We start from the raw sequence: 44,182 nt of genomic DNA, 5'->3' as shown, positions 1-44,182 counted from the left end.
CCCCACGGCCGCGATGGCGTGTCTGAACACGCAGGACTCCGGTTCCGGAAAGGGCACGCACCAGGCCTGACCCCGGCGCGGGGCCGGGTGGGGGGCGGAGCCCCACGGGGGATGCGGGGTGCGGCCCCACTCCGGGTCCGGGGCCCAGCCCCGGCTGGGGTGTGGGGGCGGAGCCCCCGGGTGGGGGCGGGGGCTCCGCCCCCGTTTCGGGAAGGGGCGGGGTGGGGGCATCGCTCCGCGCAGCGGTCGGGGCCGAGGCCGCGGCCCCGATCGCGGGCGGCGGCACCGCCCCGTCCGGGAGCAACGCTGCGGGCAGCGGCACCGCTCCGCCCGAGGGCGCCGCTGCGGGCGGCGGCACCGCTTCGGGGGTGGCCGCGGCTGCGCCCGGCGGGGTGATGTCCAGCCGGCGGCCGTCGGGGAGCACCGCGACATGGCGGGCCGAGGCCGCCGGGACCGTGTCCGTCTCGAAGACGCCGTACGGCTGCCCCGGCCCCGGCGGAGCCGTCACGTGGAAGCCGGGGTAGCTCGCGAGCGCCAGCTCCACCGCGGCGGAGGTCAGGGCGCGCCCCACCCGCCCGGCGTCCGGATCCCGCACCACCAGCCGGAGCATGGCGCTCGCCGTCTCCTCGGTCGCCGCGTCCGGACGGTCCGTACGGGCCAGGGTCCACTCCGCCGAGGCGACGTCCGACAGCCGATCGGCCAGCTGCTCCCTTACCAGCGCCGCCTTGGCCTCGATGTCCAGGCCGGTCAGGACGAACACCACCTCGTTGCGGAAGCCGCCCAGCCTGGTGATCCCGACCTTCAGCGAGCCGGGCGGCGGGTCGCCGCGGACGCCGGCGATCCGGACCCGGTCGGGGCCGTCCTCGGACAGCCTGACCGTGTCCAGCCGGGCCGTGACGTCCGGGCCGAGGTAGCGGGCGCCCTGGGTCTCGTAGAGGAGCTGCGCGGTGACCGTGCCCGTGGTGACGGCCCCGCCCGTCCCCGGATGCTTGGTGATCACCGAGGAGCCGTCCTCGGCGATCTCGGCCAGGGGGAATCCCGGCCGGCGCACGTCGTGCCGGGTGAAGAAGGCGTAGTTGCCGCCGGTGGCCTGTGCACCGCACTCCAGGACGTGGCCCGCGACCACCGCGCCCGCCAGCCGGTCGTGGTCGTCCGGCGCCCAGTCGAACCACCATGCCGCCGGGCCGCTCACCAGCGCCGCGTCCGTCACCCGGCCGGTGACCACCACGTCGGCGCCGGCCCGCAGGCAGGCCGCGATGCCCGCCCCGCCCAGGTAGGCGTTGGCGGTGAGGACTCCGTGCCCTGCGGCCCCGTGCCCTGCGGACCCATCCCGTCCGGACCCGCCGCCGTACGGCATCAGGTCGTCGCCCTCCACGTGGGCGACCGCCAGCGGGATCCCCAGCTTGTCCGCCAGCGCGCGGACCGCGTCGGCGAGGCCCGCCGGGTTGAGGCCGCCGGCGTTGGTGACGATCCGTACGCCGCGTTCGTGCGCCGTACCGAGGCAGTCCTCCAGCTGGCGGAGGAAGGTCCGGGCGTAGCCGGCGTCCGGGTTCTTCAGCCGGTCCCGGCCGAGGATCAGCATGGTCAGCTCGGCGAGGTAGTCCCCGGTGAGCACGTCCAGCGGCCCGTCCGTCAGCATCTCGCGCATGGCCGAGAGCCGGTCGCCGTAGAAGCCGGAGGCGTTCCCGATCCGGAGCGGTCGGCGCCCCGGCCCGGACCCCTGCCCGGACCCCGGGCGGGTCATGAGCGGGCTCCCGGCTCCCGGCCCGTGCCCGCCGGGCCGGCGAACGCCTGGGCGATGTCCAGCCAGTGGCCGGCGTCCGGTCCCTCCGCCGTCACGGCGACGTCGGAACGGTGCGCGCGCTGGGTGACCAGCAGGCAGAAGTCGAGCGCCGGCCCGGTGACCCGCTGTGCCGCGTCCGGCGGCCCGTACGCCCACACGGAGATCCCGTCCGGGGCCGTCAGCTCGACCCGGAACTCCTCCGCCGGCACCGGCAGGCCGCGTACGGCGAAGGCGTAGTCGCGGGCCCGTACGCCGATCCTGGCCACGTGGCGCAGCCGATCCGTCGGCGTACGACGCACGCCCAGCGCGTCGGCGACGTCCTGGCCGTGCGCCCAGGTCTCCATCAGCCGGGCACTGGCCATCGACGCGGCCTTCATCGGCGGCCCGAACCACGGGAACCGGGCGTCCGGCGAGGCCGCTTCGAGGGCCGCATCGAGCGCGGCCCGCCCGGCCCGCCAGCCGGCCAGCAGTTCCGCGGGCGGCTGCGCGGCGCCCTCGGCCGCGCCGTCGTCGACGAAGCTGCCGGGCGCGGCCAGCGCCTCCCTCGTCAGCGCGGCGAAGCCCTCGCCGTCGGTCAGGGACAGCAGCGCCGCCCGGTCGGTCCAGGCGAGGTGGGCGATCTGGTGGGCGATGGTCCAGCCGGGCGCCGGGGTCTTGGCGGCCCAGCCGGCCTCTCCCAACTCACCCACCAGGAGATCCAGTTCACGCCCCTCCTCTCGGAGGTCGGACCGGACGGCAACGAACGGGTCGAGCACGGTGCGCTCCCCTCGGGGACGACAGCGGCGTGAGGGGAACACTGGCAGCGCACCGGAAAACAATCAAGCATGCTTGCATGATTTGGCGGAAGAACGCCGCTCCGCGTACCCCGGCCCGTGCACGTGCCGTCGTGGACGGGCCCGGCGAGGCCGGTCTCGTCATCCCCGCCCTTGCGGCCCTGGTGATCGACACGACCGACACGGCCGACACGGCCGACACGGTCGACGGGGGCACCCGGCCCGGACACATGGGCGACTGGTGCGCGGACGCCGAACGGGCCGGTGGAGCGGTCGTCCTGTCACTCGACGAGTTGCCCGAGGTGCTCGACTGGGCCCACTTGCCGGGCTTCGGCACCGCCCGCGGCGGGTTCATGCCCGGCCTCGGCTGATCGAGCCCGCCCGCGCCGGGGCGCCGGGTCGGACCGGCGATCGGGCAGGCGTACGGGCGGACAGCCAGGCAGGCGGCAGGCGGCAGGCGGCAGGCGGCAGGCGGCAGGCGGCAGGCGGCAGGCGGCAGCGGGTTACGGGAGGGCGGTCTGAGCGGCCGGCGCCTTGCGGGACTGGGCGCGCACCGCGCCCATGCTCGCCCCGATGACCAGGGCGATCGCGAGGGCGTCGGTCGCGGACATGCCCTGGTGCAGCAGCAGGAAGCCGGCCGTGGCCGCGATGGCCGGCTCCAGGCTCATCAGGATCGCGAACGTGGGGGCCGGCAGCCGTCGCAGCGCGAGCAGTTCCAGCGTGTACGGCAGCACCGACGACAGCACGCCCACCACGACGCCCAGCGCCAGCGTGCTCGGCACCAGCAGGGCCGAACCGGCGTCCGCGATGCCGATCGGCAGGGACAGCACCGCCGCGACGGCCATCGCCAGGGCCAGGCCGTCGGCCTGCGGGAAGCGCCGTCCGGTGCGCGCACTGAAGACGATGTACGCCGCCCACATCGCGCCCGCGCCGAGCGCGAAGGCGGCGCCGGCCGGGTCGAGCGAGCCGAAGCCCGAACCGGCGCTGCCGCCGTGACCGGAGAGCAGGGCCACGCCGCCGAGCGCGAGGCCCGCCCACAGCAGGTTGACCAGGCGGCGGGAGGCGAAGACCGAGAGCGCGAGCGGGCCGAGCACCTCCAGGGTGACGGCCGGGCCGAGCGGGATGCGGTCCACGGCCTGGTAGAACAGCCCGTTCATGCCGGCCATGGCGACGCCGAAGGCGAGGACCGTGCCCCAGTCGGCGCGGGAGTGACCGCGGAGCTTCGGCCGGCACAGGAGCAGCAGCACGACGGCGGCGGCCGCCAGCCGGATCGCGACGACGCCGGCAGCGCCGGCTTTCGGCATGATCATGACCGCGAGGGCCGCGCCGAACTGCACGGACACGCCCGCCGCGAGCACCAGCCCCACCGGCCCGAGCGGCGACCCGCCGAACCGGCCCAGGCGGCCGGAGGGCGCCTGGGCGGTGCCGGTTCCGGTGCCGGTTCCGGTTCCGGTTCCGGTGGTGGGGGCGGGTGCGGCGGAGGGCGTGGCGGCGGGGGTGGTGCTGGTCATTCATCCAGACTAAGGCCGCGGTAAGGAGCACGCAGGCGTGTTTTGCCTTACATGCCTGCATCGCTTCGCCTCGAATGCCCATCTCCGTTGCCTTGTGTCCCGTGTCCTGGTGTCTCGTGTCCTGGTGTCCCGTGTCCTGGTGTCTCGTGTCCTGCGTTCCCGTGTCCTGTGTCCCCTGTCCCGCCTGCCTACGGTGTGTCGTCGAGGGCGTCCGCCAGGACTTCGGCCAGGTGGCGGGCGCGGCGGTGGCCGAGCTGTGCGGCCTGGGTGCGGCAGGAGAAGCCGTCGGCGAGGATCACGGCGTCCTCGGGTGCGGCGCGGAGTGCGGGCAGCAGCTGTTCCTCCGCACAGGCGACGGAGACCTCGTGGTGGCCGGGCTCGAAACCGAAGTTCCCGGCGAGGCCGCAGCAGCCGCCGGCGAGTTCGCCGGTGAGACCGGCGCGCTCGCGGAGGCGGCGGTCGGCGGCGTCACCGAGTACGGCGTGCTGGTGGCAGTGGGTCTGGCCGGCCACGGGGCGGTCGAGGCGGGGCGGCTGCCAGTCGGGGGCGAGCTCTTCCAGGGCCTCGGCGAAGGTGCGTACGGCTGCGGCGAGGCGGGCGGCGCGGGGGTCGTCGGGGAGCAGGGACGGGAGGTCGTCGCGGAGGGCTGCGGCGCAGCTGGGCTCCAGGACGACGATCGGGCCTTGGGGGTCGCCGAGGATGTCGAGGGTCCTGCGCATGGTCCTGCGGGCGGCGTCGAGGCGGCCGGTGGACACGTAGGTCAGGCCGCAGCAGGCGCGGCCGTGGCGGCGGCGCTCTTCACCCCGACTCTCGCCCTCGCCCTCGCCCTCGCCCCGGCCTTGGCCCTCGCCCTGACCCGGGCCTTGGCCCCGGCTCCGGCCCCGGCCCAGGCCTCCGGCCAGGACGACTTCGAGGCCGGCCGCCTCCAGCACCCGCACCGCGGCTCGCCCGGCCTCGGGCGCGAGGTACTCGGTGAACGTGTCCGGCCACAGGGTGACGCGTGTGCCCTGCGGGCGGCTTTCCCCTCCCCGCCCCTTCCCGAAACCGGGGACTCCGTCCCCGGCCCCCTCCCGGGGCTCCGCCCCCGGCCCCCCGGGGCCGCGCCCCAGAGCCCCGGTTTCGGGTGGGGGCGGGGTCAGGGCAGGGCCCGCGGAGCGGGAACGCCACCAGGTCGTGAAGGGGGTGGCGGCCAGGGGTGGGAGGGGGCGGGACGGGGTGAGGCCCGCCAGGCGGCCGATGGCGGGGATGCGCGCGAGGGCGTTCAGGGGGCGGGCCAGGTGCAGGGCGGCGGCCGAGCGGAGCAGGGTCGGGAGGCTGCCGAGGGTGTAGTGGGCGAGGGGGCGGATCCGGCCCGCCCAGTGGCGGTGCAGGAACTCCGCCTTGTACGCGGCCATGTCCACCCCGACCGGGCAGTCGCTGCGGCACCCCTTGCAGCTCAGGCACAGGTCCAGGGCCTCCCGGACCTCCTCCGAGCGCCAGCCCTCCTTGATGATGCCCGTGCCCCCGCCGGGAGCGCCCCCCGCGCCCAGCAGCATTTCGTGGAGCAGGCGTGCGCGCCCTCGGGTGGAGTGGCGTTCCTCGCCCGTCGCGCGGTACGACGGGCACATCACGTCCGCCGTCGCGCCCGACCCCGCGCCCGCCGCCGGCGTACGGCACTTGGCGACGCCCACGCAGCGGGCCACCCCGTCCGCCAGCGGCAGTTCCGGCAGGCCCGCGAAGCGGAGGTTCTCGTCGAGGCGGGCCGGGCGGGCGAGGATGCCCGGGTTCATGCCGCCCGCCGGGTCCCACACGTCCTTGTACGCGGTGAAGAGGGACACGACCTCCGGCCCGTACATCCGCGGCAGGAGCTCCGCCCGCGCCTGCCCGTCCCCGTGCTCGCCCGACAGCGAGCCGCCGTGCGCGACGACCAGGTCCGCCAGGTCCGAGGAGAACGCCCGGTAACGGTCCACGCCGGCCGCGCTCACCAGGTCGAAGTCCAGCCGGACGTGTACGCAGCCTTCGCCGAAGTGCCCGTACGGCGCCCCGCGCAGCCCGTAGCGGGCGGTCAGCGCGCGGAACTCCCGCAGGTACGCCCCCAGCCGGGCCGGCGGGACCGCGCAGTCCTCCCAGCCCGGCCAGGCCGGCGTGCCGTCGGGGAGGCGGGTGGCGGTGCCCGCCGCGTCCTCGCGGATCCGCCACAGCGCCCGCTGCGCCGCCCGGTCCGCGACGACCACGGAGTCCAGCGTGTCCGCCGCCCGGGCCAGGGCCCGCGCCGCCCCCTCGTCCGGCATCTCCACGAACAGCCAGGCCCCGCCCTTCGGCAGTCCCGCCGTTCCCGCGCCGCCCAGCAGGTCCGCCGCCATGCCCTCCACGGTGAGCGGCCCGTACGGCAGCAGGCCGGCCGCCGCGTCCGCCGCCGCGCTCTCGTCGGCGTACCCGAGCACCGCCAGGGCGGGTGCCGGCGGCGCCTCCACCAGGCGGACCACGGCCTCCGTCACCACCCCGAGCGTGCCCTCGCTGCCGCAGAACGCGCGGGCCAGCCCGACCCCGCGCTCGGGGAGCAGCGCGTCCAGGGCGTAGCCGGAGACCCGGCGGCCGAAGTCGGCGGGCATACGGGTGCGGAGCAGGGCGAGGTTCGAGGTGATCAGCTGCTCCAGCGCGGGCGGGGCGCCCGCCCAGCCGGTGCCGATCCGCCGTACCGACCCAGCTGCCCGTTCCCCGTCCCCGTCCGGGTCCCCCGGCTTGCCCGGCCCGCCCCGCTCCGCCGGCCCGTACGTCAGGACCGACAGTTCGGCCACGTTGTCCGCCGTGGTCCCCCAGGCCACCGAGTGCGGCCCGCACGCGTTGTTGCCGATCATCCCGCCCAGCGTGCAGCGCGACTTGGTGGACGGATCCGGCCCGAAGGTCAGCCCGTGCTTCGCGGCGGCCGCCCGCAGCGTGTCCAGGACGAGGCCGGGCTGGACCACCGCCGTCCTCGCCACGGGGTCCAGGGAGAGCAGGCCGGCCATGTGCCGGGTGAAGTCGAGCACCACGCCCACCCCGGTGGCCTGGCCGCCGATCGAGGTACCGCCGCCGCGCGGCACCACCGGGACGCCGGCCCCGGCGCACAGCCGCAGCACGGCCGCCACGTCCTCCGCGTCGTACGGGGCCACCACGCCCAGCGGGACCCGGCGGTAGTTGGACGCGTCCATGGTCACCAGCGCCCTGGCCGCCCGGCCGAAGTCCACCTCGCCCCGTACCGCCGCGCGCAGGGCCGTCTCCAGATCGGTCATTCCGGGATCCTGCCCACCGGCCGCCTCACCAGTCGCACCGGTCGCGTCAGTCGTACCGGTCGCGTCAGTCGTGCCGGTCGCGTCAGTCGTACCGGTGACACCGGTGACCCCGTCGTGCCCACGACCTGATGGTTCCCGTCTCAACCGCTGGACGTTGCGCGGCCCGGCCTGCGCGGACCCGATACGCTCCGCTCGTGGCCGAGATCCAGATTCCCGCTGACATCAAGCCCGCCGACGGACGCTTCGGCGCGGGCCCCTCCAAGGTGCGGACGGAAGCGCTGGACGCGCTGGCCGCCACCGGAACCTCCCTGCTCGGTACCTCCCACCGGCAAGCCCCGGTCAAGAACCTCGTGGGCTCCGTGCGCCAGGGCATCCGGGACCTCTTCTCCCTTCCCGAGGGCTACGAGGTGATCCTGGGCAACGGCGGCTCCACCGCCTTCTGGGACATCGCGACGCACGGACTGATCGAGAACAAGTCCCAGCACCTCAACTTCGGCGAGTTCTCCTCCAAGTTCGCCAAGGCCGCCAAGCTCGCGCCGTGGCTGGCCGACCCCACCGTGATCTCCTCGGACCCGGGCACCCACCCGGAGCCGGTCGCCGAGGCGGGCGTGGACGTCTACGGCTTCACCCACAACGAGACCTCCACCGGTGTCGCGGCCCCGCTGAAGCGGGTCGCGGGTGCCGACGAGGGCGCGCTGGTCCTGGTGGACGCCACCTCGGGCGCCGGCGGCCTGCCGGTCGACATCACCGAGACCGACGTCTACTACTTCGCCCCGCAGAAGTCCTTCGCGTCGGACGGCGGCCTGTGGCTGGCCGCGTTCTCCCCGGCCGCGCTGGAGCGCGCCGCGCGCATCCACGCGTCCGGCCGGCACATCCCGGAGTTCTTCTCGCTGCCGACGGCGATCGACAACTCGCTGAAGAACCAGACGTACAACACCCCGGCCCTCTCCACCCTCTTCCTGCTGAACCAGCAGCTGGAGTGGATCAACGGCCAGGGCGGCCTGGACTGGGCGACCTCCCGTACGGCGGCCTCCGCGGCCAACCTGTACGGCTGGGCGGAGGCGTCGAAGTACGCCGAGCCGTTCGTCACCGACGCCGCCAAGCGGTCCTCGGTCATCGGCACCATCGACTTCTCGGACGACATCGACGCGGCGGCGATCGCCAAGGTGTTGCGGGCGAACGGGATCGTGGACACGGAGCCGTACCGGAAGCTCGGCCGCAACCAGCTGCGCATCGCGATGTTCCCGGCGATCGACCCGGCGGACGTGCAGGCGCTGACGGCGTGCATCGACCACGTCATCGAGAAGCTGTGACGCTGCGCCGTGCCTGAGTGAGCCCTTCGTGGGCTCCGCCCTTGCGCATCCGAAGCCCCCGTTCCGTACCGGGACGGGGGCTTCGCCGTGTCCGGGATCCGGGCGCCGGGCTGGGCGGGACTTTGGTCCTGAATGTTCGGGCGCGGGCAACCTCGGCGGCACTATGCCCCTCTTGTCCGATGTGCCGGGAAACGCCCGGCGCGCCCGTTCAGGAGGAACTCCATGCGCAAGGCACTCACCGCCCCCGCTGCCGCGCTCGTCGCGGCGCTCACCCTCGGCGCCTCCGCGGTGGCCGCCACCTCGGCGTTCGCCGCCGGGATACCCGCCGCCGCCTCCCAGGAGCGCACCGACCGGGCCGGGCTCCGGCTGTCGGCGGGCGCCGTCGCACCGGGCGACGAGGTCCGGCTGACGCTCACCGCGCCCGGGGGCGCCACCGGCCTGGCCGTGTTCTCCCAGGCCGTGGACGGCACCGCGTTCCGTCCCGCCGGCCCCGGCGCGTGGACCGCACTCGTCAAGGTGAAGGACGTCCGGGACGGCGCCTACAGCGTCACGGTCACCGGCACCGCAGCCCACGGCAGGGCCGTCAGCGCCTCCGCCCAGCTGGACGTCAAGGCCCGGGCCGGCCAGACCGTGAAGCCGGCCGCGGCCGAAGGGATCCGGCTCTCCGCCGGCTCCGGGCGGCCCGGCGACCGGGTGACCGTCACCGTCACCGTCCCCGCCGGGGCCGACCGGAAGGGCGCCTACGTCAGCTCCGCCGCCTTCGCCGGCGGCCGCGTGGACCTGAGGAAGACCGGCACCCACAGCTGGACCGGCACCGCCGTCGTCGCCCGGGACGTCCGGCCCGGCTCCTACGGAGTGCACGCCGTCGCGGGCGGCCGGGAGTTCGCCGCCGCCCACTTCGACGCCGTCCGCTTCGACACCGGCCGGCCCTGACGCCTCGTCCGGCCCTGATGCCTCGTCCGGCCCTGACGCCTCGGGCGGCCCGGCGCCCGCCGGGCCGGCACCGCCGGGCCGCCCCCTCGGGACGCACCCCGCCGAGTACCGCCGAGCGACCCCGCCGAGTGACCCGCCGGGTCCCGCACCGGGACTCCAACGCGGTGGTCTTCGCGCACCTCACCGGCAAGGCGCAGCGGGCACTCCCCCGCGAACCGGCACCCGCCGCGCACGATACCTTCAGGGTCCCGGTACGACAGGAGGCAGCGGCGTGAGCGTGCGAGTGACGGCGGCCCAGAGTGGCACGGACCCCTTCGGCACGGCCCGGCTGCGGCGCGGGGTGCTCGACTCGTGGGGTGCCGGCCCGGCCCGGTTCCGCGAGGACGCCAACGCCGAGGAGGACCTGGCGCTCGGCGGCTACCGGGACCGGCTCGTCGTCGAGCTGGCGCAGAACGCCGCCGACGCCGCCGCCCGCGCCGGGGTCCCCGGCCGGCTCCGCCTCACCCTGTACGCCGGCGACAGCGGGGACCCGCACGGCGCGCTCGCCGTGGCCAACACCGGCGCCCCGCTGGACGCCGCCGGCGTGGAGTCGCTGAGCACCCTGCGGGCCTCCGCCAAGCGGGAGAACGCGACGGAGAGCGTCGGCCGGTTCGGCGTGGGCTTCGCCGCGGTGCTCGCCGTCACCGACGAGCCGGCGGTGATCGGCCGGCACGGCGGTGTCCGCTGGTCGCTCGCCGAGGCCCGGGAGCTGGCCGCGGAGTCCGCCCGCCACAGCCCCGGCCTCGGCGACGAGCTGCGCCGCCGCGACGGCCATGTCCCGCTGCTCCGGCTGCCGTTGCCCGCCGAGGGCACCGCCCCCGCGGGCTACGACACGGTGGTGGTGCTGCCGTTGCGCGACACCGCCGCGGCCGACCTGACCGAGCGGCTGCTCGCCGGCATCGACGACGCCCTGCTGCTCACCCTGCCCGGCCTGGACGAGGTGGTCGTGGAGACCCCGTCCGGGGTCCGGACCCTGCGCCGGCACGCCGAAGGCCCGTACACCGAGATCAGCGACGGCACGGCGGAGGGCACCGAGGTCCGCCGCTGGCGGACCGTCCGGCACACCGGCTCCCTGGACAAGGACCTGCTCGCCGACCGGCCCGTCGAGGAACGCCTGCGCCCGGTGTGGACGGTGTCCTGGGCGGTGCCGGTGGACGCGCAGGGCGCGCCCGTACGGCCGGACACCGCGCCGGTGGTGCACGCCCCGACCCCCACCGACGAGCCCCTCGGCATCCCCGCGCTGCTGATCGCCTCGCTCCCCCTCGACACCACCCGCCGGCACCCGGCACCCGGCCCGCTGACCGACTTCCTGGTGGAGCGGGCGGCCGAGGCGTACGCCGAACTCCTCGGCGGCTGGGAGCCGGTGAGCACCGGCCTGATCGACCTGGTGCCGGGCCGGCTCGGCAAGGGCGAACTGGACGGCGCGCTGCGCGCGGCCGTCCTGGAGCGGCTGCCGCGGACCGCGTTCCTGGCTCCGGCGGCCCCGGCGGAGGACCTCACCGCGCTGCGCCCGTTCGAGGCCGAGGTGGTCGAGGGCGCGGGCGCCGACACCGTACGGGTGCTCGCCGAGGTGCTGCCGACCCTGCTGCCCGCCGGGCTGGAGCGCCGACCCGAGCTGCGCACCCTGGGCGTGGGCCGGCTGCCGCTCGGGGACGCCATCGAGCGCATCGCGGGCGTGGAGCGGGCCCCGGAGTGGTGGTACCGCCTCTACGACAGCCTGGCCGGGGTGGACCCGGACCGGCTGAGCGGACTCCCGGTGCCGCTGGCCGTCGAGGAGGTCGAGGACGAGGGCGAGGGCAAGGGCGTGCTCCCGGCGGGCCCGCGCACCGCGATCGGCCCCCGGCACATCCTGCTGCCCGGCCCGGACACCCCGCCCGGTCTGACCCGGCTCGGTCTGAAGATCGCGCACCCGGGCGCGGCGCACCCGCTGCTGGAGAAGCTCGGCGCGATCCCGGCCAACCCGCGGGCGGTGCTGACCACCCCGCAGGTGCGGGCCGCGGTCGCGGCCTCGCTGGACGCCGGCGAGATCTGGGACGAGGACGCGCTGGACCCCGACGAACTCGCCGAGATCGTGCTCGGCCTGGTCCGGGACGCCGACCTGGCGCCCGGGGACGAGCCGTGGCTCGGCGCGCTGGCCCTGCCCGACGAGGACGGGGAGCCCGCGCCCGCCGGTGAACTCGTGCTGCCCGGCTCGCCGTTCGCCTCCGTCATCCGCGAGGGCGAACTCCCCTACGTGGACCGGGAACTGGCGGATCGCTGGGGCGAGCAGCCGCTGACCGCGGTCGGCGTGCTGGCCGGCTTCCAGCTGGTCCGGGCCACCGACGTGGTGCTGGACCCGGACGAACTGGAGCCCCACGACGGCGACTTCGCCGAGCCGGACGACGTGGGCCTGCTGGACGCCGTCGACGTGTGGTGCGAGGACCTGCTGGACCAGCTGCCGGAGGCCCCGGTGCCGCCGGTGGCGACCGAGCTGGTGGCCGTACGGGACCTGGACCTGGTGGACGACGACCGCTGGCCGCAGGCGCTGGCCATGCTCGCCCAGCCGCCGCTGCGGGACGCGCTGACCCAGCCCGTACGGGTGCTGATGCCGGACGGCACCACGCAGACGGTCCGCCCGTACACGGCGTGGTGGCTGCGCGACCACCCGGTGCTCGACGGCCGCCGTCCGGCGGGTCTGCGGGCGGCGGGCGGCGACCCGCTCCTGGAGGGGCTCTACACCTCGGCGGACGCCACCGGGTTCGAGGACGAGCAGGTGCTGCGGGCCCTGGGCGTACGGACCTCGGTGGCGGCCCTGCTCGACGAGCCGGGCGGCGCGGCCGAGCTGCTGGGCCGGCTCGCCGACCCGGAGCGCGAGGTGACGGGCCGGCAGCTGCACGCCCTGTACGGCGCGCTGGCCGATCTGGACCCGGAGCAGGTCACGCTGCCGGACGAGCTGCGTGCGGTGGTCGACGGCGAGGTCGTGGTGGCCGACGCGGCGGAGGCGGTGGTCGCGGACGCCCCGGACCTGCTGCCGCTCACGGCGGACCTGCCACTGCTTCCGGTGGCCCCGTCGCGCGCGGCCGACCTGGCGGAACTCCTTCAGGTCCGGCGGCTGTCGGAGACGGTCCCGGCGGAGGTCAGCACCCCGGGCGAGGAGCACGAGGTGCCGGAGTCGGTGCACGTGCTGCTGGGCCCGGCGACGCCGGCGACGTACCTGGAGCACGAGGAGCTGGTGGCGGGCGGCGTGGAGCTGGACTGGCGGCTGACCCGGGACGGGGTCCTGCACGCGGCCACCCTGGAGGGCGTCGCTGCGGGCCTGGCCTGGGCGGCCGGGCAGTGGCCGCGGCGGTTCGAGGTGGCGGCGCTCCTGGAGGACCCGTCCCGCACGGCGGAACTCGCCCGCGACCGCTGGTTCGACTGACCCCTGGCCCCTGTATCCCCTGACCGCTGATCCCTGAGTGTTGCTCCCGGATCGCTGCTTCCCGGCCCCCGATGGCCCAGCGGAAACCCGCCGTCCGCGCGCCTGCCCCGCCCGCCCCGCAACCGCGACAGGGCGGGCGGGGCGGGCGGGGCAGGCCGTCAGAGCACGTCCACGTAGTCGGCGGCCGAGGTCACGGCGGTGGCCGAGCCGCTGCCCGCGTACGTCATCCGCCAGCTGCCGTCCACCGTGGCGGTGCGGGTGAAGACGGCCGTGCCCTTGGCGTCGGTGGTGGCGGTGGCGAGTGCGGTCCACGCCGTCGTCCCGGCCTTGCGGAACTGCAGCTCCACCTTCTGTCCGGTGAGGACGGTGGAGCCGCCGTACTCCCAGGCCGACCCGGTGAGCCGGCCGGTGACCTTCAGCGCCGCTCCCGCGCTCACCGGTTCGGGGGTGGCGTCCACGCTCAGCGCGGCCGACCGCTTGATGGCCACGCTGCCCGGCACCGGCCCGCTGAACAGGCTCTTCTTGTCGCCCGCGTGCGCCCAGGCGGCCACCGACCAGGTGCCGGCCAGCTTGTTCAGCCCGAGGTGCCCGGCGCCGCTGAGGTTGACGTCGGCCGTGCAGTCGTACGTACTGCCCGTCGGGCGCTTGACGCAGTCGGCGTCGCCGAAGGCCAGGATGCCGTCGGGCTTGTCGTACGGGCCGTGGTACAGGTGGATCCCGGCGGCGCCGATGCCCGAGGGGTCGGTGGCCGTGAAGGCGGCCGAGAAGGTGCCGAGCCCGGTCAGGGCGGGGACCACGTCCTTGCCGCCGTTGACGACCACCCCGCCGACCGAAGTGGCACCGACCTTGAGCGCGCCCTGCGCGCCCGGGCCGCCGAAGGCGCGGGTGACGATCTGCCGGACCGTGCCGCCCTTGTCGTCCTTGCCGTCGATCCGCAGCGAGACGAAGGCGGCGCCGGCCGGGACGGGCACCGTCGCGGTCCGGCTCGCGCCGCTGCCGGTGAGCGCGGCCGCGGTCCAGGTGGCACCGTCGTCGGTGGAGTACGCCAGGCCCGTCACGGTGGCCTTCGCACCCTCGGCGCGGGGCGCCAGCCCGGCCTGCACCGTCGCCGGGCCGGCCGGGACCCGGTTGCGGGCGTCGAGTCCGGAGACGGTGAAGGACGGGTCGAGGACCGGGAGTGCACCGCCGGAACCGGCGGGGAGCGCGGATCCCGGGAAGGTCCAGCTGGTGGAGACCCGCGGGGAGACGCGGCTGTGCGCGCCGCTGCGGGTGACGGTGTGGTTGATCCAGTACGTGGAGTGGGTGCCCGCCGGGACCGTGAAGGTGTCCCACGGCGACATCACGGCCGAGGCCCCGAGCAGCACCGAATCCCCGGTGACCCGGTAGGTGGTGCCGCCGTTCTCGTGGCCCGCGTGGCCCTGGGCGTCGGAGAGCGACTCGCTCTCGTTCAGGGTGAACTTGCCCGCTCCGTAGGTGGATCCGGGGTACTCGGTGGGGCGGTTGGTGAAGGGGCCGCGGCCGAAGGACTCGTTTCCGCCGTCGCCCGCGGGGAGTTCCAGGCCCGGCATGGAGAGGGCGTGCGAGCCCCACTCCAGGTACCGCTCGAAGGGCGCGCCCGGGGTCAGGTAGTGGGTGTAGGCGCCCGCCACCGGGACGTTGGTCGGGATGTACGTCCCGGTGAACGCGCCGTCGTCCACCGAAGGGGCGGCCCATACGGAGGCGCTGACGCCCGCGCCCTGGGCGTAGGCGGTGGTGTGCTTCCGAGCGAGTCCGGCGGCCGGGACGGAGACGACGGGCGAGGCGGGGGCACCGCCGGTGAACCGGTGGAACAGGTCGTAGCGGTAGGGACTGGGCCGGTTGGGCGTGCTGCCCTTCTTCTCCAGCACGTCGTGCAGGTTGAAGGTGAGGCCGGGCAGCGGGAGGGGCGCCACGTACAGCTTCTTGCCCGAGCCGCCCTGGAAGGCGACCTCTTCGCCGTTGGGCAGGGTGAACCAGGCGTCGGCCAGGGCCCGGCCGGCCGTGGAGTCGTCGACGGTGACGGCGGCGGGCTTGGCGGCGGCGGAGTCCAGGGTGACCGTGGTGGGCGCGGCCACCACGCTGAAGGTCTTGGGGAGGAAGCGCGCCTCGGTGGTGTAGTCGCTGTGGTTGCCGATGGTGAGGTAGTCGCCGGGCGGCAGGTCGGCGGTTCCGTAGGCGGCGCCGTCGGGAACGGTGACCGGGTACGAGGTCCAGGTCGTCCGGTTCCACACCCGGATCTCGGGGGACATGTGGTCGACGGCGGTGAGCTGGATCTTCACCTTGTACGTGGCCGCTGCCGCGGCGGGGGCCTGGGCCGGGGCCGGGCCGGACGACGGGGATGCCGCCGCGGCCGGGGCAGCGGGGGCGGCCATCAGCCCGGCCGCCAGCAGCAGCCCGCCCACCGCCCCCAGGGCTCTCCGCCCTCGTCCGGCTCCCCCGCTGCCCGGTGTTCCTCCGCTGTCCGTTGCTCTTCCGCCGGCCGGTGTTCTTCCGGTTCTCCGTGCGCGCTGCGGCATCCGCCCGCCCCCCGTTCGTGGTCCTGGCGGGCACAGCGTAGAGCGGGGGCGGCACGGGGGACAGCGGTCGGTCAGGCCGGGAACCTCCGGTCCACCCAGTGGAAGGCGACCTCGATCAGGACGGAGGCCGCGGCGGAGACGGCCACCGCCGTCCACGGCATCGTGGTGCCGACCAGCTTGAGCTGGAAGAAGTCCTGGAGCCAGGGGACGACCAGCACGATCAGGAAGGCCAGCCCCATCGCGCCGACCAGGGCCACCCGCCACCAGGTGTAGGGGCGGGCGATGATCGCCAGGACCCACATGGAGGTCAGGAACAGCGTGAGCGTGGCCGCACTGGTCTCGGCCTCCAGGGCGCCCTCGCCGCTGTAGTACGAGCGGGCCAGCAGGTAGGTGACGAAGGTGGCGACGGCCGCGATCACCCCGCCGGGGACGGCGTACCGCATCACCCTTCGTACGAAGTGCGGCTTGGCGCGCTCCTTGTTGGGGGCCAGGGCCAGGAAGAAGGCGGGGATGCCGATGGTGAGGGTGGACAGCAGGGTCAGGTGGCGGGGCAGGAAGGGGTACTCCACCTGCCAGCAGACCACCAGGATGGCCAGCAGGACGGAGTAGACCGTCTTGGTGAGGAAGAGGGTCGCGACCCGGGTGATGTTGCCGATGACCCGGCGGCCCTCGGCGACGACCGACGGCAGGGTCGCGAAGGAGTTGTTCAGCAGGACGATCTGGGCGACGGCGCGGGTGGCCTCCGAGCCGGAGCCCATCGAGACGCCGATGTCGGCGTCCTTCAGCGCGAGGACGTCGTTGACCCCGTCGCCGGTCATGGCGACGGTGTGGCCGCGGGACTGGAGCGCTCCGACCATGTCCCGTTTCTGCTGCGGGGTGACGCGTCCGAAGACCGCGTTCTTGACGAGCTGCTCGGCCATCTCGTCCTGCCCCGTGGGCAGCCGGCGGGCGTCCACGGTGTTCTCCGCCCCGGGCAGGCCCAGCTTTCCGGCGACGGCACTGACCGACACCGCGTTGTCGCCGGAGATGACCTTGGCGTGGACGTCCTGCTCGTCGAAGTAGCGCAGGGTGTCGGCGGCGTCGGGGCGCAGCCGCTGTTCCAGGACGACCAGGGCGGTGGGCCGGACGCCGGTGGCGACCTCGGGGGCGTCGAGTTCGCGGGCGGAGCGGGCGAGGAGCAGTACGCGCAGGCCCTGCTCGTTGAGGTGGTTGATCTCCTCCAGAGTGCGGTCGCCGGCCGGGAGGAGGACGTCGGGGGCGCCGAGCAGCCAGGTGGAGGTCTCGCCGTCGCCCTCGCTGAAGCTGGCGCCGCTGTACTTGCGGGCGGAGGAGAAGGGCAGCGACTCGGTGCAGCGCCATTCCTCGCTGTCGGGGTAGGCGTCGATGATGGCCTGGAGGCTGGCGTTGGGGCGGGGGTCGGACTCGCCGAGGGCGCCGAGCACCTTCTTGACGTAGGCGGGTTCCGCGCCGCCCAGGGTGCGGAGCTCGGTGACGTCCATGCCGCCCTCGGTGAGGGTGCCGGTCTTGTCGAGGCAGACGACGTCGACCCGGGCCAGGCCCTCGATCGCGGGGAGCTCCTGCACCAGGCACTGCTTGCGGCCCAGCCGGATGACCCCGATGGCGAAGGCGACGGAGGTGAGCAGGACCAGGCCCTCGGGGATCATGGGGACGATGCCGCCGACGGTGCGGGCGATGGAGTCCTTGAGGTTGTTGTCCTTGACGATCAGCTGGCTGATGATCAGGCCGATGGAGGTCGGGATCATCATCCAGGTGACGTACTTGAGGATGGTGGAGATGCCGGAGCGCAGTTCGGAGTGGACGAGGGTGAAGCGGGACGCCTCCTCGGCCAGCTGGGCGGCGTAGGCCTCGCGGCCGACCTTGGTGGCGGTGAAGGCGCCGCCGCCGGCCACCACGAAGGAGCCGGACATGACCTGGTCGCCGGGCTTCTTCAGGACGGGGTCGGCCTCGCCGGTGAGCAGGGACTCGTCGATCTCCAGGCCGTCGGCCTCGCCGACCACGCCGTCGACGACGACCTTGTCGCCGGGGCCGAGTTCGATGACGTCGTCCAGGACGATCGCGGAGGTGGAGATCTCGGTGGTGGCGCCGTCGCGGCGGACGCTGGGCTTGGCCTCGCCGATGACGGCCAGGCCGTCGAGGGTCTTCTTGGCGCGGAGTTCCTGGACGATGCCGATGCCGGTGTTCGCGACGATCACGAAGCCGAAGAGGCTGTCCTGGATGGGCGCGACGAACAGCATGATCACCCAGAGGACGCCGATGATGGCGTTGAAGCGGGTGAAGACGTTTCCGCGGACGATGTCGGCGGTGGAGCGGCTGCTGCGGACGGGTACGTCGTTGACCGCGCCGCGGGCGATGCGTTCGGCGACCTCGGCGGTGGTCAGGCCGCCGGGTTTGAAGCGCGGCGCGGGCAGCCGCACCGGGTGGACGGGATCGAGTTCCGCCCCGGCGTCGATGGCGGGACCCCGGTCCGGGCCTTCGTGGTCGATTCCTGCCCGCTGCGTCATGCATCCGACGTTAAGCGCGCGGGCGACCGTCCACCCGCTGAAATGTCCGAAGATCCGACTTCAGGATGAGCAGGATCATTCGGCGGTCGGTGCGGCGGCGCGTTCGGCGGCGTGCCGCTTGAGCGCGGCGTCGCGCTTGCGGACGTACCAGATGCCGATCAGGCCGAGTGCGCCGCCGGCGGCGCAGGTCCACACCCACCACAGCAGGTCCCGGTCGGCGAACCAGCCGTAGAAGGGGAGCTGCACGAGGAACAGGGCGAACCACAGGATCGTCCCGCCGGTGATGGTGGCCACCACGGGGCCTTCGAGGGGCTCGGGGGCCTCGTGCTTCGGTGTCCACTTCGCCATACGGCCAGTCTAGGTGGGCGTTTCCGGGTTCTACGCGCGGAGATGGACGTCACTTCGTTCATGTGTTCATACTGAAACGGTTTGCCTCTGAAGGCTTTCGCTCGTGCGAAGCCACAAAACGAACCACTTTTGAGGACCGGATGAGCCCCACGGCCCCCACCGCCCCGCCGTCGACCTCCCCCGCACCCACCCAGCAGGGGAACTCGCCGCTGGACCGCCACTTCAAGATCTCCGCGCGCGGCTCGACCGTGGCCCGCGAGGTCCGCGGCGGCTTCGCCACCTTCTTCGCGATGGCGTACATCATCGTGCTGAACCCGATCATCCTCGGCAGCGCCAAGGACATGTACGGGCACCAGCTCGACGGCGGCCAGCTGGTCACCGCCACCGTGCTGACCGCGGCCTTCACCACCCTCCTGATGGGCGTCATCGGCAACGTCCCGATCGCGCTCGCCGCGGGCCTGGGCGTGAACACCGTCGTGGCCCTCCAGCTCGCCCCGCGGATGAGCTGGCCGGACGCCATGGGCATGGTCGTCCTGGCCGGCCTCGTGGTGATGCTGCTGGTCGCCACCGGCCTGCGCGAGCGCGTGATGAACGCCGTCCCGCTGGGGCTGCGCAAGGGCATCGCGATCGGCATCGGCCTGTTCATCATGCTGATCGGCCTGGTCGACTCGGGCTTCGTCACCCGCATCCCGGACGCCGCCCACACCACGGTGCCGCTCCAGCTCGGCGGCAACGGCCACCTGCACGGCTGGCCGGTCCTGGTCTTCGTGCTCGGCGTGCTGCTGACCCTGGCGCTGCTGATCCGCAAGACCCCGGGCGCGATCCTGATCTCCATCGTGGCGATGACCGTGATCGCCGTCGCCGTGCAGGCGGTGGCCGGGCTGCCGGGTCAGGCCTGGGGCCTGACCGTGCCCGAGTGGCCGGGCAATCCGGTGGCCGCGCCCGACTTCGGCCTGGTCGGCCAGGTGAGCCTGTTCGGCGGCTTCGAGAAGGTCGGACTGCTCACCGGTGCGCTGTTCGTGTTCACCGTCCTGCTGTCCTGCTTCTTCGACGCGATGGGCACGATCCTCGGCGTCGGCGACGAGGCCAAGCTGGTCGACCGGGACGGCAACTTCCCCGGCATCAACAAGGTGCTGCTGATCGACGGCCTGGCCGTGGCCTCCGGCGGCGCCAGCTCCTCCTCCGCCACCACCTGCTTCGTGGAGTCCACCGCGGGTGTGGGCGAGGGCGCCCGCACCGGTCTGGCCAACGTGGTCACGGGCGGCCTCTTCGCCGTCGCGCTGTTCCTCACCCCGCTGGCCACGATGGTCCCGTCCCAGGCCGCCACCCCGGCGCTGGTCGCCGTCGGCTTCCTGATCCTGGCGGGCTCGGTGAAGGACATCGACTGGAGCGACTTCACCATCGCCGTCCCGGCCTTCCTGGCGATGGTGATGATGCCCTTCACGTACTCGATCACCAACGGCATCGGCATCGGCTTCATCGCCTTCAGCGCGCTGCGGCTGGCGACCGGCCGGGGCCGCGAGGTGCCGGCGGCCATGTACGTCGTGTCGGCGGTCTTCGTCTTCTACTACGCGATGCCGGCCCTGGGCCTGACCTGACCCGCGCCCGACTCGCCTGGACCTGCCCCGGCCCGGCCGGGCCTCAGGTGAGGCCGTAGAACTTCTCCGTCTCGTCGACCGCCGCCTTGAAGCGCTCGTCGAAGTCGTCGCGAATGAGCGTCCGGACCACGTAGTCCTGGACGCTCATTCCGCGTTTGGCGGCATGAGTCCGGAGGCGGTCCAGGAGCTCCCCGTCTATGCGCATGCTCAGCACATGTGTCCCCATGGCGAAAGAGTCGGGGCTCGCAGTGCGGACGCGCGTCACTTTCAGGAATCACCTCACTCGTAAGAGTGACTGAACGGGTGACGCATGTTTCGGCAGTGACTCCACTTTTCCTTAGGAAGAGTAATGAGTTACTCTAAGGAACATGCTTGACCTCTCCCATGGCGACGATGCTGCCGCCGTGAACGATCTCCGCTCGGCCGTCATGCGGCTGGGCCGGCGCCTGAAGCACCAGCGCGTCGACGAATCGCTGAGCCCGACCGAGATGTCGGTCCTCGGCACCCTCGCCCGCTGCGGACAGGCCACCCCCGGTGAGCTCGCCCGGCGGGAGCACGTCCAGCCGCCGTCGATGACCCGCATCGTCGCGCTGCTGGAGGCCAAGGGTCTGGTCAGGCTGGAGCCGCACCCGGACGACCGCAGGCAGAAGGTCGTCACCCAGACGGAGCAGGCCGAGGTGATGCTCGAAGAGAGCCGCCGCAAGCGGAATGCGTTCCTGGCCGGGCTCGCGGCCGAGCTGACCGAGGACGAGTGGGCCAAGCTGAGAGAGGCCGCGCCCGTCCTGGAGAAGCTCGCGCACCTGTAGGACGCACGACGCGAGGAGGCGAAAGCCCTTGAGTACGGGAAACGGAGCAGACTCCGCACCCGGACGGATATCCACCACCAGACAATCGATGTTCAGCTCGCTGAGAGTCCGGAACTACCGGCTCTTCGCGACGGGGCAGGTCGTCTCGAACACCGGTACCTGGATGCAGCGCATCGCCCAGGACTGGCTCGTCCTCTCCCTCACCGGCTCGGCCTCCGCCGTCGGCATCACCATCGCCCTGCAGTTCCTGCCGATGCTCCTCTTCGGCCTGTACGGCGGCGTCCTGGCCGACCGGCTGCCCAAGCGGCCGCTGCTGATCACCACCCAGGCCGCGATGGGCCTGACCGGCGTCGCCCTCGCCGTCCTGACCCTGACCGGCCAGGTCCAGGTGTGGCACGTCTACCTGATCGCCTTCCTGCTCGGCCTGGTCACCGTGGTCGACAACCCCGCCCGGCAGACCTTCGTCGCCGAGATGGTCGGCCCGCACCAGCTGGCCAACGCGGTCAGCCTGAACTCGGCGAACTTCCAGTCCGCGCGCCTGGTCGGCCCCGCCGTGGCCGGCCTGCTGATCACCGCCTTCGGCTCCGGCTGGGCCTTCCTGCTCAACGGCCTGTCCTACGCCGCCCCGGTCGCCGGACTGCTGCTGATGCGCCCCGCCGAGCTGTACCCGACCACCGTCCAGCCCCGCGCCAAGGGCCAGCTCCGGGAGGGCCTGCGCTACGTCGCCGGCCGCCCCGACCTGGTCTGGCCCATCGTGCTGGTCGGGTTCATCGGCACCTTCGGGTTCAACTTCCCGATCTGGCTGTCGGCCTTCGCCGACGACGTCTTCCACGGCGACGCCGGCACCTACGGCCTGTTCAACACCCTGATCGCCGTCGGCTCCCTGGCCGGCGCGCTGCTGGCGGCCAGACGCGGCCGGTCCCGGCTGCGCCTGCTGGTGGCGGCCGCCGCGCTGTTCGGCGCCCTGGAAGTGGTCACCGCGTTCGCGCCGGGCCACTGGCTGTTCGCCGCGCTGCTGGTGCCGATCGGCATGTTCGGCCTCACGGTCAACGTGGTGGCGAACTCCAGCGTGCAGATGGCCACCGACCCCGAGATGCGGGGCCGGGTGATGGCCCTGTTCATGATGGTGTTCACCGGCGGCACCCCGCTGGGCGCACCGCTGGTCGGCTGGATCACCGACCACTTCGGCCCCCGGATCGGCATGGCCGCCGGCGGCGCGGTGGCCCTGGCGGCATCGGTCGTGGTCGGCCTGGTCCTGGCCCGGGTCGGCGACCTCCGGATGCGGGTGACCCGGCACGGCGTGGTCTTCGTACCGGCTCCGCGCGGGGCTACGCTCGCGGCATGAGACTGTTCGCCGCCGTGCTGCCGCCCGAGGCCGCCGTCGCCGAATTGCGCGCCGCCGTGGCCGCGCTGCCCCGGGCGGGCCGGCTCCGCTGGACCGGCGAGCCCGGCTGGCACTTCACCCTCGCCTTCATGGGCGAGGTGGAGGACCGGCTCCTGCCGGAGCTGGAGGCCCGCCTGGAGCGGGCGGCCGGCCACACCCCGCCGTTCCGGCTGCGGCTGCACGGCTGCGGACACTTCGGCAACCGGGCGCTGTGGATCGGGGCGGCCGGCTCGCTCGACGGCGTGCGGATGCTCGCCGAGCGGGCCGACGCCGCCGCCCGGCGGGCCGGCGTGGCGATGGAGCAGCACCGCCGGTACACCCCGCACCTCACCATCGCCCGGGGCATCTCGGGCGAGCACACCGACCTGCACCCCTACCTGGAGGCCCTCGACGGCTTCGAGGGCACCCCATGGCCGGTCGACCGGCTCCACCTGGTCCGCAGCAACCTGCCGACCAGTGGCGTTCCGGGGGAGAAGCCCCGCTACGAGGTGCTGCGGTCCTGGCCGCTGGGCGGCTGAGCCACCGGGCGGGTCGGGTGTGGTCCACGCCATTCGTTACGCTCGATGCGTGGATCCCAAGACCCGAAACCGTGTGATGGCCGGTGTGCTCGTGCTGATGTTCGCCGTCGTGGCGGTCACCACCGCCCTGAAGTAGCCCGGCTGCCGGGCCGGCCCCAGGCCGGCTCCGGCAGTCCCGGCACGGGTCGTACGGTCCCGGCACGGGTCACCGGGTGAAGGTCACCGGGTGAAGCTCACCAGGCGAACGCCTCCGGCGACGGGCCCGGGCCCGGGAAGACCTCGTCCAGCCCGGCCAGCACCTCCGCGCCCAGCTCCAGCTCCAGCGCCCGCAGCGCGCTCGCCAGCTGCTCCGGCGTACGCGGGCCCACGATCGGGCCGGTGACCCCGGGACGGGTCAGCAGCCAGGCCAGCGCCGTCTCGCCCGGCTCCAGGCCGTGCTTGTCGAGCAGGTCCTCGTACGCCTGCACCTTCGCCCGCACCGCGGGGTCGGCCAGCGCCTCCGCGGTCCGGCCCTCGGCACGGCGCCCGCCCGAGACCTCCTTCTTGATCACGCCACCGAGCAGTCCGCCGTGCAGCGGGGACCACGGGATCACCCCGAGCCCGTACTCCTGCGCCGCCGGGATGACCTCCATCTCGGCGCGGCGCTCGTGGAGGTTGTACAGGCACTGCTCGCTGACCAGGCCGACCATGCCGCGCCCGGCCGCGGTCTCGTTGGCCTGGGCGATCTTGTAACCGGGGAAGTTCGAGGAACCGGCGTAGAGGATCTTGCCCTGCCGGATCAGGACGTCCACCGCCTGCCAGATCTCCTCGAAGGGGGTCGACCGGTCGACGTGGTGGAACTGGTAGAGGTCGATGTAGTCCGTGCGCAGCCGGCGGAGGCTGTCCTCCACGGCGCGCCGGATGTTCACGGCGGAGAGCTTGTCGTGGTTGGGCCAGGCGTCGCCGTCGGCCGCCATGTTCGCGTAGACCTTGGTGGCCAGGACGGTCTTGTCCCGGCGGCCCGCGCCGTGCGCGAACCAGGAGCCGATGATCTCCTCGGTGCGGCCCTTGTTGGCGCCCCATCCGTAGGCGTTGGCCGTGTCGAAGAAGTTCAGGCCGGCGTCGTGCGCCGTGTTCATGATGGCGTGGCTGGTCTCTTCGTCCGTCTGGGGGCCGAAGTTCATGGTGCCGAGGACGAGTCGGCTGACCTTGAGTCCGGTGCGTCCGAGCTGCGTGTACTCCATGGAGGACAAGCCAACTGCCTGGAGTCCACTCGAAGCAAGGCCATTCGGAGGGCATTCGGAGGGTCGGAGGGCATTCGGGCAGCCGCCGCGCCGTGGCGGGGACCAGTGGCCCCGCGGTCAGTGCGGGCGCGGCTCGTAGGGGGCGCCGATGCCCCACGCCTGGTGCATCACCGCGGCGAACTCACCGGCCAGGCGGTGCTCGCCGGAGGCGTTGGGGTGGGTGCCGTCGTAGGTGTCGTGGTGGATGTCGTACGACTCCGGGCGGGCCGCCAGGAGGAGCGGGGAGGCGTCCGTCGACAGGTCGGCGACGGCCTTGGCGAGCAACTCGTTGAAGCGGGCCACCTCGGCCGCGAACTCCGCGTCGCCCTCGGCGCGGCTGTTGGGGATCACCGGCAGCAGCACCATGCGGACCGACGGGCGGGCCGAGCGGGCGGCCCCGACGAAGGTGCGGACGTTGGCGGCGGTCTGCTCGGCGTCGGTGTAGAACCCGAGGTCGATCAGGCCCAGGGAGACCAGCAGGACGTCCGGCTTGTGGGCGGCGACGGTCTCCCCCACGACCGGGGCCATGTGCTGCCAGCCCTCGCCCCAGCCGGCCAGGTGGCGGCGGGCGTGCGCGGGGAAGCCGGGGTCGGCGTAGTCGTGGGAGACCGGCTCGTCGGCGAAGGTGTCGTACAGCTCGGTGCGCGGCCCGACGATCTTGTAGGGGCCGCCGAAGGTCGAGTTGAGGTGCTGCCACATCCGGTAGCGCCAGGTGTAGTCGCCGGCGCGTCCGATGGTCATGGAGTCGCCGACGAACATGAAACGCATCCCGACATCATCGTGGATCGGAGCGGCCGTGCCGCTGTGATGCCGGACACCCCGGCATGCCGGTCCGGCCCTGCCTCCGTGCGACCCGACACTTTGGCACGCTGGGAGCATGCGCCTTCCGTCCGCCGCCCTGCCCGCCGCCGTGGTCCCCGCCGTGGCCGCCGCCGCCCTCGCCCTGGTCCCGACGGCGGCCTTCGCGGAGGGGCCGCCGAAGACCTTCGTCATAGAGGACCCGCGGATCACGGAATCCAGCGGTCTGGCGGCCAGCCGGATCCACCCGGGCGTGTACTGGACGCACAACGACAGCGAAGACGGCCCGTACGTCTACGGCGTGGACGCGGCCACCGGCCGTACGGTCGCCCGGGTCACCATGACCGGGGTGGGGCGGCCGCGCGACGTCGAGGCGATCTCGCTGGGCCCCGACGGGCAGCTGTACGTCGGCGACATCGGCGACAACCGCAACGGCACCTGGGACCACGTCTGGATCTACCGCTTCCCGGAACCGAAGCAGCTGGGCGACTCCACCGTGAAAGCGGCCCAGTTCACCGTGAAGTACGCGGACGGGCCGCGGGACGCCGAGGCGCTGATGGTCCATCCGAAGACCGGGCGGGTCTACATCGCCAGCAAGGACAAGACCAAGGGCGGGCTGTACGAGGGCCCGGCACAGCTGAGCACGGGCGGGACCAACGTGTTCCGCCGGGTCGCGGCGATGCCCTGGGTGACGGACGGCGCGTTCTCCCCGGACGGCACCCGCCTGGCCGTGCGCGGCTACCTGTTCGCCCGTACGTACCCCTTCCGGGACGGCAGGCCGTCCGGGGAGGGGGACCGGGTGGACGCGCCCTGGCAGGGCCAGGCGGAGTCCGTCACCTACTCGGCGGACGGCTCGGCGCTGATGATGGGCGCGGAGGGCCCGCGCAGCGAGGTCGTGGCGGTGCCGGTGGCCCCTCCGGCCGGGGGCGCCCCGGGCGCCTCGGGGAAGCCCTCCGCCCGGCCCGGCGGCAGCGGCCCGGGCGGTACGGCGGCCGCGCAGGACACCGGCACCGGGAACCTCACCGTCGGCGGGCTCGTACTGGCCGGCGCGGTCGCCCTCTGGCTGGGCGGACGGCGGCTGTTCCGCCGGGCTCGCGGGTAACCTCCGGCCAGGACGGCCGGCTCTGGTGCCGGCCCCTGGCCGGCAGGGGGACGGACGGGACATGGGCGAGGACATGGTGGGACTGACCGGGCGGGTGACCGGCACGGTGGGGCCGGGGCTGGTCGGGGAGGTCATCGTGCGGATCCGGGGCGGGGCCGAGCACTTCCTGGCGTACCCGGCGCTCGGCGGGGAGCGGATCGAGACGGGGCGGGTGGTGACGGTGGTGGAGTACCAGCCGCCGCGCACGGTGTACGTAACCGCTGCCTACGACAGCTGAGTTCGCCCGCGACAGCTGAGTTCGCCCGCGGCAGCCGGTTGTCCGCGACAGCCGGGTTCGCCTGCGACAGCCGGGTTCGCCGGCCGCGTTCGCCTGCGACGACAGCGCGGTTCGCCGCCGCCGCGCTCCTGTCCGGCCGGCCGGAACCGGGGTGGCTTGTATCAGGACGGCGACAAGATTGCGCCGGGATCTTTCGCGGGTGCCGGGCCGGGCGCAGACTCGCCCTCACCAGTGCCGAACGGCACTGCCTTAAGGGGGCGAATGCCGATGGCTGTCGGCGTCGCGGCGGGAATCGTTCTCGCCGCCATCATCGTTCTGGTCGGCCTGTTCAAGCTGATGTGGCGGGTGGCCGAGCCGAACGAGGCACTCGTCATCTCCGGCTCGGCGCACAAGACCGAGGGACTCGGCGAGGGCATGGGATTCCGCATCGTGACGGGGCGCGGAACCCTGGTCCTTCCCGGCGTGCAGGCGGTACGGAAGCTGTCGCTGGACCTCAACGAGACCCAGCTGTCCGTGGACTGCGTGACCCACCAGGGCATTCCGCTGCGGGTCAAGGGAGTGGTCATCTTCAAGGTGGGTGACGACCTGGTGTCGATCGCCAACGCCGCCCGCCGGTTCCTGGACCAGCAGAAGATGATGCCGGAGCGGGTGCACATCGTCTTCGCCGGTCACCTGCGCTCCATCGTGGGCGGGCTGACGGTCGAGGACATGATCCGGGACCGGGAGAAGCTGACCGGGCAGACCCGGGCGGCCTGCGGGACCGAGATGGAGAAGCTCGGCCTGATCGTCGACTCCCTGCAGATCCACGAGATCGAGGACCCCACCGGCTACATCAAGAACCTGGCGATGCCGCATGCCGCGGCGGTCCAGCGGGACGCGAGGATCGCCCAGGCCGAGGCGAACCGGATGGCGACCGAGGCCGAACAGGCCGCCGCCGCACGGATGTCCGAGGCCACCCGGGACAGCGAGATCCTGCAGGCCGGATACCAGGCCGAGCGGGACAAGGCCGCGGCGTCCGCCCGGCAGGCGGGACCGCTCGCGGACGCGGCGGCCCGCCAGGAGGTCGTCGTACAGGAGACCCGGGTCGCCGAGCTGGAGGCGCACCGGCGCGAACAGCAGCTCCAGGCGGACGTGCGCAAGCCCGCGGACGCCAAGGCGTACGAGAAGCGCACGCTCGCCGAGGCCGAACGCGACGCCCGGATCTCGGGCGCCCAGGCCAAGGCGAAGGAGACGGAACTCGCGGCGGCCGCCGAGGCCACCCGGGTCAAGACCGCCGCGTCGGCCGAGGCCCAGGCGACCGAGGCACGCGGCCGGGCGGCGGCGACGGCGACCCGGGCCACCGGCGAGGCGGAGGCGGCGGCCACGCAGGCCAAGGGCCTCGCGGAGGCCGAGGCCGCGAAGGCCAAGGGACTCGCGGAAGCCGAGGCGATCAAGGCCCGGGCGGCAGCGCTGGCGGAGAACCAGGAGGCGGTGGTCGCCCAGCAACTCGCCGAGAACTGGCCGAAGATCGTGGAGGCCGGGGCGTCCGCCTTCGGGAACGTCGAACACATGGTGCTGCTCAACGGGGCCGACGGAATGGCGGACATGTTCGCCAAGGCACTGACGATGGGCGGGACCGGCCTGGGGCTGGCGCGCAAGCTGCTCGCGTCGATGGAGGAGCCGGGCGGCGGGGCGCGGGACGGGAACCGGCTGAACGGGTCCGGGCCGTCCGGTCCGTCCGGCCCGGGGACGCCCGTACCGATCACGGACGATGCCGCCTAGGGCGAAGGAAGGATTCGGCCCGGCGTTCCGGGCCGGCTCGGGGCCGCGCACCCGTGGTGCGCGGCCCCGCGGCAACCGGTACTACCCCAGGGCGATCTGATCGCCCGTCACGGTGATCTTCGCGGCCGGGAGCGGGCGGGTGGCCGGCCCGCTCGCGACCGAGCCGTCCTCCACCTTGAAGAAGCTCTGGTGGCAGGGGCAGACGATCTTGCCGTCCTTGACACCGGTCACCGCGCACCCCTGGTGGGTGCAGACCGCGGAGTACGCCTTGAACTCGCCCGCCTTGGGCTGGGTCACCACGACCTTCTCGTCCTTGAAGACCTTGCCCCCGCCCACGGGGATGTCTGCGGTCTTGGCGAGGGCCTGTTCGGCCGGGGCCGCCGCCTGCGGCGTGCTGCCGCCCTCCGCCTGCGTCCCGGCCTTGTCCTCGCTGCCGCAGGCGGTCAGCGCGGTGCCCGCCAGGGCCGCGGCGCCCGCCGCGAGCACGGTACGGCGGCGCGTCGTGTCACCCATGCCATGTCTCCTTCTCGTCGCTTGTGACCCCGGGGCCCACGGGCCCCGCAGCCAACACGTGCCACTCGCGCGACCGGTTCACACCTGACGGAAAAACCTCTGGACACGGGCGAACCGGCGGGCGCCGCTCACCGTGTCACATACATGACCTCGACGACACCGGGGCTGCGCGAACGCGCCGCCCAGTTCGCCCTTCTGCCGCCGCGCCTGTTCCTCGGCGTCACCTTCGTCTACGCCGGCCTGGACAAGCTGACGGACTCCGCGTTCCTCCGGGCCGCCGGCGACGGCTCGATCGGGCAGCAGATGGAGGCCGTACGGGACGCCGCGGCCCTGCCCGGTCTCGTCGACCTGGCGCTCGACGCCCCCGTCGCCTTCGGCACCGCGATCGCCCTGGGCGAGCTCGCGGCCGGCCTCGGCATCCTGGCGGGGCTGCTGGGACGGCTCTCCGCGGCGGGCGGCGCACTGATATCGCTCAGCCTGTGGCTGACCGTCAGCTGGTCGGTCACGCCGTACTACTTCGGCAACGACCTGGTGTACCTGGTCGCCTGGCTGCCGCTGGTGCTCGCGGGCACGCCCGGGCTGTCACTGGACGCGCTGATCGCGCGCTCCCGGCGGGACGGCCGGGAGCGGCACGGTCGGCAGAGCCCCCAGGACCGGCAGGGTCGGCAGGAACGGCAGAACCAGCGGGACCGGCAGCGTCAGCTGTGGCCGAGGTCGGCGGCGGTGACGTCGCCCGAGGGGACCGCGCCCTCCTCCGGGGCCGGACGCAGCGGGAACTCGTCCGCCCGCATGGAGTCCAGCACCGGCGGCGCGGGCCGCGGCGGCTTCGGCATCACGGCGGCCTCCGAGTGGCCGCCGCAGCCGTAGGAGAGGGAGACCAGGCGGCCGTCGGCCGGGCCGAACTCATTGGCGCAGACACCGAACGCCTGCCCCAGCGAGCCGCCGATCTTCACCAGGAAGCCGCAGGACACGCAGCTGGCCGGGGCCGCCTGCGCCATCGGGGTCTTCGCCCCGTACGCCTCGTCCCAGCGGTCCGCCGAGGTGTGCAGGCCGTACCGGGACAGGACCCGGGCGCGGCGCATGCCGAGTTCCTCGGCGACGGAGGTGATGGAGCCGCGCTCCGGGACGACGACCCGGTCGGTCAGCGCGGCGTCCTCCGCCTCGGCGAGCTCGGCCATGTCCTGGGACAGGGCCGAGTTCGGCGGCGGGGCGTCCTCGCCCGAGTAGCCGGGCTCCAGCCGCAGGTCCTCGGCGTCGGTGGGGAGGAGGTCGCCGGGGCCCATGTCGCCGGGGCGCAGGCGCTCGCTCCACGGCACCCACTCGGGGGCGAGCAGTGCGTCGGGGCCGGGCAGCAGCACCGTTTCGTCGAGGGTGACCACCTTGGCGCGGGAGGCGCGGGTGACCGTGACGGCCCAGCGCCAGCCCCGGTAGCCGGGCTCCTTGCACTCGAAGAAGTGAGTGACGACCCGGTCACCTTCGGTGGTCACTTCGACGTGCTCGCCCACCACGCCGGGCGCCGCCACCTCCTCGGCCGCCTCTCGGGCGAGTTCCACCGCCTCGGCGCACAGGCGGTCGGGGGTACGCGGGGTACGGCTAGTACGGCTTCGCGTCGTCGCAGCACTCACTGTCTCGTTCTCTCCTACGCCGTCTCACGAGTGCGCCGTCCGTACTTGTCGTTCCCAACGACCCGTCGGTTCCGTTTCCCTGCGTGGCGCGGGCGGAGCGGACCTGGGGGCCGCGTCGACGTCCACGCCCGTCGGGTCCGGGGGCGCACCTTCTGTCATCCATTCTGCGGGATGGCGAAGAGGCGCGCGGCCAGGAGTAACCGCCGGTGGCGCTGCTAGGCACGCTACCTGGTCCGAAGCCCTGCGCCCACATGCAAGTCCGATTCGCGGACATCCGGTCCGCCCCCGGATGCCGCCTCCGGCGCCCCGCGGTGGTCCGCGGAGCGGTCCGGCCGCGCCGGACGGGGGTCCCCCCGACGCATCAAGGAAGGGGTGGACCCGGTTCCGCCGGGGCACCATGGCCGGGTGGCACGCGTACGGTCGTCCGGCGGCGGGCCGGGCCGGGCCCGAAGGGCCGGCCGGGCGGTCGGGCGCGCCCTGCGCCGGCCGGTCCACTGCACCGCACGGGGGATCCGCCGGGCGACGCACGCCCAGGGCGCCGGGGAGTCCGGGCTCGGCCGCCTGATCGAGCTGCACGCGCTCAACGGCGCCGGGGACGTCATGGTCACCGTGGCGCTCGCCTCGACGGTGTTCTTCTCGGTTCCCACGGACGAGGCGCGCGGCCGGGTGGCCCTCTACCTCGCCGTCACCATGGCCCCGTTCACACTGCTCGCCCCGGTGATCGGACCGCTGCTGGACCGGCTGCCGCACGGGCGGCGGGCCGCGATGGCGGCGGCGATGCTGGCGCGGGCGCTGCTCGCGGTGCTGATGTCGGTCGCGGTCGCGACCGGGGGGCTGGGGCTGTACCCGGCGGCCCTGGGGGTGCTCGTGGCGTCCAAGGCGTACGGGGTGGTGCGCAGCGCGGTGGTCCCGCGGTTACTGCCGCGGGGGTTCTCGCTGGTGAAGGCGAACTCGCGGGTCACCCTGGCGGGCCTGCTGGCCACGGCCACGGCGGCGCCGGCCGGGGCCCTGCTGCACCTGATCGGGCCGCGCTGGCCCTTGTACGGCGCCTGTGCGGTCTTCCTGGGCGGGACCCTGGCGGCGGTCCACCTGCCGCACGGGGTGGACGAGGCCAAGGGCGAGGGACGGGCCCGGCTGACGGGGTGGGAGCGGGAGGGGGCGCGGGAGCCCGACGGGGACCGGGAGCAGGAGCCGCGGAAACGGCCACGGCCACGACGGGGGCGACGGCCGGGGGAACGACCGGTGCAGAGGCCGGGGCTGCGGACGGTGGGCACCTCCGTGCTGTGCGGTCTGTGCGCGAGCGCGGCGATGCGCTGCCTCTCCGGGTTCCTGGTCTTCTTCCTGGCGTTCCTGCTGCGGGAGCACCCGCTCGCCGGGCAGAGCGCGGCGGTGTCACTGGGCATCGTGGGCGTCTCGGCGGGCGTGGGGAACGCATCCGGTACGGCGGTCGGGGCGTGGCTGCGGGCCCGGCCGCCGGAGACGATCGTGGCGGCGGTGCTGTGCCTGGCGTTCTGCGTGGCGGTGCCGGCGGCGGTGTTCTTCAGCGGGCCGATGGTGGCGGTGCTGGGGGCGACGGCCGGGTTCTGCCAGGCGCTGGCGAAGCTGTCGCTGGACGCGATGATCCAGCGGGACGTGCCGGAGGGCGTGCGGACGTCCGCGTTCGCCCGTTCGGAGACCGTCCTGCAGACGGCCTGGGTCCTCGGCGGCGCCGTCGCCATGGCCCTCCCCCTGCACGGCGCCCTGGGCATGTCGACCGCTTCCGCCTTCCTGGCGGTCGGCGCCACCATGGCCCTCCGCGGCCTCCTCCTCTCCCCCACCCGCACCCACCGCCCCAGCGTGGCCTGACCGCGTCAGCAGCCGTGTGGGCAGGCGTGCCGCAGGGCGACGGGGGTCCTCTCCCGGACGGAGTCCGGGGGAAGCGGGCGCACGGCACGACGGCGCGCACCGGCCGCGCAGCGTGCCCCCGAACCCCGACCCCGCCGACAGGGTCGGACCCCCTCCGGGTGGACCCCCACTCCCGGCGGTACCGGGCCCCGGCAGGGGCGCACACGCGCCCGGGGGGCGCCACGGCGGGGCGGGACACCCCGTGCGGCGGCTCGCGCGGAGGGACCGATAGCCTTCGGCTCATGACCGCACCGCTTATCTCGGGTAGGGCCCGCCGCAGCGTCGCGGCCCTCGGGGCCGTGTCCGCCGGCCTCCTCGTTCTCTCCGCCTGCGACAAGCCGACGCCCCTGGCGACCGTCACGGTCGGCACGTCGTCGGTCTCCACCGAAGCCCTCTGCGCGGGCGCGAAGGGCAAGGACCTGCCCCTGGAGCGGGTCCAGGAGTGCCTGACCGACGTCAAGGGCGCCAAGACCATCGAGTACGGCCGCGGTGACACGCTCCGCCTCGGCGTCGAGCCGGACGTCGTCGAGGACGGCAAGCGCTGGCAGGCGGTCCTCGACGGCCAGCCGATCATCGACCCCTCGTCGAACACCTACCGCAGCTTCCCGAACGTCGACATCTTCGCCACCGGCGGCCAGGGCGAGGCCCCGGCGTCGAGGCGGCTGAGCATCGTCCAGCTCTCCGAGGACAGCAAGCCCCTCGCCGTCTGGTCGTACCAGCTCAAGCTGAAGTAACCACGACGTGCGCGCGCTCGTCGTGACCGCGGTGGCGGCGGAGGCAGAATCCGTCGCCGTCGGCATCGACCCTCATCCGGTGCCCGACGACGAGCCCCGCGTGCTGCCCGGCGCCTACCGGGTGGTCCGCCGGGACCTGCCGGCCCTGGCCGTCGACATCCTCGTCGGCGGCGTGGGACCGGCCGCGGCGGCCGCCGCGACGGGCACCGCCCTGGCTGTGGCCGACCCGCGCGCGCCGTACGGGCTCGTGGTCTCCGCCGGGATCGGCGGCGGCTTCCAGCCCGACGCCCCGGTCGGCTCGCTCGTCGTCGCCGACGCCCTGGTCGCCGCCGACCTCGGCGCCGGGACCCCCGACGGCTTCCTGACCGTGGAAGCGCTCGGCTTCGGCCGCAACACCCACCTCCCGCCCGCCGAACTGGCCGCCCGGGCCGCCGAGGCGACCGGCGCGCTGCTCGCGCCCGTCCTCACCGTCTCCACGGTCACCGGCACCGCCGCCCGCGCCGCGGAGCTGAGGGAACGTCATCCGATGGCCGGCGCCGAGGCCATGGAGGGCTTCGGCGTGGCCGAGGCCGCCGCCGCGCACGGACTCCCGGTGCTGGAGGTCCGTGCCGTGTCCAACGCCGTGGGCCCCCGCGACCGGGACGCCTGGCGGATCGGCGACGCCCTGGCCGCGCTGTCGGCAGCCTTCCGCGTGCTGGGACCCGTAATCGCGACCTGGGGAGAACGCCATGACCACCGCTAGTGGAAGCGGCAGCGACGGTGGCAGTGCCGTGCACGACCGCCTGCGGATCGCCTATTCGCCCTGCCCCAACGACACCTTCGTGTTCGACGCCTGGGCACACGGCCGGATCCCCGGCGCGCCCGCGCTGGACGTGACCTTCGCCGACATCGACCTCACCAACGGCATGGCCGAGCGCGGCGAGCTGGACGTGCTGAAGGTGTCGTACGCCGTACTGCCCTGGGTGCTGGAGGAGTACGCGCTGCTGCCCTGCGGCGGTGCACTGGGCACCGGCTGCGGGCCCCTGGTGCTCACCCGCGAGCCGGGCCTGGACCTGACCGGGAAGACGGTCGCGGTGCCGAGCGAACGGTCCACCGCCTACCTCCTCTTCCGGCTGTGGGCGGCCGACGTGCTGCCCGGCGGGGTGGGGAAGGTCGTGGTGCTGCCGTTCCACGAGATCATGCCCGCGGTGCGGGACGGCCGGGTCGACGCCGGCCTGGTGATCCACGAGGCCCGCTTCACCTACCGGGACTACGGGCTGCACTCCCTGGCCGACATGGGCGAGCACTGGGAGGCCACGACCCGGCTGCCGATCCCGCTCGGCGCGATCATCGCCAAGCGGTCGCTGGGGGCCGGGACGCTGCGCGCGCTGGCCGAGGCGGCCCGGACCTCGGTCCGGATGGCCTGGGACGACCCGGAGGCCTCCCGGCCGTACGTGCGGGCGCACGCACAGGAGCTCGACCCGAAGGTCGCCGACCAGCACATCGGGCTCTACGTGAACGAGTACACGGCCGCGCTGGGCGACGCCGGATACGCCGCGGTCCGCGGGCTGCTGACCCGGGCCGCGGCCGAGGGACTGGTTCCGCCGATCGCGCCGGGCGCACTCGACTTCCCGTGACGGCCTGCGCCGCCCCTTCCCGTGACGGCCTGCGCCCCGCCACTCCTTCGAGTGACGGGGCGCAGCCATGTGACTGTCAGGGGGCGGCCGGGATCACACGTCCAGCTGGTCGGCGACCGCGCGCAGCAGGCCGGCGATCTTCGCGCCGTGCACCTTGTCGGGGTAGCGGCCGCGCTCCAGCATCGGGGTGATGTTCTCCAGGAGCGTCGTCAGGTCCTGGACGATGGACGCGAGTTCGTCGGGCTTGCGCCGCTGCGCGGCCGCGACGGACGGCGCCGGGTCCAGCACGATCACGGAAAGCGCCTGGTCACCGCGCTGGCCGGCGACGACTCCGAACTCGACGCGCTGGCCGGGCTTGAGTGCATCGACCCCGGCAGGGAGCACCGACGAGTGGACGAAGACGTCTCCGCCGTCGTCGCGGGAGAGAAAGCCGAAGCCCTTCTCGCTGTTGAACCACTTGACCTTGCCGGTAGGCACGTCCGTCCTCTGTCCTTGTGCTCGTCGGGTCCGAATCGCCGTTGACTGGCTCCGGATAGCAGTGCAGCGGGTCATGGTGACCCGCCAACCACCAGGCTAATGGTCCCGGGGCCACTGACAAGACGTCGCCCGGTCCTTCCTGGAGGCCCGCTTCGGCCAGGGAACTACCCTGGTGGGGTGACTGCTACTCCTCATCCCGACGATGCGCGGCCCGGCGACGCATTGGTCAAGGCCGGCGGCATCGTGTTCATCCTGGGCGCCGTGGCCACCCTCGCGACGATGGCCCCGCTCTTCCTGGGTACCGATCCGCTGCCCTCGTACGCGTGGTCGCTGTGCATGCTGATGGGCGTGGGCTTCGCCCTCGCGGCCGCCGGGGTGCTCCGCTCGGCGGCGGCCCAGCGCAAGGCGGCCCGGGCGGCGGTCGCTTCACGGGAAGCCTGAGCGCTCCCTGCCGGGAGGCAGGATCGACGGCCCGTCGGGCTCAGACGGCCTGGACGGGCCGGGTGACGAACTCCTTCAGCCAGGCCGGCAGGGCGGTGAGGTCGGGCAGCACCACGTCCGCGCCCGCCGCGCGCAGCTCGGGCTCCGGGCAGGGCCCGGTGGGCACCGCCACCGAGAGCGCGCCGGCCGTACGCGCGCCGCGTACGTCGCCGACGTGGTCGCCGACGTAGACCTGGGCGCCGTACTCGCGCAGCGCGCCCGCCTTGGCCTCCGCCCACAGCCAGCCGATGACCGCGTCCGGCTCGATGCCGAGGTGCTCCAGGTGCAGACGGGCGTTCGGCTCGTGCTTGGCGGTGACCACGATGGCCCGCCCGCCCAGCGCCCGGACCACCTCGACGGCCTCGCGGGCACCCGGCATCGCCGGGGTCGCCTCGATGGCGTGTGTGGGATAGATCTCCCGGTAGCGGTCGGCCACCGCCGGGATCTCGTCCGCCTCGAACCAGTGCGCGAGCTCCTCGTCCAGCGGCGGCCCGAGCCGGCTGACGGCCTGGTCGGCGTCGATGAACCGGCCCGTCTCGGCGGACAGCGCCTGGTAGGCGGCCTTGATCCCGGGACGGGAGTCGATGAGGGTCATGTCGAGGTCGAAGCCGACGGTAAGGGTCATGCCGGCCATTGTGCCGCCCCACCACCCACCCCCGACCGACACGGGGTGGCCCGGAGGTGGCCTCCGCGTTGCGCTGCGGCGCGGCGACGGCACCCGTGCGGTGCCCGGCCGGGGCGGTGGTGCGCAGCCATGGGCGGCTGCGGCGCCCGGAGCGTGCACGGCCTGCGGGCCGTCCGTGGCCGGTCGCGCAGTTCCCCGCGCCCCTGGTGGGCATACCCCTGCCCGCGGCGCGGGCGGCGGGGGCCGGGGCGGGGCGCCCGGGGGGCCGGGGCGCAGCCCCCGGAGCGGGGGCCGGGGCGGAGTCCCGGTTTCGGGAAAGGGCGGGGTGGGGCAGGGCTCCGCGCAGCGGGGAGGCGGAGCGGGGTCAGCGGCGGCGGGAGCGCCAGATCAGGTACAGCGCCGAGGCGATGGCGGCGCCACGCACGATCCACGGGAGCAGGGACTGGAACGCCGGTCCCGCCTCGCCCGCGGCCAGCGCCTCGCCCCAGCGCCCGTCCGCGCGCCCCCACAGCCAGACCATCGCGCCGGCCACCACCGCGCCCGGCAGCCCGAAGACCACCGTCTTGCGTTCGGTGGGCCCGAGCACCCGCGATCCGTACGCGCACAGCCAGCCCAGTGCGAGCAGCATCCAGTGCCCGATGACCACCCCGGCCACCAGCACGGCCGCGGCCAGCAGCAGGAAACCGTGCGGCTTCGGTTTCGGATCCCCGCTCGGTGCCGTCTTGTCCACGGGCCGCGCGGGCGCCGCACCGGCCGCGCCCGCACCCCGCTTCAGGAGGGCCCGTACGAGGCCACGCGCTCCGGGCGCAACCGCCGCACCCGCCGTACCCGCCTCGCGGTCCGGAGCAGCGGTCTCAGGGTCTCCGTCGGTCGGATCACGGTCCGGGTCCGGGCCCCTGCGGGACGGGTACTCGATGCCGCCCACGAAGCCCTCGACCTGCGGCCCGTCCCGGTGAAGGCTCGGGCCCATCCGCCACCAGTCCGGTTCCGCGTCGCCCGACGGCCCCAGCTCGTCCAGGCCCGCCAGATGCGGCGGTGCACCCGCTGTCCGCGCCGGAGGCACGGCGGGCGCGACGGGCGCGGAGGCCGGTGCCGCGGCCGCCGCCGAGCCGCGCTGCTCGGGCACCGCCCCGGTCTGCGCCGCAGACCCCCGCCCGGGCGCCGGCGCCGGCGCCGGCGCGCCCGCGTGCGTGGCGAGCACCTCCTCGGGCGTCCCCATCCGCTCCAGGATGTGCCGTACGGTCGCCGGCGTCTCGGGCTCGTACCGCGCCCGGTGCCTCTCGATCTCGTCCCGCAGCCTGGCCACCAGCCGCATCCTGTCCGGCGAGGGCAGCTCCGCGCTCTGCGCCAGGTCCCCGACCCGGCTCAGGTACTCGCGGACCAGATGCTCGCTCTCGATCCCCACGCCCCGGCTCCTTCCTGGCGGCTTCCCCCGAGCCCCGGGACCGACCGTAGCGCCTGCGGGCGTGGAGTCGGCCGGGGCACAGCGGATAAGTTGGCCGGATGGGAACCGGCACGACCGGTCAAGGCGACGCGACCAGGAGGCGAACGTGCCCGAGGCAAGCACCGGAGGGAACGCACCGCGCTCCCTCGCCGAGGCGCTGCGCGCCCGCGACGACGCGGACCTCGCGGCCCTGCTGCGCGCCCGCCCCGACCTGTTGAACCCCGTCCCCGGCGACCTCACCCAGCTCGCCACCCGGGCCGGCACCCGCGCCTCGGTGGTCCGTGCGCTGGACCGCCTGGACCGTTTCGCCCTCCAGGTGGCGGAAGCCCTGGCCGTGGCCCCGGACCCGTGCGATCACGGCACCCTCGAAAGCCTGCTCACCGGGTACGGCTCCCCTGCTGCCGGCCCCGATGCCGACACCGACGCCGGCCCCGATGTCGGTGCCGACACCGAATCCGGCACCGGCACCGTCGCCATCCGGGCCGCCCTCCCCGCTGCCCTGGACCTGCTCCGCACCCAGGCCGTGGTCTGGGGCGCCGACGACCGGCTCCGGCTCGTACGGACCGCCCGCGAGCTGCTCGCGCCCGCGCCCTCCCGCCCCTCCCCCACCGGACTCGGCCCGACCGTCGCCGAGGCGACCGCCGGGATGTCGCCCACCCGCGTCCAGGAGATCGTCGCCGCCGCCGGGCTGTCCGCCACCCACGACCCGGTGTCCGCCGTCGCCTCGCTCACCACGCTGTTCACCGACCCCGTGCGGATGTCCGCCCTGCTCGCGCAGGCCCCCGCCGGGGCGCACCACGTCCTGGACCGCCTGGTCTGGGGACCGCCCTACGGCGAGATCACCCCGGACCCGGCCCCGCCCGTCCGCTGGCTGCGCGACCGCGGCCTGCTGCTCCCCGCCACCGCCCGCACCGTGGTGCTGCCCCGCGAGGTCGCACTGCACCTGCGCGACGGGCGGGCGCACCGCAACCCCGAGCCCGTACCGCCCCCGGTGCAGCCGGCGCAGACCCACCGTCCACAGCTTGTGGACGCCAACGCCGCCGGCCAGGCCCTCACCGCCCTCGCCACCGTCGACGAACTGCTCGCCTCCTGGGAGCACGCCAACGGCCCCGCCGTCCTGCGGGCCGGCGGACTCGCCGTCCGCGACCTCAAGCGCACCGCGACCGCCCTCGACACCAGCGAGGCCACGGCCGCCTTCTGGATCGAACTCGCCCACACCGCGGGCCTGCTGGCCAGCGACGGCGAGGCCGACGAGCGGTACGCGCCCACCCCCGCCTACGACGACTGGGCCGAGCTCCCGCCCCACGACCGCTGGTCCGTCCTGGTCACCGCCTGGCTGCCCGCCACCCGGACCGCCGGTGTGGTCGGCGAGCAGGACGCCAAGGGCCGTACGCTCTCCGCCCTCGGCCCGGACCTGGACCGGTCGGCCGCCCCCGAGGTCCGGCACCGGGTGCTGGATCTCCTCGCCGCGCTCCCCGAGGGGGCCTCCACCACCCCCGAGGCCCTGCTGGAGCGGCTCGCCTGGGAGCGCCCGGTCCGGGCGACCCGCGAACTCCGGGCCCGGCTGGCCCTCTTCACGCTCGACGAGGCCGAGCTGCTCGGCGTCACCGGCCGCGGCGCCCTCTCCTCGCCGGGCCGTGCCCTGCTGGCCGGCGAGGACCCCGGCCCGCTGCTGGCGCCGCTGCTGCCCGAGCCCGTGGACCACGTACTGCTGCAGGCCGACCTGACCGCGGTGGCGCCCGGCCCGCTGAGCCGGCCGCTCGCCGAGGCCCTCGCCGTGGCCGCGGTGGTGGAGTCGAAGGGCGGGGCGACCGTGTACCGGTTCACCCCGGCTTCGGTACGCCGCGCCCTGGACGCCGGACGCACCGCGTCCGACCTGCACGCCTTCCTCGCCGAGCACAGCCGGACCCCGGTCCCGCAGCCCCTCGCGTACCTGATCGACGACGTGGCGCGGCGGCACGGGCACCTGCGGGTGGGCGCCGCCTCCTCGTACGTCCGCTGCGACGACGACGGCATGCTGAACGAGATCCTCGCGGACAAGCGGTCGACGGCCCTCGGGCTGCGCCGCCTCGCGCCGACCGTACTGGCGGCCCAGGCCGACCCGACCACGCTGCTCGACGGCCTGCGCGCGATGGGGTACGCCCCGGCCGCCGAGTCCGCGACCGGCGACGTCCTGGTCGCCCGGGCCGAGGTGCACCGCACTCCGCCGCGCAGCGCACCGGTGCCCGTGCCGGACGGGCCGCCGCTGCCCGACGCCGTCCTGCTGGGGGCGGCCGTACGGGCCATCCGGGCGGGGGACGTGGCCGCGACGGCGGTCCGGAAGGAGCCGGCGGCGGGCACCGGCGCCCCGGACCCGGCTTCGGGCTCTGCCGCGTCCGGGTCCGCACCCGCGCCCGGTGAGCTCCCGCGCACCACTGCGGCGGAGACCCTGGCCACGGTCCAGGCAGCGGCCCTGACCGGCTCGGCGGTGTGGATCGGCTACGTCAACGCCGAGGGCGCGGCGAGCCAGCGGGTGATCGCCCCGGTCCGGGTGGAGGGCGGTTTCGTCACCGGCTACGACCACACCGCCGACGAGGTGCGCACCTACGCGCTGCACCGCATCACGGGGGTGGCGGAGTTGGCGGAGGATCAGGTCTAGCCGTTCTGCGGCGAGTTGCCTTCGTACCGCCCTCCGTGATCCACCGTTCCGGATACGGGGCGCCGCAACCCGGAATCCGAGAATCCGGTAGATTCCCGCCCGCGACGGAGAGTTACCAGGCGGCGAGGACATGTCCATCATCAGCACGGCCCGTCCGGGCGGCGTGACCGAGGCCAGGGGCCTGCTCTTCCACGGCGGCGATGCAGAGGAACTGCACCGGCTGGTGAGCACACGGTTCGCGCTGCACCGGATGTCATTGCGGGAGAACCACCCGGTCAGGGGCGGCTTCCGGTGCATCCACGAGGGCGCGATCGCGCTCTACGAACTCGGCTACGGCACCGGGACCGAGGTCGAGACCGGGGCCGACATCGCCCCCGGCGTCGCACCGGCCTTCCACAAGGTCCACGTCCTCCTCGTCGGCGCGCCCGAGGGCACGGCTCCGGGCACCGGCACGGCGGACGGCACCATGGCCCTCCCGTCGCCGTCACCGTCACCGACACCGACACCGACACCGACACACGGAATCATCGGACCCGGACCCGGACCCGGGTTCGGGTTCGAGCCGGGGCCCGGGTCCGAGCCGAGGCCGAGGTCGTGGCCGGCGCCCGGACCGGGGCCGGGTCCGGGTCCGGTAATGCGCCGGAACGCAGGGGCGACGGCAAACCTGGTCCTGATCATCCCGCGGCCGGTGCTCGACCGGGCCCTGGCCGTCCGCCTCGGCGAACTGCCGCGGGCACCACTGTTCTTCGCCCCGGTCTTCGACCACCGCCTGGGCGTGGTCGGCGCCTGGCTGGACCTCGTCCGGGCCTTCGCCGAGTTCGCCGCCTCCGGCCTGGCCGCCCGTTCCCCGCTGGCGACCGGACACTTCGAGCAGCTGCTGGTGAACGGCCTGCTGGACGCGCAGCCCCACGAACTCTCCCGCACGGTGGCCGGCCTCGGCCCGGCCGCCCTGCCGGGCGCGGTGCGCCGCGCCGCGGACTTCTGCGCCGAGCACGCCGACGAGCCGATATCGGTGGCCGACATGGCACGGGCCGCACGCGTCAGCGCGCGGAGCCTGCGGGACGGGTTCCGCACCCACCTCGGCACGACCCCGCTGGCCTACCTGCGGCGGATCCGGCTGGACCTGGCGCGCGACGACCTCCTGGCCATCGCAGCCGGGCGGGCCACCGGCACGGTCACGGACGTGGCCCTGCGCCGGGGCTTCACCCACCTGAGCCGCTTCACCGGCCACTACCGCAAGGCGTACGGGGAGACCCCGTCGCAGACGGTGCGTGGTGGGCGTGCCGTCCCCCGACGCCGCACGCACACCACGCACCGCACCCAGTGAACCCCGGAACCGGCCACCACCACTATCCGGAAACGGTGGCCGGATCTCGTCATTTCCGGCTGACGGCCCGATTCCGGCCCCGGCACCGGGGACGAGGCCGGCACCTGACCCAGCCCCGGCCCCGGCCTCGGACCCGGACCCAGCCCCGAATCCGGACCCGGACCCGGCCCCGGCCCCAGGCACCGGCCCCAGGCACCGTCAACAACTCCCTCTACCTCGGCGCTGCCTGTTGATCACTCATGCGCGGAGACCCCACGCACGTCCCCTGCCAGCACGAGCAGTTGGTCGACCGTCCACTGGTCATCGGCGTGCTCACCGTACTTACGGGCCACCACCCGTCCGCCCGGGGTGATCAGGAAGTCGGCGGGCAGACCGAACCGCCCGCCGCCGGGCAGCAGCACGGGCGGACGGGCCCGGCCGCGCAGCATTTCCAGGCCACCGACACCGATGGCGCGCAGCACCCGGGGCAATCCGCGGGGGCTCAGCAGGGAACGGTAGGAGGATTCCACCCCGAACTCTGCGTAGAGCCGCTTCGCCGGATCCGCGACCACGGGGAAGGGCAGGTCCTCGACGTGCGGGCGCAGCTCCTCCACCGGGGAATGGAAGACCACCACCTCACGGACCCCGGCGGCCTCGATCTCGGCGTTCCGCAACACCACGGAGCGCAGGTGCAGATGGCAGATCGGACACCCGGCGAAGCGCCGGAACTGCAGGTGGACCAGATGCTCGGGATCAGGCACGGCGACGAGCGCCCCACTCCCGACGGCGCCGAACTCGCGCCCCGGAACAACCGACCCAACGTCAATGCGCACGGGAACCCCTACGACAGCCGGACAGATTTAGGCGTACGACGTACACCCACAAGCGTAGGCGTATGCCGTACGCTGTCAACCGTCATGCCGCGCCCCCGCTCCCTCACCCCGGACCGACTGGCCGTCGCCGCCCTCGCCGTCATCGACCACGCGGGGCTCCCCGGCCTGTCCATGCGCGCCGTCGCCACCGAACTGGGCATCAGCACCATGGCCCTGTACCGGTACGTCCGCGACCGCGACGAACTGGAGGACCTGGTCCTCAAACTCGTCCTCGCCCGGGTCGACACCGCAGTTCCCTCCGACGCCCCCTGGCAGGACCGCGTCGAAACCCTCGGCACCCGTCTGCGCGACACCCTCGCCGCCCACCCGGGCGTCCTGCCTCTGACGATGACCCACCGACACGACTCCCAGCCGCTGCTGCACTGGACGGAAGCCGTCCTCGCAACCCTCTCGGAGGCGGTCCCGGAGCCGGCGGCCCGCGCCATCGCGCTACGCGCCCTTCTCTCCTACGTGATCGGCGCCATCCAACTGGAACACCTGGGCCCCCTCTCGGGTCCCGGCACCACCGCCATGTCCGAACTCCCGCCTGCCGACTTCCCCCATCTGACGGCCACCGCCCGTGCCGCCCGCACCCTCACCCCCACCGACGAGTTCCTCGGCGGCCTCCGCCTCCTCCTGCGCAACATGACCTGAGCAGCACGGGCTCTCCCCCTGCCGGGCGGACGGCACGGTGGGCGCCGTCCGGCGGCGCATCCACGACGGGCGGGCAGGGACCGGACCGGTCGTGCGCCGGATCACCACGCCTTGCGCTGGGTGCGTTCCTGGTCGGCGATCGCGGTGCGGCAGGCGTTCACGAAGGCGGTGAACTCGTCGTTCGTGCTGCGCGACCGGGCGCCGGGGGCGCTCGTGTCGCCGAACAGGCTCGCCCGAAGCTCCCAGGTCATCTCCAGCTGCGCCCCGCCCGTGGGCGCGCTTTCGTCGAAGGGGCGGAACGTGCGGTTGCAGATGTTGGTCTCCTCGTCCCCGTTGAGCCGCTCGGGGCCGTCCAGGACCGTGATCCCGAGCTTGTCCAGCTGGGTCTTCAGACGGGCCTTGAACGCCGCGTTGCGGCCGCCGACCACCACGAGCCGCTTGTCCGGGTGGCGCTCCGGGTACTTGCGCCACTCGTCGGGAACCGCCTGATCCCACTGGCATCCGTGCACGCTCAGGATGTTGTGGCTGGCGTAGGCCATCGACAGGGCGACCGGGTCGTCGCAGAGCGAGGACGTGACGTGCAGCTCGCTGTTGTTCTTGAACTTCAGCCCCTCGAACATCCAGTAGTCGTAGCGCGGCGCACCGGGCTCCTTCGGCTGCAGCTCCCCCGTCGCCTGCGGGACGTACCCGGCGATGCCCAGGCACACCTCGCTGGTCCCGGGCTCGATCTGGCCGCCGTGGATCGCCAGGACGGTGGTCAGGGCGTACGGAAGGCCCGTCCCTGGGCCGTCGTCGCTCATCTCGTGCCGCTTGTACCGCCGGGCGTAGTCGTACCCCTCGCCGTAGCCCGCACCCTTCTCCGCGAGATCGCGGTACAGGTCGGTGTTGCTGTAACCCGGGTCGATCGGATAGCTCGTCCCCGCGTACGCCTTCGACGGCCCGAGCCCGCCCCCCAGCGGCACGCTCGCCGCCGCCGCGAATCCGGTCAACAGCATGCGCCTGGTCGTGGCCATGAGGTTCCCCCCTCAAGTCAAGATCGAATTCGGCGAGCGCAAGCTACACGCCCCACCGGACAGCCGCACCCCAATACGGCAGACTGGAGGTTTGGCCGCCCGCGCCCGGGCGGCCACCCCGTCCAGGAAGGTACGTGCGTGAACGGGCCTCTCATCGTCCAGAGCGACAAGACCCTCCTTCTGGAGGTCGACCACGAGCTCGCCGAGCCGGCGCGGCGCGCCATCGCGCCGTTCGCCGAGCTGGAGCGTGCGCCCGAGCACATCCACACCTACCGGATCACGCCGCTGGGCCTGTGGAACGCGCGGGCCGCCGGGCACGACGCCGAGCAGGTCGTGGACGCGCTGGTGGAGTACTCCCGCTATCCGGTGCCGCACGCGCTGCTCGTCG

The 44,182-nt window shown here is 74.1% G+C and carries 37 protein-coding genes and 1 pseudogene (1 of these 38 cut by a window edge); 21 read left to right on the top strand and 17 right to left on the bottom strand.

Features of this window, described 5'->3' with window-relative positions; genetic code table 11:
* Both AB0O36_RS23335 and AB0O36_RS23330 read right to left on the bottom strand, forming a co-directional pair.
* On the bottom strand, positions 1-1,744 hold a 1,744-nt coding region (locus tag AB0O36_RS23335), incomplete at its 3' end, for an acyclic terpene utilization AtuA family protein (RefSeq protein WP_365113594.1).
* Positions 1,741-2,538 carry a TIGR03084 family metal-binding protein gene (locus AB0O36_RS23330; RefSeq protein ID WP_365113592.1) on the bottom strand — a complete coding sequence of 266 codons (798 nt, stop codon included), beginning with the start codon at positions 2,536-2,538 and terminating at the stop codon, positions 1,741-1,743. The genes AB0O36_RS23335 and AB0O36_RS23330, both read right to left, overlap by 4 nt.
* 77 nt (positions 2,539-2,615) lie before the next feature.
* Between AB0O36_RS23330 and AB0O36_RS23325 the strand changes: the two genes are divergently transcribed.
* Positions 2,616-2,927, top strand: a complete 312-nt coding sequence (locus tag AB0O36_RS23325; protein ID WP_365113590.1) for a hypothetical protein — start codon at positions 2,616-2,618, stop codon at positions 2,925-2,927.
* A gap of 132 nt (positions 2,928-3,059) precedes the next feature.
* Here the strand turns inward: AB0O36_RS23325 and AB0O36_RS23320 are convergent, their stop codons facing one another.
* Both AB0O36_RS23320 and AB0O36_RS23315 read right to left on the bottom strand, forming a co-directional pair.
* Positions 3,060-4,067 (bottom strand): EamA family transporter, encoded by a 1,008-nt coding sequence (locus AB0O36_RS23320; protein WP_365113588.1) that lies wholly within the window; start codon positions 4,065-4,067, stop codon positions 3,060-3,062.
* Between the two features lie 188 nt (positions 4,068-4,255).
* Entirely contained in the window at positions 4,256-7,318 is a 3,063-nt protein-coding gene (locus tag AB0O36_RS23315; RefSeq protein WP_365113586.1) for an FAD-binding and (Fe-S)-binding domain-containing protein, read from the bottom strand.
* Positions 7,319-7,512: 194 nt separating this feature from the next.
* Between AB0O36_RS23315 and serC the strand changes: the two genes are divergently transcribed.
* The 3 genes from serC (at position 7,513) to AB0O36_RS23300 (ending at position 13,003) form a co-directional block, all read left to right on the top strand.
* On the top strand, positions 7,513-8,631 hold the full coding sequence (serC, locus tag AB0O36_RS23310; protein WP_365113584.1) for a phosphoserine transaminase: 1,119 nt from the start codon (positions 7,513-7,515) through the stop codon (positions 8,629-8,631).
* 222 nt (positions 8,632-8,853) lie between these two features.
* The gene (locus AB0O36_RS23305; RefSeq protein WP_365113582.1) at positions 8,854-9,564 is read left to right on the top strand and encodes a hypothetical protein; all 711 of its coding nucleotides are present in this window, start codon (positions 8,854-8,856) and stop codon (positions 9,562-9,564) included.
* 271 nt (positions 9,565-9,835) lie between these two features.
* Positions 9,836-13,003, top strand: coding sequence for a molecular chaperone Hsp90 (locus tag AB0O36_RS23300; RefSeq protein ID WP_365113580.1), 3,168 nt, complete (start codon positions 9,836-9,838; stop codon positions 13,001-13,003).
* 158 nt (positions 13,004-13,161) lie between these two features.
* Here AB0O36_RS23300 and AB0O36_RS23295 read toward each other — a convergent pair whose 3' ends face one another.
* The 3 genes from AB0O36_RS23295 to AB0O36_RS23285 form a co-directional block, all read right to left on the bottom strand.
* The gene (locus AB0O36_RS23295; protein WP_365113578.1) at positions 13,162-15,423 is read right to left on the bottom strand and encodes a hypothetical protein; all 2,262 of its coding nucleotides are present in this window, start codon (positions 15,421-15,423) and stop codon (positions 13,162-13,164) included.
* A 185-nt stretch (positions 15,424-15,608) separates the two neighbouring features.
* A complete protein-coding gene (locus tag AB0O36_RS23290; RefSeq protein ID WP_365113576.1) occupies positions 15,609-18,059 on the bottom strand; it encodes an HAD-IC family P-type ATPase in 2,451 nt (816 codons plus the stop codon).
* Between the two features lie 75 nt (positions 18,060-18,134).
* Complete coding sequence (locus AB0O36_RS23285) at positions 18,135-18,407, bottom strand: DUF2530 domain-containing protein (RefSeq protein ID WP_365113574.1); 273 nt, start codon at positions 18,405-18,407, stop codon at positions 18,135-18,137.
* Between the two features lie 140 nt (positions 18,408-18,547).
* Between AB0O36_RS23285 and AB0O36_RS23280 the strand changes: the two genes are divergently transcribed.
* Complete coding sequence (locus AB0O36_RS23280) at positions 18,548-20,005, top strand: NCS2 family permease (protein WP_365113572.1); 1,458 nt, start codon at positions 18,548-18,550, stop codon at positions 20,003-20,005.
* A gap of 43 nt (positions 20,006-20,048) precedes the next feature.
* Here AB0O36_RS23280 and AB0O36_RS23275 read toward each other — a convergent pair whose 3' ends face one another.
* Positions 20,049-20,231, bottom strand: coding sequence for a hypothetical protein (locus AB0O36_RS23275; protein ID WP_030156886.1), 183 nt, complete (start codon positions 20,229-20,231; stop codon positions 20,049-20,051).
* A 142-nt stretch (positions 20,232-20,373) separates the two neighbouring features.
* Between AB0O36_RS23275 and AB0O36_RS23270 the strand changes: the two genes are divergently transcribed.
* The 3 genes from AB0O36_RS23270 to thpR all read left to right on the top strand — a co-directional run bounded on the left by AB0O36_RS23270 (position 20,374) and on the right by thpR (position 22,713).
* On the top strand, positions 20,374-20,811 hold the full coding sequence (locus tag AB0O36_RS23270; protein ID WP_365113570.1) for a MarR family transcriptional regulator: 438 nt from the start codon (positions 20,374-20,376) through the stop codon (positions 20,809-20,811).
* Between the two features lie 88 nt (positions 20,812-20,899).
* On the top strand, positions 20,900-22,156 hold the full coding sequence (locus tag AB0O36_RS23265; protein WP_365113568.1) for an MFS transporter: 1,257 nt from the start codon (positions 20,900-20,902) through the stop codon (positions 22,154-22,156).
* Positions 22,153-22,713: an RNA 2',3'-cyclic phosphodiesterase gene (thpR, locus tag AB0O36_RS23260; protein ID WP_365113566.1), complete on the top strand. Its 561-nt coding sequence runs from the start codon at positions 22,153-22,155 to the stop codon at positions 22,711-22,713. The genes AB0O36_RS23265 and thpR overlap by 4 nt, the downstream gene beginning before the upstream one ends.
* Positions 22,714-22,946: 233 nt before the next feature.
* Here the strand turns inward: thpR and AB0O36_RS23255 are convergent, their stop codons facing one another.
* Together AB0O36_RS23255 and AB0O36_RS23250 are read right to left on the bottom strand one after the other, a co-directional pair.
* Positions 22,947-23,936 (bottom strand): aldo/keto reductase, encoded by a 990-nt coding sequence (locus tag AB0O36_RS23255; RefSeq protein WP_365113565.1) that lies wholly within the window; start codon positions 23,934-23,936, stop codon positions 22,947-22,949.
* 117 nt (positions 23,937-24,053) lie between these two features.
* On the bottom strand, positions 24,054-24,743 hold the full coding sequence (locus AB0O36_RS23250) for a GDSL-type esterase/lipase family protein (RefSeq protein ID WP_365113563.1): 690 nt from the start codon (positions 24,741-24,743) through the stop codon (positions 24,054-24,056).
* Positions 24,744-24,852: 109 nt separating this feature from the next.
* On the opposite strand from AB0O36_RS23250, the gene AB0O36_RS23245 reads away from it, so the two are divergent.
* The 3 genes from AB0O36_RS23245 (at position 24,853) to AB0O36_RS23235 (ending at position 27,913) form a co-directional block, all read left to right on the top strand.
* A complete protein-coding gene (locus tag AB0O36_RS23245) occupies positions 24,853-25,875 on the top strand; it encodes a WD40 repeat domain-containing protein (RefSeq protein ID WP_365113561.1) in 1,023 nt (340 codons plus the stop codon).
* Between the two features lie 61 nt (positions 25,876-25,936).
* The gene (locus AB0O36_RS23240) at positions 25,937-26,152 is read left to right on the top strand and encodes a hypothetical protein (RefSeq protein WP_365113559.1); all 216 of its coding nucleotides are present in this window, start codon (positions 25,937-25,939) and stop codon (positions 26,150-26,152) included.
* Between the two features lie 261 nt (positions 26,153-26,413).
* Positions 26,414-27,913, top strand: a complete 1,500-nt coding sequence (locus AB0O36_RS23235) for an SPFH domain-containing protein (RefSeq protein WP_365113557.1) — start codon at positions 26,414-26,416, stop codon at positions 27,911-27,913.
* A gap of 81 nt (positions 27,914-27,994) precedes the next feature.
* On the opposite strand, the gene AB0O36_RS23230 is transcribed toward AB0O36_RS23235, so the two are convergent.
* Positions 27,995-28,426 (bottom strand): Rieske (2Fe-2S) protein, encoded by a 432-nt coding sequence (locus AB0O36_RS23230; RefSeq protein WP_365113555.1) that lies wholly within the window; start codon positions 28,424-28,426, stop codon positions 27,995-27,997.
* A gap of 144 nt (positions 28,427-28,570) precedes the next feature.
* On the opposite strand from AB0O36_RS23230, the pseudogene AB0O36_RS23225 reads away from it, so the two are divergent.
* Positions 28,571-29,041: pseudogene (locus AB0O36_RS23225) on the top strand (DoxX family membrane protein); the annotation flags it as partial.
* Positions 29,042-29,124: 83 nt separating this feature from the next.
* Here AB0O36_RS23225 and AB0O36_RS23220 read toward each other — a convergent pair.
* Positions 29,125-30,051 (bottom strand): DUF3027 domain-containing protein, encoded by a 927-nt coding sequence (locus AB0O36_RS23220; RefSeq protein WP_365113553.1) that lies wholly within the window; start codon positions 30,049-30,051, stop codon positions 29,125-29,127.
* A 405-nt stretch (positions 30,052-30,456) separates the two neighbouring features.
* On the opposite strand from AB0O36_RS23220, the gene AB0O36_RS23215 reads away from it, so the two are divergent.
* The 4 genes from AB0O36_RS23215 (at position 30,457) to AB0O36_RS23200 (ending at position 34,285) form a co-directional block, all read left to right on the top strand.
* Positions 30,457-31,896, top strand: coding sequence for an MFS transporter (locus AB0O36_RS23215; protein WP_365113551.1), 1,440 nt, complete (start codon positions 30,457-30,459; stop codon positions 31,894-31,896).
* Positions 31,897-32,177: 281 nt separating this feature from the next.
* On the top strand, positions 32,178-32,669 hold the full coding sequence (locus AB0O36_RS23210; RefSeq protein WP_365113549.1) for a DUF2771 domain-containing protein: 492 nt from the start codon (positions 32,178-32,180) through the stop codon (positions 32,667-32,669).
* A gap of 7 nt (positions 32,670-32,676) precedes the next feature.
* Positions 32,677-33,411 carry a futalosine hydrolase gene (locus AB0O36_RS23205; RefSeq protein ID WP_365113547.1) on the top strand — a complete coding sequence of 245 codons (735 nt, stop codon included), beginning with the start codon at positions 32,677-32,679 and terminating at the stop codon, positions 33,409-33,411.
* A complete protein-coding gene (locus AB0O36_RS23200; RefSeq protein ID WP_365113545.1) occupies positions 33,398-34,285 on the top strand; it encodes a 1,4-dihydroxy-6-naphthoate synthase in 888 nt (295 codons plus the stop codon). The genes AB0O36_RS23205 and AB0O36_RS23200 overlap by 14 nt, the downstream gene beginning before the upstream one ends.
* A gap of 93 nt (positions 34,286-34,378) precedes the next feature.
* Here the strand turns inward: AB0O36_RS23200 and AB0O36_RS23195 are convergent, their stop codons facing one another.
* Positions 34,379-34,762 carry a cold-shock protein gene (locus AB0O36_RS23195; protein ID WP_365113543.1) on the bottom strand — a complete coding sequence of 128 codons (384 nt, stop codon included), beginning with the start codon at positions 34,760-34,762 and terminating at the stop codon, positions 34,379-34,381.
* Between the two features lie 177 nt (positions 34,763-34,939).
* Here AB0O36_RS23195 and AB0O36_RS23190 point away from each other — a divergent pair, with 177 nt between their 5' ends.
* Positions 34,940-35,203, top strand: coding sequence for a hypothetical protein (locus tag AB0O36_RS23190; protein WP_365113541.1), 264 nt, complete (start codon positions 34,940-34,942; stop codon positions 35,201-35,203).
* 40 nt (positions 35,204-35,243) lie between these two features.
* Here the strand turns inward: AB0O36_RS23190 and AB0O36_RS23185 are convergent, their stop codons facing one another.
* Both AB0O36_RS23185 and AB0O36_RS23180 read right to left on the bottom strand, forming a co-directional pair.
* The gene (locus AB0O36_RS23185) at positions 35,244-35,876 is read right to left on the bottom strand and encodes an HAD family hydrolase (RefSeq protein WP_365113539.1); all 633 of its coding nucleotides are present in this window, start codon (positions 35,874-35,876) and stop codon (positions 35,244-35,246) included.
* A 355-nt stretch (positions 35,877-36,231) separates the two neighbouring features.
* Entirely contained in the window at positions 36,232-37,272 is a 1,041-nt protein-coding gene (locus AB0O36_RS23180; RefSeq protein WP_365113537.1) for a hypothetical protein, read from the bottom strand.
* Between the two features lie 145 nt (positions 37,273-37,417).
* Here AB0O36_RS23180 and AB0O36_RS23175 point away from each other — a divergent pair, with 145 nt between their 5' ends.
* Entirely contained in the window at positions 37,418-39,949 is a 2,532-nt protein-coding gene (locus tag AB0O36_RS23175) for a helicase C-terminal domain-containing protein (protein WP_365113535.1), read from the top strand.
* A 130-nt stretch (positions 39,950-40,079) separates the two neighbouring features.
* A complete protein-coding gene (locus AB0O36_RS23170; RefSeq protein WP_365113533.1) occupies positions 40,080-41,276 on the top strand; it encodes an AraC family transcriptional regulator in 1,197 nt (398 codons plus the stop codon).
* A gap of 233 nt (positions 41,277-41,509) precedes the next feature.
* Here the strand turns inward: AB0O36_RS23170 and AB0O36_RS23165 are convergent, their stop codons facing one another.
* Positions 41,510-42,016, bottom strand: a complete 507-nt coding sequence (locus AB0O36_RS23165; protein ID WP_365113531.1) for a peroxiredoxin-like family protein — start codon at positions 42,014-42,016, stop codon at positions 41,510-41,512.
* Positions 42,017-42,172: 156 nt separating this feature from the next.
* Here AB0O36_RS23165 and AB0O36_RS23160 point away from each other — a divergent pair, with 156 nt between their 5' ends.
* On the top strand, positions 42,173-42,781 hold the full coding sequence (locus AB0O36_RS23160) for a TetR/AcrR family transcriptional regulator C-terminal domain-containing protein (protein WP_365113529.1): 609 nt from the start codon (positions 42,173-42,175) through the stop codon (positions 42,779-42,781).
* A gap of 101 nt (positions 42,782-42,882) precedes the next feature.
* On the opposite strand, the gene AB0O36_RS23155 is transcribed toward AB0O36_RS23160, so the two are convergent.
* The gene (locus AB0O36_RS23155; RefSeq protein WP_365113527.1) at positions 42,883-43,794 is read right to left on the bottom strand and encodes a poly-gamma-glutamate hydrolase family protein; all 912 of its coding nucleotides are present in this window, start codon (positions 43,792-43,794) and stop codon (positions 42,883-42,885) included.
* Positions 43,795-43,932: 138 nt separating this feature from the next.
* On the opposite strand from AB0O36_RS23155, the gene AB0O36_RS23150 reads away from it, so the two are divergent.
* Positions 43,933-44,182: the 5' portion of a DNA repair helicase XPB gene (locus tag AB0O36_RS23150; RefSeq protein WP_365113525.1), read on the top strand. The gene runs 1,394 nt beyond the window's last position; only the first 250 of its 1,644 coding nucleotides appear in the window; its start codon is at positions 43,933-43,935; its stop codon lies off the right edge, out of view.

Source organism: Streptomyces sp. NPDC089799 (assembly GCF_040684755.1).
Taxonomy (GTDB): Bacteria; Actinomycetota; Actinomycetes; order Streptomycetales; family Streptomycetaceae; genus Streptomyces.
Note: the sequence above shows the minus strand (reverse complement) of the source record. Positions and strands in the feature narration are given on the sequence as shown.

Excerpts from the sequence above, each read along its gene's own strand:
- AB0O36_RS23245 (WP_365113561.1), top strand. The coding sequence starts at position 24,853 with ATGCGCCTTCCGTCCGCCGCCCTGCCCGCCGCCGTGGTCCCCGCCGTG.
- AB0O36_RS23250 (WP_365113563.1), bottom strand. The coding sequence starts at position 24,743 with ATGCGTTTCATGTTCGTCGGCGACTCCATGACCATCGGACGCGCCGGC.
- AB0O36_RS23210 (WP_365113549.1), top strand. The coding sequence starts at position 32,178 with ATGACCGCACCGCTTATCTCGGGTAGGGCCCGCCGCAGCGTCGCGGCC.
- AB0O36_RS23305 (WP_365113582.1), top strand. The coding sequence starts at position 8,854 with ATGCGCAAGGCACTCACCGCCCCCGCTGCCGCGCTCGTCGCGGCGCTC.
- AB0O36_RS23265 (WP_365113568.1), top strand. The coding sequence starts at position 20,900 with ATGTTCAGCTCGCTGAGAGTCCGGAACTACCGGCTCTTCGCGACGGGG.
- AB0O36_RS23230 (WP_365113555.1), bottom strand. The coding sequence starts at position 28,426 with ATGGGTGACACGACGCGCCGCCGTACCGTGCTCGCGGCGGGCGCCGCG.
- AB0O36_RS23290 (WP_365113576.1), bottom strand. The coding sequence starts at position 18,059 with ATGACGCAGCGGGCAGGAATCGACCACGAAGGCCCGGACCGGGGTCCC.
- AB0O36_RS23270 (WP_365113570.1), top strand. The coding sequence starts at position 20,374 with ATGCTTGACCTCTCCCATGGCGACGATGCTGCCGCCGTGAACGATCTC.
- AB0O36_RS23240 (WP_365113559.1), top strand. The coding sequence starts at position 25,937 with ATGGGCGAGGACATGGTGGGACTGACCGGGCGGGTGACCGGCACGGTG.
- AB0O36_RS23280 (WP_365113572.1), top strand. The coding sequence starts at position 18,548 with ATGAGCCCCACGGCCCCCACCGCCCCGCCGTCGACCTCCCCCGCACCC.
- thpR (WP_365113566.1), top strand. The coding sequence starts at position 22,153 with ATGAGACTGTTCGCCGCCGTGCTGCCGCCCGAGGCCGCCGTCGCCGAA.
- AB0O36_RS23320 (WP_365113588.1), bottom strand. The coding sequence starts at position 4,067 with ATGACCAGCACCACCCCCGCCGCCACGCCCTCCGCCGCACCCGCCCCC.
- AB0O36_RS23315 (WP_365113586.1), bottom strand. The coding sequence starts at position 7,318 with ATGACCGATCTGGAGACGGCCCTGCGCGCGGCGGTACGGGGCGAGGTG.
- AB0O36_RS23155 (WP_365113527.1), bottom strand. The coding sequence starts at position 43,794 with ATGGCCACGACCAGGCGCATGCTGTTGACCGGATTCGCGGCGGCGGCG.
- AB0O36_RS23235 (WP_365113557.1), top strand. The coding sequence starts at position 26,414 with ATGCCGATGGCTGTCGGCGTCGCGGCGGGAATCGTTCTCGCCGCCATC.
- AB0O36_RS23275 (WP_030156886.1), bottom strand. The coding sequence starts at position 20,231 with ATGGGGACACATGTGCTGAGCATGCGCATAGACGGGGAGCTCCTGGAC.
- AB0O36_RS23325 (WP_365113590.1), top strand. The coding sequence starts at position 2,616 with ATGATTTGGCGGAAGAACGCCGCTCCGCGTACCCCGGCCCGTGCACGT.
- AB0O36_RS23285 (WP_365113574.1), bottom strand. The coding sequence starts at position 18,407 with ATGGCGAAGTGGACACCGAAGCACGAGGCCCCCGAGCCCCTCGAAGGC.
- AB0O36_RS23185 (WP_365113539.1), bottom strand. The coding sequence starts at position 35,876 with ATGGCCGGCATGACCCTTACCGTCGGCTTCGACCTCGACATGACCCTC.
- AB0O36_RS23200 (WP_365113545.1), top strand. The coding sequence starts at position 33,398 with ATGACCACCGCTAGTGGAAGCGGCAGCGACGGTGGCAGTGCCGTGCAC.
- AB0O36_RS23170 (WP_365113533.1), top strand. The coding sequence starts at position 40,080 with ATGTCCATCATCAGCACGGCCCGTCCGGGCGGCGTGACCGAGGCCAGG.
- AB0O36_RS23255 (WP_365113565.1), bottom strand. The coding sequence starts at position 23,936 with ATGGAGTACACGCAGCTCGGACGCACCGGACTCAAGGTCAGCCGACTC.
- AB0O36_RS23160 (WP_365113529.1), top strand. The coding sequence starts at position 42,173 with ATGCCGCGCCCCCGCTCCCTCACCCCGGACCGACTGGCCGTCGCCGCC.